Origin of the sequence: Moorena sp. SIO3I8 (genome assembly GCF_010692325.1) — a bacterium.
GTDB lineage: Bacteria > Cyanobacteriota > Cyanobacteriia > Cyanobacteriales > Coleofasciculaceae > Moorena.
On sequence record NZ_JAAHHW010000002.1, the window covers coordinates 1 to 57,671 of the forward strand.

The following is a 57,671-nucleotide window of genomic DNA, read 5'->3' on the forward strand; positions in this document are numbered from 1 at the left end:
CATTACGACTAATTCCTTCCAGTTTTTCTCTCTGGTCTGAAGTTAGAAAAACCATTACCCGACGACCTCTTCCCATATTATCCAGTTTGTTTTCTGTCTATTACACTATTTTAAGCTTGCCACGCCAGTAGGGTGTGTTAGGGACGGGCTCGCCCTAATTTTCTCGGTAGCCAGTGTTAGGATAGCCCGTCCCGTAACGCACCGCCAGGGTTTGGACTACATCTTTACCACTACCATTCTCCTGAAACCTTCTGTTCCCTGTTCCCTGTTCCCTGTTCCCTATAGCTGAAACCCTTGATTTTTGGTTTAACTTGGTAAGTCCCACTAATTTTCCCAATCTTCGCTAGTATCACACCAAAAACTATCCTCAATCACCTCATCAAAGGAATAAAGACAAGCTTCTGGGAACGTTCGTATTGGTAAATTAGTTTCCCGCAACGCTAAATCAATACCTGCTTCATAGCCATCCATCATTGCTTCCGACCGGCGAGACTTTAAGCTGGGATTTTGCCGTAAATGCCGTTTAATTGCCCGACGTTGTTCTCGAATACTCAAAAACCAACTACGGCTACGATTATCTGGCTGATACTGCCACTTGAGCAGATGACCAAGCAGAACGCAAAGGCGACTTACTAATTCCCGATATTCTTGTCTTCCCAAAGCTTGAATTTCTTCCTCCAGATGCTGCCAATCAAGCTTAGAAAATTGCTTATGCTTCAGTGCTTGGGCTTGCTGCTGAGTCCAAGCATAAAAGTCTTGCTCGTATAGGGAAGGTTTATCCATAAAATTTAAAAAGTTATTACCGTTTTTTACATTATCCAAAATACCTATATCTTTTATTCTCTCTTGCCTATTGCCTAACCCAGTATGTTCACAAATCTAATTAAAATACGACTAACTGGAACAATCTTATCTATTATAAACCTTGATAAACCGTACACTATACGTCACACTATAAATCTCTCCAACCCTCAATCGTTGCCATCAAAATATTCACAAGGGGGTGCTCTATAGCTTCTTTTAACGCATCAACTCCTCCAGCTTTCAAGGCATTTATAACTTTAGCTTTCAGGGTAGGATTACTATTGATTTTTTCAGCAGCCTCAGCGACAACTGTTAATTTTTGAATTTCGGTTGTGCTTGGCTTGATTTGTGAAAGTTGGTTTAGGAGTTGTTGAATCTCTGCTGCTGCCTCTGCCAAATTTTTTGTTTGGGTTGGGGCATAGTAGTGCTGAGTGCCAATTATTTGGCTGTCCTTGACTGTTCCCGCGTAACCAAAACCGATTGAAGAATTGCTCTGGTCTATGTTGTTGGCTGCGAAATCAATAGTATTATAAATAGGTCTGTTAGCCTGGAGCTTAATGATTTCCACTAGCTCCGCACTTTGATGACGATAAATCTCTATTTCGCTATGCTTAGCCTTTAATTGAGCTAGATATTTTTCCTCGACTGCTTTAAGTGCTAACTCATAATTATGCTTGAAATCCTTTTCAATTTCAGCTTTGTTGAACTCCCTAGGTATGTTTATGCGAATCACGATAGTACCATCCCCCTTATTCTCAATAGATTGAATCGCTAACTCCTGTGCCCCGCTTTCAACTTTTATCTTCTGGAATGAGGGAAGAAATGCCTGCCAGTTAAGTCCATGAACGAAAATCAAATCAAGAGTTTCTAAAACTTTTTGAAATAACTTACTAAATTCTTCTGGAGCAAAGTTACCGCTATGGGGACGACGCTCTTGTTGAGAATCTCGCAGATAAACATAAGCACAAATTATCCCATCAAGATTTGTAGCACTATTGATATTCCAGTCTTGTATACAAGTCCCAGTCAATAATGCTTTTTCAAAGTTAGTATTCAATGCTTGAACTGCCCTTAGATTAGCTCCAGTCAAATTGGCTTGACTGAGATTAGCTTCACTGAGATTAGCGTGACTGAGATTAGCTCCAGTCAGATTAACTTGACTGAGATTAGCTTCACTGAGATTAGCGTGACTGAGATTAGCTCCACCAAGATTAACGTTACTAAGATTAGCTCCCCTAAGATTGGCTCCAGTTAAATTTATTTTGATTCGGTCTGGAACTAACTCAGTGTTTCTTTCCCTCCACTGATTCCAAGCTTCTACTCTTTTTTTGTATAAAATTAGGTCTTCGTTGTTTGGTTGCTGCTGAGTGATAAAGCTCATCGGAGCAAGATCATTCCAAATGGGAGGCAATTCTGCGGGATTCTGGAACAAAACTGGCAACCAACTAGCACAGGGAAAATCATTCTCCAATCCTTGCAGTTGTTCCCGTGCTTCCCTTACTGAAATATATAACGATTTTCCCTGTGAAAAAGACTTGAGAAATCCCTTTAAAAACTCCTGAACCACTAGATCGGGTACTGGCTCTCGCATCACAATAACTTGCGGGATGTGCAAGTCAGCTAAACTTTGTGCTAAACCTAGCCCATCACAAGAGTTAAAAATAGCTATATTTAATCGCCGTTCAATTGATTCTTTTAAAGCATTTTTTAAATCACTAACTATTAAGCTATCTGTTGGGTTAATACAAATATAGCCGCTCTTGCCATCTCCTTGGCTGTAACTATGCCCAGCAAAAAATAGGATATCCCAGCCTTTTTCGTCCCATAGTGCCCTATCTAATTCCAGGCGTGACGGCTCAACCAGAAACGTAGGTTCTGTATCAGGTAAATCTTCTAGTAATTCTCGGTCTTTTTCAAGATTAATTCCGTCACTGTTTCCCAGAACAGCTAAAATTCTCACCCTATCCTTGCTCATAGACGAGATAGGGGGCTTAACTTTATCAATTTTATCATAGGTTAATTCCCCCAAAGCCACCTCAGCCTTCCGGTAATAATCAAAAATGTCCCACAGATGCCAGGGGATTCGTCGTAACTGAATATCTTCCACTTGGATAATTACGCGAATTTCGTCAGAAGGACTTAAATTTTTCATAAATGCCTCTTTGACGACACGAAAATCTTCAGAATCAAGCCAAGTATTTAGACTTTTTACCAAGTTTTTGGATAATTTACGAAACTGATCGATACTGATGATCGAAGTGTTTAGCTCTGGTTTCTTCTTCAAAGCGCGTACAGAAAAGCCTAAGTCTTGATATATTAAATACCAGCGCTTATGGAGTTTTGCCAATTCTGGTACTGGAGGCAATTTACCTAGTCTTTTTATTGATGGTATAGCGCGTTCATTTCCAATTTTTATAGTAGCTGAACAACCAGTTTCAAGGGTTCCCTCTCCTAGATTTATTACAACTAATTTATCCATTTTATTTTTTATAAAAAAAACTAAACCATAAACAACTCTGTAAATCTGAAATTACCATAGTCTATTTTAACACTGAATTGATCTCCATAATCAGCACTAAACCTTAGCTGGAGCCCAAGCTCACCAAATTGTGATTGTGCTTCTATAAAAGTTTGACCTAAGTCATCAAGTAAAATCATCTTGGTATTTTCTGGTAAATCTTTTGGGTTGCTGATAGCATATAGCTGTAGGCGAATATCTACTTCATTATTAGTTTCTCTAGCCATATGGACGACTAAAGCCATCTGGCATCCATTATCCCAGGTAATTTTTTTAACTCGATTAACTCCTTTGATGTGCCTAGGAGCATATCTATAAGAATATTGTATTCTTCCTAAAATCCCTTCCCATGGATGCCAGTTTGCTTGCTCGGCCTCACGAAAGTCATTGCCCAACCAATTGTTCAATTTTACTCGTTTCTGATCAAGTTCAGTCTGCCAGGGATTTAGCACGGAGGTTTCAGGTTTTACTTTTAGCTCATCAATTGGCTCAGAAAGAAGACAGCAGTATTCTAATCGCTGACGGTCTAACACTTGTTTTACTGACAAAACTCGCAAAACTGGACAAGTAAAGCCAATAGAATTTAATTGTTGAGCATTTAAGGTTACAAAGGCTCCCAGATTATTAGCGATTGCACAAATCACCCCTTCAGCAACTTCAAAACCTGTAAGCTCTATAATTTTGTAAAATTGCTCTTTCTCCAAGATGGTGTAATCGACAGCACATTCCTTTAGAATTCCCATTACCATAGAGAAAATTTCTCTAGCATCTTTTTCGCTCCTCAGGCTTTTTGCGTAATAAAAGAATTTAGCTACAGTCGCTTTGGCAACATAGCCCTCCATGCGCTGGGATTCAATAATTTCCAACAACTTTAGCGTCTGTTCTGAAAACGACTCTTGCTCGATCAGGAGACACATCAAGACACTTAAACCTACCAAAACCCTCATAATTGAACATCAATAGCAGTTCTCAAATGAATAGACTACAGTCAACACACCCAGTGAACACACCCAGTCAATGTTGATTGCAGCAACAGCTCATTCTCAGCTTACCCCCTAATCAGGAATGGGGGCTATTCACGTGAAAACCGCTGTATGCATCTTGTAACTAAATTGAGTAACTAATTAGTTACTCAATTTAGTAGTCCTTGAATTTAGAGTCTCTTGGAATCTCGGGGTTTACTGAAGACTGTTTACCTTTTACTAGGTTACGCAATCGCGCTGATTTAGACCCATTTAATACAGAAAACCCAGGTTTACGGTTGCTTGGCTCCTGATCCAGCACCTGGTTTAGATTTTCCTTCATCTCCATGAATAACTCTTGCAATTCATCCAGACGCCTCTCTAGATTAGAGTCAGTCTTAGGTACAGGGGATACTCCCAGGGATTGAGCAACTCCTTGAATGGCAAGTGCGAGATCAGTAACATTGGTTTGTTTTCTGAGCTTATCAACGGAGGCTTGTACTACTGTTAAACGTTCTTCTACTGAGTCATCGGTTTCCAAACCCTGTCTCAGCAGTCTGTTGATTAACTCTGTAACTGAAATGCCCTTCTCCTCAGCGCGGTCTTTGAGGGCTTGTGCTAGGTCTTCAGATAGTCTGAAGCTAACTAGTTTCCTAGACATAACAATTTATTGACATTAACTAGTGATATACGTATTATAGCTTTTTTGGTGGCTAGTGATATACGTATTATAGCTGCTTGCTGATCAGTAATTACTATGATATGGTTCCTATAACCCAGTTAATATAGGTATTTCAGCTATTTTCAAAAAATATCCCCCACGTCAACCAGTCTCCTAGTGGAAAAATGTGATATACATGTGATATACAAAAGATGTACATCATTCAACATACTGATATGAAGCGTCTAAGAGACTTTTTCAGAAAAGCGAGAACTCCGATAGCAGTTATAAGCACAATTGTGGTCGGAGCTAAGGCTGCGATTGGGATTTGGCAAGATTTAGATTTAAACAGTCAAATCCAGGATATTATCAACAAAACCTGCGATCATAGTGAGTCTTCTGCTCAGACAAGCAGGAAAGATACAGACCTTCCTGAAGATCGAGCTCCTAAACTCTGAAGAAGCTACAGAAATCGGTGACTTGCCCACCCAGTGGCAAAGGGAATGGGTGGATTTGGGTGCATCTCTAGCTATGGTGATCAATGCTCTCTGTTTTAGGGAAGCAACTGAGTTGGGACTGAGAAATTTTTCCAGTCCCGTTAGCTATAGTAATGTGAATAATTTAGACAAAGAGCTTGAGGTCGCATTTCCGATCAACGTCTTGCTGTTACCGTAAGAAGTTGGTTTAAGCTGGTTGACTCAAGGCTTCCGTTAGATAATCTGCCGCTGCTTCCACTAATGCGATCGCATTTTCATAAATCATGCGAGTTGGTCCAATAATTCCCACACTTCCCACCGGCACTTGGTCTTGCTGATAGTTAGCAGATACCAAGGTACAGCCACGCATCGGTTCCAAGGAATTCTCCGCACCAATCCTAATATTCACACGAGAGTTAACTTCACACTCTTCCGGTACTTTAAAGATTACTGACCACAGTTGCTCCTGTTCCTCTTCCAACAGATGTAGCAAACCTAGAGTCTGGTCGATTTCCGAAAATTCTGGTTGACGCAACACCTCTGAGATGCCACGAATCATAATCGGGCTGGACTTAGGTGCTACAGTGCGGCGGGTCAACTCAGCTAATAAATTGCTGAAAAAATCCGCATAGCGGACAAATTCTCGGTCTAATTCACCCCAATCTAATTTCTCCAATTCCCTGAGAGTTCTTCCGCGCAGCTTACTATTCAAAAAGTTAGATAATATTTTTAACTCCCGCTCCACAATCGACTCATCAACCGTCCTATCATCCTCTGACTGGGGCAGATTCATCAATACCGACTGAGTTTCATAACTATCGGTAACTATAATCAACATCACCTGCCCTAGCTCTAGGTGCATCAACTGTAGATGGCGCAGGCGAGTAGTGCGATTGTCAGGGAAAGTAATTAAAGCAATATATCCACTAACCGTTGCCAGAATTTGAGCAGCATTCCGTAGCAATACCTCAAACTTAGCTTCCTCCCAGTTCAACTTCTCTGCCAATAAATTCTCAACATACTGACTCAAGGTTTCTGACGGTTGAATCAGCTGGTCAACATAGGTTCGATAACCTGAATCAGAAGGAACCCTACCTGCAGAGGTATGGGGTTGATATAGTAGTCCAACTTTTTCCAACATACTCATGCAAGAACGAATCGTCGCTGGACTAACACTCAGGTCATATTCTTGAACCAAGGCTTTAGAACCAACCGGTTCCGCCGTGGCAATATAGTGACGAATAGTCGCCCAGAGAATATGTTGTTGCCGACTTGTTAAACTTAGTTGTTGGCGAGACATTTTGAACCAAAGCTGAACTGAATTTTAAAGGGAAAAAAGTCTAAATTAGAGGGAGGAGTTACCATTAAGGTGATAAAACATAATAACTAGGAAGCGATGCAGCGCGGTTTTGGGGGTTTCCCCCATGAGCGACTGAATTAAGACATAGAATTTTGCCTAAAAGCTGGCTTGAGTTAAGCAGTCTTTAGTCCAAAACAGTAGGGCTGATAATTAGATATCCCAATCAATCACCAAAAATCAGGGTTGGTTTTGGTGAAAGTTGGAAGTATCTGGCATTTATCCATAGCTATGGCAGCTTCTGCTCACCCAAGGATTAAGTTGGTTATTAATACATTTTATCTAAAAATATTTGCTATAAGAACATTTGTTCTAAGATAGCAGAATCAACTCATAGCAGTAGTTAGCAGTGACCTGCAATTAGTAACGAGGAATGCTATCATCAACTATGATTGAGTAAGCGTCAATACCCCCAGCTACATTCTTGACATTCGTGAACCCCTGACTGATTAACCACTGACACATCTGAGCCGAGCGCATACCATGATGGCACATGACCATGGTTTCAGCTGTGGGGTCAAAGCGAGTAGAGATTTCCCCAGACCACTGAGCAAATTCACTCAAAGGCAGAATTTCAAACCCTTCTATAGAAGCGATCGCAACTTCTTGCCGTTCTCGGACATCAATAAGCTGTAACTGCTCCGGGGAATCTGCCATCTGCCTTGCCAGTTGTTCAACACTGATTTCAACAAGAGGTTGATCAAACGATTGAGCCACCATAGGACGGAAATAGCTGTAACGCGCTTGTTTTCGTAGTTTTGACCTTTATTCTACCTCTAGTAATCCCAATTTTATTTATTCACCCTAAATATAATGAGCAGGTGATGGGGTTATCAGCTATGGTAGCTGATTAATATCTACCAATATTTAAAGGAGTGACGATCAGCATTAACATCAGCTTTAAGTCGTCAGCTATCATGCTTAAAATAAACATCGAACACAATAATTTAATAGTTCGAGATTTTACAGAATTGAAAGTTTGGTCATTTGCCCATCTAAGTATTCAGGCGTTGGCTGATAGCACCTCAAGTAGCACCTCAAGTAGCGCTTAAGCTGATAGCTGATAGCTAATTGGTAAAGAATAAATTAATACCAAAGCTATAAATAAATAATTAATGTGGCAGATAGCAGAGTGTCACAGGTATTCCTATCAAACAACAGAGGTTTATAGGAAAATCTAAGTAAGTACTGTAATTTTTTATAGTTTACTCGTACTCAAATAGGGAGGAAATAGTAACAACTAGTCTTAGGAGGGTTTTGACAATGGTACGACAAGGTGTTAGAGGAGTCATAGCTTTAATAGTAGCCCTCTGTTCTATGCCAGTTTTATCTCAGACAGCGAATTTTGCTTCTTTAAACTTATCACCTGGTTTTTCCCCAAGTCAAGGACAGGTCAGTGGTCACACCGGTGGTGCTTACTCGTTGTCATCGATTGCGAATAGCGATCGCAACAATGATCCCTGTATCGGTTTTGGAGACCCTACTCCAGATCACCTGATGGTTTTGGAGACAGATTTCCCGAATTTAACTATAGGGGTCAACACAGGGGGAAAGGATACCACTTTACTAATTCAGTTTCCCAACAATCAGATCCTTTGTGGGGATGATACAGGTTCAAAAAAAGATGCCAGCATAACCGCACAAAATTGGCCAGCTGGGACATACCAAATCTGGGTAGGTTCCTTTGAGGGAGGACAAAGGTGGGATTACACCCTGACAGCTGTTGAGTAACTAAAAACGGTAAACTAGTTAGTAATCTGTTCAAGTATTAATTCTGGTGACCCCTAGTGCTATCTGCCCTGATTGCTGACTTCCGTATTATCTTTGAGCGTGACCCAGCTGCTCAGAACTGGCTGGAAGTTTTGTTCTGCTACCCTGGTCTACAGGCTCTGCTGTTCCATCGCTGCTGTCACTGGTTACATGTGATTGGGATTCCATTCATTCCTCGACTGCTGAGTCAGTTATCCCGATTTGTTACAGGTATTGAAATTCATCCGGGTGCCAAAATTGGTCATGGTGTATTTATCGACCATGGTATGGGTGTGGTGATTGGAGAAACCGCCATTGTGGGAGACTACTGTCTAATCTATCAAGGTGTTACCCTCGGCGGTACAGGAAAGGAAAGTGGCAAGCGCCACCCTACTCTAGGAGAAAATGTAGTGCTGGGAGCTGGTGCTAAGGTGCTAGGGAATATCCAAATTGGTAATAATGTGCGCATTGGTGCTGGCTCAGTGGTCTTGCGAGATGTTCCTTCCGATTGTACTGTCGTCGGTATTCCAGGTCGGATTGTCTATCGTTCCGGTGTGCGAGTCAATCCCCTTGAACATGGTAGCTTGCCTGACTCAGAAGCCAAGGTAATTCGAGCGTTAGTAGACCGGATTGAGTCTCTCGAACAACAGCTGCAAGAGTTAGCTCAGCAAAAATCTTCAATGGCATCAATGATGTCTGATCACTCTTCAACACCAGATGCTCCAGAGAAGGGGGCTAATGCCCCATGTTGTGATCTCCAGGATAAAGAAATTCGGCAGTTTTTAGATAGTTTTGATACTCCCACCGCTAAATCGAAGATTATAGCGGGGGATTCTTAAGAGCATAAAACTCTTACTGGCACAGCCAAACAGCCGAAGCTAAGGATTAACAGCTTTTTGAAACCACTCCCCAGAACTGTCTTGGTAGTAAAGCCATCGGTTTTGGGGGAAACCCTGCAACGCTAGGTGATCCACCTTGACTGGTTCGATCAATAATAGGCAAAAATTTGGCAAAGGCTGATCTAGGGCAGGTGGCGGTGGGGAAAAGGCTTGTTTATCTGCTACTCTGGCAACACCAGGGTCAGGCCAAGCAAATTGTAAACGAGCTGCATCAGAAAGATTTTGCCAAGTCTCTTGGCGGACTTGTTGAAGTCCTTCGTCGGCATAATCAGCAGTGATCAGGGTCAACTGGCCTGCTAAACGAAATTGTTCGCGAGTGTTAGGAAAGTACCAACAAACTTCTCCCCAGGGATGATGATTAATGTCGTGAATTTTCTGGCTACGGGTATCGGTAATAACTTTGAGTTGGTTGGAATTGTCCAAAAAACCTCGAAAAACTACGGTGCGGTTAGCCGGATAGCCCTTGGGGTCAACGGTTGCAAGTTGAAAGTAACGGGCATAAGCTAGGCTCCGATTGTGATGGAGTGCGCGAGCTAGGGGCGATCGCCAAAGAGCAATAGGCATTTTTTTTGAGACATAGCCCAGAAAATAGCGCAAATGTAGGGTAGTTTCAAGCTCAGGATGGAACCAAGTCGCAAGTTGGCTGACAAAACGTTAGAATCCCAATTAGAATCCCAATCTAATCACTCATACAACTATTGGCAGCACAACCAGCACCAGGAGAGCAACTCATGTTCCTCAATGAACTGACACCAATTTTTGAAGAATTTACTCAGCAGCCTGTAGCTTTTTTGGGCGGATTTTTTTCAGGAGTGTTCCGCCTGAATCTCTCAGATGATCCTCTCAAAAGTTGGCTAGAGGCTCAAACTGGCTCTGAAGCAGACAAAGATGGTCATAACAGAAGCGAAAATGATAAAAATAATGGTCCGCAGTCGATTTCCATTGATTAAGAGCTAATTCAACTCTATTTAGCGTGGGTGTTTGGGGTATAATTGGTGCTTAAGCACCACCCTAAAACATTTTTTTGATGAATTATTAAATAGTGTCAACTAGACAACCACTGATAATCCCGTAAGTGAGCTATCATGAAACGGTATTCACAAGTTCAGGGATTACTAGGGTAAAATTTTGATATTGCTTCCCCCCCCTGAGGTGGTTGCCCACTGTCGAAATTTACCACTGGTTCCTCAGATATGACCGTGAGCAACCAAAATACGTTGTACTCCGTTCTTCTGTGCCTCTGAACTTTAGTTCTATGTTCTGCCTCATCGATCGACATGACCATTTACGTCGGAAACCTGTCCTATCAAGCCACCGAAGACGACTTAAAAACAGTTTTTGGAGACTACGGCACCGTTAAACGAGTTGTTATGCCCACAGACCGTGAAACCGGCAAAATGCGCGGGTTTGCCTTTGTGGAAATGACAGAATCAGATCAAGAAGACTCAGCTATATCTCAGTTGGATGGTGCTGAGTGGATGGGACGTAGAATCAGGGTCAATAAAGCCAGACCTCGGGAAAATCGTAGTAACGCTCCACGGCGCAATTCCTGGTAGTTGGTAATCAGCTGTTGAACAAGATTGAGCGACGTATTCCCCCACCTGGCTATCGCCACGCTGCGCGAACGTTCAGGTGGGGGTTAGGGGCGCACATGTCTTACGCCTTCTGTCCGGTCAATCCGGTCAAGAAACGACAAATTCTGTGCTATAACTAGGTTTATGTTGAGCGGTACGGCAAAGGGCAGAACAAGATTCTGAACAACCTGGAGGCACGACCTCTCAACGAAAGGGAAATCAAACCTGTAAATCCTGTGTAGTCGGTTTATATACGTCAGACTCTAGGTGAGAGATTCTAAACATGGCCCCATAGCGGAAACGACTTGGGGGAACAGTCCAGCAAAAGTCCTGGAAGCAGGCGCGAGAATGCCGCCTGTCGCGAGGGATAAGCCCTTGTAATCAAGACGGACACTCCCACCTGGTACGCGAGGTGGGGGTACTTCACGAGTTCTCAATTTGACCGTTGACCGTTGACCGTTGACCACTAACAGTCAACAGTCAACAAGATTCATGTACTTAAAACGTTCATGATCTAAAAACTGTCTAATCTCCTAGACAAATACCTAATCCTCTAGCGGTTCTTACCAGAGTTCCGTTCGGATTCACAGCTTGATAATGCTTAATCGTTTCCTCAATCGGTACACTTACAACCTGGCGATATTGCCATGTAACCATCTGGTCATATCGTTCATTGGCGATTAAGTCAACTGCTGCCACACCGAAGGCTGAGGCAATTAAGCGATCAAGGGGTGAAGGAGTGGCACCCCGCTGGGTGTGTCCAAGAACTGTAACTCGCGTTTCCGCTCCAATCGAATTACAAATCTCTTGGGCTAGATATTGGCCAATGCCACCTAATCGACATTCACCAAACCCCACATTACTCTGAAGCACCTCACCGCTTGCAGTGCGAACCGCCTCGGAAACTACGATTAAACAGAAGTTTCGCCCCTGCTCCTGAAGTTGCTTAATTTTATGGCAAACATTGTCAAGGGTATAAGGAATTTCTGGAATCAGAATAACGTCAGCCCCTCCTGCAATGCCAGCACTGATAGCAATGTGACCAGCATCACGCCCCATCACTTCCAAAATCATCACCCGGTCATGGCTAGCCGCTGTGAAATGTAAGCGATCTAGAGCTTCGGTGGCAATGTTAACGGCAGTGTCAAACCCAATGGAGCGTTCGGTAATGGCAACGTCATTATCGATAGTCTTGGGTATACCTACCAATTTCATCCCCCCTTGTTGGGCAAGTTTGCGCAAAATAGCCAAACTGCCATCACCTCCAATACCAATTAGAGCGTCTAGACCCAGTTGGTGATAGCCATCAGCAATATCACTGCTGCGATCGCATAGCGTACCATCTGGCATCGGAAAAGCAAAGGGGTCGCCTTTGTTAGTAGTGCCAAGCATTGTACCACCCATAGTCAAGATCCGATCAACCTTGTCCAAAGTTAGGTTAATCGCTTGAGGCGGATTTTGCATCAACCCCTGAGTAGCCCGACAGATGCCAAGCACCTCCCAGTTGTAAGTAGCCACAGCTCGGTGAGTCACAGCTCGAATCACCGCATTGAGACCAGCACAATCTCCACCACTGGTGAGAATGCCAATGCGTTTAGTTTCTCCCATAATCTCCGTTTAAGGTTGCAATGCTTATGTTCAGATCAATTTGACCTCAGGTATAGCCTCCAAGACAAGAAAAATGGTGTGAAGATTTGATTTCTGTATTTCTTCTAAAGTTATTAAGCATCATCAAAAATGCCTCCCTAAGATAGAAAGTGAAGAGGACTAGGCACTGGGCCAATCGGTACTCTTGCGAACACCAACATCTCTGACAAACCAAGTGCCCTAAGACCTAGGGAGGACAAAAATTATGGCAGAGGGAGCTGAACCTAGAACTCAAGAAAGAGCCCTGGATCGGGATTGTAAAACGTTATCCCGTCACGTTTTCGAGCAACTCCAAAGTTTTTCGATGGAGGCACAAGACCTAAGTGCCCTCATGAATCGCATCGCCCTAGCTGCCAAGCTAATTGCTCAACGCATGAGCCGAGCTGGTTTGATGGAAGGGGTGTTAGGATTCACCGGTGAAGTCAATGTGCAGGGTGAATCTGTCAAAAGGATGGATCTCTATGCCAATGATGTTTTCATCTCGGTATTTAAGCAAAGTGGTCTCGTCTGTCGCTTGGCCTCCGAGGAAATGGAAAAACCCTACTATATCCCGGAGAATTGCCCAATTGGACGTTACACTCTGCTGTATGACCCCATTGATGGTTCCTCCAATATCGACACGAACTTGAATGTTGGTTCGATTTTTTCGATTCGTAAGCAAGAAGGAGAGGATCTAGACGGGGAAGCCCGTGATCTTCTCCAAAACGGGCATAAGCAAATTGCTGCTGGCTACGTTCTCTATGGTCCTAGCACAATGCTGGTGTATTCCATCGGCACGGGTGTTCATGCCTTCACTCTCGATCCAACCTTGGGAGAGTTTATCCTGTCGAAGGAAAACATTCAGGTGCCAGAACATGGCCCAGTGTATAGCACCAATGAAGGCAACTTCTGGCAGTGGGAAGAATCCATACGGGACTATGTTCGCTATGTCCATCGCCATGAAGGCTATACCGCTCGCTATGGTGGGGCATTAGTGGGAGATTTTCACCGCATCTTGTATCAGGGCGGTGTATTCCTTTATCCCGGTACTGTGAAAAAACCAGAAGGGAAGTTGCGTCTACTATACGAATCTTCTCCCCTAGCCTTTTTGATAGAACAAGCCGGAGGCGCTGCCAGTACAGGTACCGAAGACATTTTGGACACTGTGCCAACAACCCTCCATGCTCGTACTCCATTAATTATTGGCAGCAAAGAGGATGTAGCTTTGGTCAAGTCCTTCATCGAGGAAAAGGCAAGGCAGGCGCAAGAAAAGTTGGAAGTGGCAGGGCACGTAGATCAGGGTGAACCGGTTGAAGGTTAACTGGTTGAAGGTTGAAGGTTGAAGGTTGAAGGTTAACTGGTTGTTCGCGTAGCGTGGCCTTTTGGCCAAGGTTAAGCGGTTGTTCGCGTAGCGTGGCCTTTTGGCCAAGGTTAACAGGTTGAACGCGATGGACGAAGTCCCGCAATCGAGCGATCGCGTGGCCTTTTGGCCAAGGTTAACAGGTTGAACGCGATGGACGAAGTCCCGCAATCGAGCGATCGCGTGGCCAAAGGCCAAGGTTAACCGGTTGAAGGTGGCAATGAATACCTCCCTACCCTTCGGTTTTTCCTTTGGGGTAAGGCCACGGCTAATCTTTGAGAAAAGCTTCGCCGAACTCCAACCAACCGTCAAGCCAATAGTCAAGCCAATAACTTTCAACCAACCAACTAACCCTACACCGAACCCCAAGGCGAACAACCAATCAACCAACCTTCAACCAATCAACCTTCAACCACCCAACCTTCAACCACCCAACCTTCAACCAACCAACCTTCAAGCAACCAACCTTCAACCAACCAACCTTCAAGCAACCAACCTTCAACCTTCAACCAACCAACCCTACACCGAACCCGAAAGGTGAACAACCTTAAACCCTTGACAAATAACACATAAGGAGCTAAGCAATGACAACGACAGCCGAGAATCCGATTTTTCAGATTGAAAAAAATTATGGTCAGAGTATCTGGATGGATAATCTCAGCCGCACGCTGATTGAGTCTGGAGAACTAAAAGAACTGATTAAAACCCGGGGAATTTGTGGGATAACCTCCAACCCAGCAATTTTTGAAAAAGCGATCGCAGGCAATGCCATCTACGATACCGATATCGAAGCCGGTATTCGTGCCGAGAAGTCGGTGATGGAAATTTACGAAACCCTGGTATTTGAAGACATTTCTAATGCTTGTGATATCTTCAAACCTGTCTACGACCAAACCAATGGGTTAGATGGTTACGTCAGCATTGAAGTCCCACCCACTATCGCCAAAGATACTCAAAGCACGATTTCCGAAGCCCAACGCTATTACGAAGCTATTGGTAGGGAAAACGTGATGATTAAGATTCCCGGTACCCCAGAAGGGTTACCCGCAGTAGAGCAAGCTATCAGTGAAGGTATCAACGTTAATGTCACCTTGCTCTTCTCTGTAGAAAGCTACGTTGAAACATTCTGGGCTTATATCCGGGGTTTGGAAAAACGAGCCGCAGAAGGGAAAGATATTAGCAAGATTGCTTCTGTAGCTAGTTTCTTCCTCAGCCGCATTGATACCAAAGTGGATGCCAAATTGGAGGAAAAAAGTGCGGCGAGCGATGACCCCAATGTGACAGAGAAGCTAAAGGGAATCGAAGGCAAAGTTGCGATCGCTAACGCTAAAGTTGCCTACCAGAAGTACAAAGAAATTATCCAAAGCGATCGCTGGAAAGCTCTATCAGCAAAAGGTGCACAGGTACAGCGGTTATTGTGGGCAAGCACCAGCACCAAAAACCCTGCCTACAGTGATGTGATGTATGTCGATGAACTCATTGGACCGAATACTGTCAACACCCTGCCTCCCAATACCATCGAAGCTTGTGCCGATCACTGTTCCCCAGAAAGTCGGATTGAGACAGGTGTTGAAGAAGCTTACCAAACCATAAACTCTCTTAACGATCCTGATGTCAATATCAATCTCAGCGAAGTTATGGATGAATTACTTGAGGAAGGGATCGTTAAATTTGTTAAGCCCTTTGATTCCTTAATATCATCTTTAGAAAGCAAAGTCAAACTATTGGCTACGGTGTAATAGAAGACGTTGAAGGTTGCCAGTTAATTTAGGTTGAAGGTTGTCGGTTGACAAAATGGCTTCGATAGAAAGCTAATTTAAAGTGTTAACCGTCACCCTTCAGCCTACCCTAAAACGAACACCTGGGTAACAACAACCTTTAACCTTTAACCTGATAACCTTGGCCAAAAGGCCACGCTACGCGAACACCCTGATCACCTTCAATAGGCAAAGATGGTTACTCTGCTAGAAAATCCCTTAAGAGTGGGCTTGCAACAGGAGCGCACGCCAGAACCATTGATTATGGTGATTTATGGCGCGTCCGGAGATTTGACTAAACGCAAGCTCGTACCAGCACTTTACCAGCTTAAACGAGAACGACGTCTACCACCAGAAATTACTATCGTTGGTGTTGCCCGTCGAGATTGGACTCATGACTACTTCCGGGAACAAATGCGGGAGGGAATTGAGGAATTTTCCGACGGGATTCAATCGGAGGAGTTGTGGCAAGACTTTGCCGATGGCCTGTTTTACTGTTCCGGTGACATGGATAAAGCCGAAAGTTACCAGAAGCTGAAAGCCTTCTTGGCAGAACTCGATGGTAAACGGGGAACACGGGGAAACCGGGTATTTTATTTAGCGGTAGCTCCCAGATTCTTCACAGAAGCCATCCAGCAATTGGGGGCAGCGGGAATGTTGAGTGACCCAGTCAAGCAGCGCTTGGTAATTGAAAAACCCTTCGGAAAGGATTTAAGTTCAGCTCAATCTCTGAACCGGGTGGTACAAAAAGTTTGCAAGGAAGAGCAAATTTACCGCATTGACCACTATCTCGGCAAAGAAACCGTTCAGAATCTGTTAGTGTTCCGTTTTGGTAATGCTATATTTGAGCCCCTTTGGAATCGCCAGTTTGTTGACCATATCCAAATTACCGTAGGCGAATCGGTAGGGGTAGAGGAACGGGCAGGTTACTACGACAAATCCGGCGCACTGCGGGATATGGTGCAGAACCATTTGATGCAGCTATTTTGCCTAACGGCCATGGAAGCTCCCAATGCTCTGGACGCTGACAGTATCCGTACTGAAAAGGTCAAGGTGATTCAAGCTACTCACCTGGCAGATATTCATAATCTAGAAAATTCAGCAGTGCGGGGTCAGTATGCAGCAGGTTGGATGAAAGGCAAACAAGTGCCTGGGTATCGGGAAGAGAAAGGGGTTGACCCCAATTCCACTACCCCCACCTATGTCGCCCTCAAGCTACTGATTGATAACTGGCGCTGGCAAGGAGTTCCCTTTTACCTGCGCACGGGAAAACGACTGCCGAAGAAGGTCAGTGAGATCTCCATTCAGTTTCGTAAAGTTCCCTTAATGATTTTTAAATCTGCTGCTCAGCAGACTAGCCCCAACGTCTTAACCCTGCGCTTGCAGCCCAATGAGGGAATTTCTCTGCGTTTTGAGGCGAAACGGCCAGGACCAGATTTGCGCACCCGCACCGTAGATATGGACTTTAGCTACGGTTCTTCCTTTGGTGTGGCAACCGCTGATGCCTATAATCGACTGTTACTTGACTGTATGTTAGGGGATCAAACCTTGTTTACCCGTGCTGATGAAGTGGAAGAAGCCTGGCGGGTAGTGACACCAGCCTTAGCAGCTTGGGATGGTCCGGCTGACCCAGCATCGATACCTCAGTATGAAGCAGGAACTTGGGAACCGAAGGAAGCTGAAAACCTCATTAATCGAGATGGGCGTCGTTGGCGCAGACTTTAAGTTAGTTAGTCAGTAGTCACTACTGACTAGTGACTACTGACTAATCAGGACTTACGCACAGACTCAATGGGTAGGGTGGGCAAAACCTTGCCCACCCTACAGGTAGCGTTAAATTGAGGGATTTGCCTAAGTCCTATAATGACTAGTGACTAATGACTATTGACAAAAAACAAGTGAATTGCTATGGCTACACAATCTCCTCCGGTGCTTTCGATACAACCACCCAAAGATGTTTCTTTGGGTGAAATTGAAGCGGAACTGCGTCAAATTTGGCAAAGCTATGGTGAAAACGGTGATTCGCCCAGTGCGATCAGGGCAACCACATTTAGTTTAGTGGTTTATGAACCCGAAGAAACCCAGCAGCTCTTAGCAGCACTGGGATATTATTCCGGTCCAATTGATGGTATCCTAGGCCCGCGCATGGTGGCTGCTCTCAAGGCAGCACAGAAAGCCTACGGATTGGAAAGAACGGGTAAAGCAGATGAGGCGACTAAGGCAAAACTACGGGAGGAATACAATGAATCTGTCCAGAAGGGACAGACCCAGAAGAAGCTAGAGTATTCCGGTGATTTAGAAGGATTTGGAATTGCCGATGCGATCGCAGCCTCTAACCCCTGTCGCATTATTGCCCTTTGTCCTATTGCCGGAGAAGATGAAGGGGTTAAGGCTCAGGTATCTGCCTCTTGCCCCATTCAAAAGCAAAGCCAGAGTACATTAATATGTTGTGAATACATCACCCTAACTGGCACGGCTGCTGCGTTGGAACGGATTAGCGGTGTCATTTCGGAATTGATGTTACCAGAACTGCCGAAATTCCTATGGTGGAAGGGAACTCCCGATCCTAATTATGGGTTGTTCCAACGCTTAGCAGGGCTAAGTAATACCGTCATTGTTGACTCAAGTAGCTTTAACAATCCAGAGGAACAGTTATCACAAATGTGTGAGCTGATCAATCAGGGCACACCAGTGGCTGACCTGAATTGGGCACGGTTGGCAGCATGGCAAGAGTTAACCGCAGAAGCATTTGATCCACCAGAACGTCGTGGGGCAATCTACGAAGTTGATCAAGTTACCATTGATTACGAAAAAGGGAATGAGGCTCAAGCACTGATGTTTCTGAGTTGGTTAGCATCTCGCTTAGAATGGCTTCCCACGTCTGATCTCAAAGAAGGTGGGGATTACGACCTGCGGCGTGTTAAATTTATCAGACCCAACCAGCAACCTGTAGAAGCAGAATTGGCAGCTATCCCCGTAGCTGATGTCGGAGATGTGGCAGGTGATTTGATTAGCCTGCGCTTGGGTTCGACCAACCTGCAAGCTGATTGCTGCACTGTATTGTGTTCACAAACCACTGGTTGTATGCGGATGGAAGCTGGTGGTGGTGCTCAGTCTTGCCGCATTCAGCAGGTATCGCCTTTATTTGACCAGAAGACAGAGTTTTTGCTCTCTCAGCAATTACAACGCTGGGGTCGGGAGATGCTATACGAAGAAAGTATGGCAGTAACCAAGGAAATTTTGAAGTTGACGGTAACAAGTTGAAGGTTTGACAGAAGCGTTGAAGGTTAACAAGTTGCACGTTCAATGTTGAGATCATAAACTTTAACCTTAAAACCTTAAACCTTCAACTCTTCAATGGCTTTAATCATCGCTGGTGAACGTAGTGGGGTGGGCAAAACAACAGTTACGCTCGCCCTATTGTCGTATTTATCCAAGTGTAACTATAAAATTCAATCCTTTAAAGTCGGTCCGGATTACATTGACCCGATGTTTCATCAGCGGGTTACGGGACGTCCTTGTCGGAATTTAGACCCAGTATTAACCTCTGAAGATTATGTTAAAGATTGCTTTTATCGCCATTGCCAGGGAGTAGATTCTGCCCTGATTGAAGGGGTGATGGGGTTATTTGATGGAGCATCAGGAAAGGATGATTTTGCCAGCACAGCTCATGTAGCGCGGCTGTTAGACATACCAGTGTTATTAGTGTTGGATTGCTCTCGGTTATCTCGTTCCGTGGCTGCGATCGCATATGGCTATCAATCCTTCGATCCCAGGATTACCATAGCTGGGGTAGTTTTGAATCGAGTCGGAAGCTCACGCCATTTGGAATTGCTCAAGGATGCTCTCGAACCGTTACACATTCCTGTATTAGGAGAGCTACAGCGTCAGGATAATATAACTATTCCCGATCGGCACTTGGGCTTGATACCTACTGCTGAAATTACTCAACTGGATGCTTTGATTAACCGACTTGCTGATCTAGGACAGAATTGCTTTAATTGGGAGCATCTTCACTTAGAGTTGAAGGTTAAGAGGTTACAGGTTGAAGGTTCTTCGGAGTTGAAGGTTAAGAGGTTACAGGTTGAAGGTTCTTCGGAGTTGAAGGTTAAGAGGTTACAGGTTGAAAGTTCTCTAGACAACCTGCAACCTACCAACCTTCAACTTGTAACCTCTAATAACCGACCACCTGCTCTAATCCGAATTGCTGTAGCATGCGATCGCGCTTTTAGTTTCTATTACCAAGACAATCTCGATAGTTTGGAACAGCTAGGAGCAGAGTTAGTGTATTGGAGTCCCCTCACCGATACCACTTTACCTCCTGATATACAAGGGATGTACTTTGGTGGTGGTTTTCCAGAAGTTTTTGCTGAGCAACTCGCCGAAAATACTAGTGCGCGAGAGTCAGTGCGAACAGCTATAGAGTCAGGGATGCCCACTTATGCTGAGTGTGGCGGATTGATGTATTTGGGGGAGCAGATTACAGATTTTGACGGGAAATCTTGGTCAATGGTAGGGGTATTACCCACGGTTACGGTGATGGGAAAATCCCTTACTTTAGGATATCGACAGGCAACTGCTTTGGTCGATGGACCCTTGTTACCTGTCGGAGCAACGGTTTGGGGACATGAATTTCATCGCTCCCACTTGACAGTCATGCCCTCCAATCCCTTGTTTGAGTTACGGGGATATAACCAGAGAAAGGTTGGAGTTGAAGGTTGGCAAGTCTATCAGCTCCATGCTTCCTATGTTCATCTCCATTGGGGTAGTTGTCTAGAAGTTCCGGTTCGATTTTTGCAATGCTGTCAAATGTGGTGTAAGAAAAAGAATCAAGCAACGTCCTGGCTGAGTGCTGAATCCGGTCGTTGATCAACACGAATCCCATCTTTGAAGTTCACTGCTTCAATCACCTATCTGTGTCAGGTTGTTGATTCCACCTGGAGTTTATGCATTATCCAGGATGTTATTACCTTTACAGCTTTTCTCGACTGTCTTAAACTGCTGGCGACCAGCACCCTTGACTAACTGAACAGCAAACTGGGATGCCGTAAACACAGGAGGTTTGTCTAAAGCACCTTGAGCCTGTAGATTCTCGATCAGGTCATTCTTAATTTGATTAATATCTAGTACACCAGAACTGAGGGTGTCACATCGAAAAGTAATAGGTGAAGTAACAGCATTACCACCATTCTCAAGAATCTGCTCCCCAGCTGTATGGCCACCGATTCCCAAGCCACGTAGGGCGACTTCATAGTCGGGCGCATTAATCACCCCAAAATTTAGCCCCTCCGGTGGTTCAGTAAAATCGATCCTCTGGGGTACACCATTGAACAGACAGATCAGTACATTATTGGAGACACGATCCATACGCAGGAGCGGTAAGACGTTGGTACCTTCCTCATCGCTGTAGGCAGTAACTTCTAACCCTGGCCAGCCACTGACCACAGCAGAGCGCAATAACACTCCAGTAAGGGTACCTCCCACTGCCGCCTTATCAACTGTAGGCTTAGCCCGCAGCTTAGCACGCACATTATGCTGTGCCAAAGCAGCAGCTTGTACAGTTTCTTCAAAAGTGGTAAGCACCTGTACATAATCCTGAGTGGAACCAAGAGCAATGTTAACGGCACCGTCAATCAGGCGATTGGTCCAGTTTTGGTCAATATAAAAAAAGCGAATTGACTCAATAGGCAGCATAGCTGCATCAGGTACTAGGTACTCAAAGGGCACACCATAGAGGAGGATCAAACGTGCTAGCCACTGAACAATGTTATCGGGAATGGTAATTGGCGGAGGAGTATCAGCTTCAGTAGCCTGTGTAGACAGCTTGACCGCAGCAGTAGGCAGAGGAGTATCAGTTTCAGTAGCCTGTGTAGCTAGCTTGACCGCAGCAGTAGATACACCTACCGCTTTTCGGTACACTTTGAGTAATTGTTGGTGTCCTTGGGTTGAGTTGTTCACAGATTCTTCTCTTAAAGCATCTTGGATTTGGTCTTCCAGAAGTAAGGACTTAGGGGAGTGTAGGTCTAGACCCCACAAACTCAAATCCTTACTTTTTTCTACATACCACTCACTACTAGCCTGACAGGCTTGTGTTTGTGGGTGGGATGGTGTTGCGCCAATCCCACCTGTTGACAGAGCCCTAGGTATCTTCAGTCAGAGGATGCTGCAGGTGTTGAAACAATAGATGCAGAGCATCGTTGCCAGCAGTAAGTTGACTCTGCCATAGGTTAGAGTCAATCACACCAGGCAGCTGACCAGTAGCTTGGTCACGACAATGATGAGGTTGAACTAGATTGATGCGTTTAGCAGGTGTCGAGGTCTGAGCTTGGATGCTGGCTCTGGGCTGTGTAGGAACAGTAACCATTTGGCTAAGCAGATTCATGGCCGAGAGCAGTATGGGAGTAACCTCAGTTTTGGGAATTTGCCCCATTTGTAAGGTTGGCTGGATTGTTAATTGCTGAAGGTGTTCTTCTGCTACCGCACCATGTTGTTGCTGGTAGTAATTAAGCCGCCACTCAAACAAAGCACGGGCAAAAGCTGCATCCGAAAGAGCCAAGAGCTGGCCAATTTGCCAAGCACTAGCAAATGCCATATTGAACAGACCAGTTTCTGGGTCGTAGCGAATTGCTCGATCGCTAAAGAAATACGGTCCTAGCGTATCAGGCTTAGTGGGGACTGGTGTCAACGGACCACGATACCAAGAAGTCGTTACCTCTCCAGTTCGGGTGGTGTTTTGCAAGGGAATATAACCAATTTCCAAGGCTTCCTGAACAGCAGTTTGTGCCTGTTGCGTTACCGAATCACCCTCAGGAGATGGAAAAGCTGTGTGGGTAGGCTGCAGCAAATCAATACCACCACGCTCACAGAGGTTTTGCATATAGTACAGAAAACTACCTCGCGATGCTGCAGCAGTAAAAGCCCATCGCGCTAAAACCACTAAGCGGATCTTGGTGAAGTTGCTAGGAATACCTGAGTTTCCATGGAGATGATCCTGGTGTCCTTCAAGAGATACCAAAAAACAAATATTTTCAGCGTTAGTTTTGGGCAGGCGATTGCCCACTACGACAGAAAACCAACCATCCTCTAACATGTTCAACACTTCTTTTTGATCCGTGTTGACCTCACGCACATGAGCTAGAAAAGGCAACTCCACTAAGGATGGTGAAATTGCTTGGAAAACCCCCAGATCCAAATCCACTGCCAACAACTGGCTGTTCCTTTCCTCCTCAGTTAAATCAGCCGCATCAATTAAAGTGGGGGGTAAAATGCTACCATCACCAGGATCGATCAAATCGTTTACTGTAATAGTGATAGGCTGAGTACCGTTGATTTCTTCAGGGTAAACGGTCAGAAGTGCCAACCAAGGAGGTACTGTACCATCAGCATCACCACGACTATTAGTGCTGCCATCAATCGTACGCACCCACGGTAAGGTACGGGTACGCAGCACTACATGACAGAGAGATTCCTCATAATTACCCACCTCATTTGCAGGTGGATAGACAGATTGCAAATCCTGGGGTGGCAGGCGAAAACGTGGCCCAGTCACAACAAAGGGGGACTGGGTACCGAAAAGGTTATTATCAGGCTGGGATTTTAGATTTTCTATAGTCTGCTGAGCCAAAAACTGATAACCACCAGCTTGCAAGGGTGGTTCAGCAGCAGCATAAAAGCGCACTTGACCTGGCTTGAGGTCTTCGTTGGCGGTGGCGAGGGCGATATTAGTCATAGAGATTATTACTTATGGGCGCTATTAGTCGTAGCTAAGGTTATAACGAAAAGCATCGTTGGTAGGTTGGTTAGCTAGGTGATCGACAGTTGACAGGTCTCTGGGGGGATGTGGCTCAGGGTATAGGTATCACCAACCAGCTCCCCAGCTAACCCAGACTGTTGCAACGCTTCAGCAGTTTGAGCAAAACCCAAAACCCCTTGAATATCTTCAGTACTCGCACTCGCTGATGGACGAATTAGGACTGCCAACTGGGCAGAGACAGTCTGAGGTCGAGGGGGTACATCATACAAGTAAACTCTTAAATCGCCTATTTCTATAGAAGGAACAGATACGACAGCCTCCTCTGCATAGACCGGATTAGCCAGTTCCTCAGTCCACAATAACTGAATCCGAGGCATAGTACTGCCCCGCACGATTATAGCAATACTAACAGGACTGTTATGGAACAGTGTTTCAACCCAACCCGGTAACAATTGCCCAGCACCCCCCTGTACCTGGTTAGCCTTGAGCACTGTGTTCGCTAACACCTGACCACGACGCTGTCGCTTATGAGGTCGCGGTGGTGCCTGGGTGCGTATCACGCAGCAATCACCCATAAAGTAATACTGGTTAAGGCGAGTCCACTCACTATCGATATGCCAACCACTGACAGTATCAGCACTACTAACAGTGCCAGTTGCAACCAGTTCTTCGGCGATCTCTGGTAAAACGTGGGAGTTAGCCTGACACGGATCAACGACGACATGCTGGATCAGTTCCTGACTCTCGTTAAAACTTAATAAGCGTAGCGGTAACTGACCAGTGAATGTGACCTCCTTGGCAGCATTTGTATTCAACTTAAGCAGAGCAGTGGCACCTGTTGTTATTGCTACCTTAAGACCTTCTTCGCTATGAGTAGTCCCAACAGGTTCACCTGACTGCCACTTGGCGCGAGCTACGGGACGGGTAACATTATTTAATCGTCGTGTCCCTTTACCCAAACAACAACACCTTGTACCAACCCGATAACGACGAACAGTACCAATCACTTTGCTCTTAGGATTTCCATTACTCTCTCCAACCGTAGCTAAACTACGAACCTGTGGTGTCGGCCGTAGACTAACTAGAGTAGCCTCTGTTGGTACCTCAGCAAGGTCTACTCCAAGGGGTGCGAGACTCGGTGGAGACTGATATACATTAGCCACATTAGCCTGCAAAACCACCAGACTAGGATTATTCAGAGCAGGTTGGCCCACGGCACGTAGAGCAGCCAGCATCCCATTGCGTAGAGGAATAACATGCACTAGATCCATAATAGTGTCAGAAATTACTTGAGCGCGCATATTCTGGCTGGGTAACGTCTTGGCTATGTATTGGGGGGTCCAGGTAAAAGGCAAGGGTAACGGACCGAGATCCACATATGCCAGGGTAGAGAGTGCTATAGGACCAACAGGAACATAAGTTAATACCTGGGAACCTGTAAGGGTGATGCCCATAATACTATTAGGAATAGTTTTCGCCTCAGGCACACCATTCGGATCGAAAGCTGTCTTTGACCAGAGGGCTCCTGGGGCACCATTCCGTTGTGTGGCTAGCTGGATACCTCGTGCATCCAGATTCACCGTTTCCCAAGTTTGGGTGCTGCTGTTCAATCCTTGTAAAGTGATTTGGAGCGGACTAGTGATGGAGGGCTGAGCCATGGGTTGAATACCCACACCTGGGCCACTAAACGTGGTCGTACTGCCGCCAAAGCTCACAATAGTGGCAGGTATGACAGTAGTAGCTTGCAGGACAAACGGTGATTGGATGAACCAACCCAGATTCGGATAATCGTCCACCAATCCCTGTTTAACCTGAAGCTTAAGTACTGTGTAAGCCTGAGTCAGGGGCGTGGTATTCGCTTGTAGCTGCAACAATTGTGGATGGGGGGCACGCTCGACAAGGCCCTGTGTACTTTGCCCTTGATCGGTCTGCAGAGGCGGCAAAAAGTTTTCCTGGAAGCTGTCCCAACCTAAAGGCTGGGAACTGGGTAGAGATTGATTGGTGTCCCCAAAGGGAATAGTAAAGGAAATAACATACCAGTCCACGCCTACTTCACCTGCAATAGGAGGCCCCCACATGTGGAGCTTGGCACCAATTTGAGCACTGAGGGTAACCCTAACTCCAGCAATTGTGACACTTATGGAGGCTCCTATTGATACATGACCTTCTAGATCAAAGTAGAAGGGCTGCCACTGAATCAGAAAATTCACGCCAGCGTCAAACCAAGCGCGTAACGGGCCGAGCTGGAACAGAGCCCGTAAGTAACCACCGGCCATGATCGCTGAAGGAGTCAGAGCAAAGTAGGCACCACCATCAATGATTAGGGAACCAACACCCAGGTTTTGGGGCCAGTTAAAGCCCAGTCGGGGCACTAAGGGATACTGCTCTGGAACCTTGAATGCTGGGTTATAGCCCCCTAAGGTGATGACGAAATCTCCAGCATACTCACCGCTGAACCACAAGAAAGCGGCAAAGCCACCTGTGAGACGACAGTCTGGAGCAAGCAAAAAGGAATTGGGGGTTAGCTGGGCCCGCGCTGAGAGGACACCGTCATCTGGGTGAAAAGATACCAACAGACCCAGTTCCACATAGGCCAAAGCAGCTGATGGCGATACTGCTGGAGGAAATGATGCGGAGCTGACACCAATGAGATCAAGAGCAAACTCTTTGCCAAAACGCACCACTAACATGGCAAAGGTGCTGAGTAGTTCATAGGTGGTAAATTGCAGACCAGCAGCAACCCAGTATTGGCCAATTTCTGGATATACCACCTCTGATAGTTGTGTCAGAGCTGATTCTGGGGTAGCACTATCACCGCCAAATACTGAGCTACTCACCGCTCCCTGTACCAGAGGATAAGTATTGATAGCTCCTGGTTCTGGTAACTGCAGGTTGCGGTTATAGGCAAAGCCAGCAGCAATGCCCGTGATGAAAAAGGCTGGATCAGGCCCAAGGGGAATATTGAGGTTAACGAAGATAAAGAGGGAAGGAGCCTTCTCACCATCAGGTTTATCTTGATCCACTGGCACCAGTGCGTAGGAACCTAAGGCCATTAGCGAGAAGCTGGCTGCCTTAACCATGACTGATCCATCATAACGTAGGGGATTGTCGTTTTTCAGAAAGCCACCAGAAAGAGCCACAGAGCCACTTTCAAAGGAGACTTCCAAGCCAGCTAAAGCCAAACTGTAACTGTCAAAATCTAGCGGGGTGGTAACAGGCACTCCGACTTTAAGCCCCTCTAAGCCAACATACAGCCCTGCCAGGGATACGCTGCCATCAAATAACATGTCGAGCAGCTTATCGCTCTGCTCCCAGCCCACCCCGATCTTATTGGCATGTAAGGGGCCGAAGCTGCGCTGTACAGGAAACCAGAGCTCAGTAGTGCTATCACCTTCATCATTGAACAATTCTACATAGAGATGCTTGACATAGGACGTGCGTACAGAAAACGAGGGATTGGTAGCAGGATTCTGCTTATCTGAGGAGCCTTGTGGAGTTGATTGAGGAGTACCAGAACCCAAAAGATTTTGGGCAACAGGGTTGGCTGATTTTCCAGATGCAATGTTAGGCGCTAGGGAAATACCGATCTGAGTGAGGGTAACTCCACCCCCATAAGATTGGACAGGGTCAGGTTTGCTGAAGTCGAAGGTGATCAGGCCCCGAGGCTGTATAGCCCGTAAGCTAAATCGGCTGAGTTGAACTAGGTTTTGGTTCTGCTTACCGTGAAAATCTAGACCAATATTGACTAGTTCTAACAAGAGATTGCCGAAATCTGGTCCTTCAGTGCTGATGGGAAGATACAGGGCAACGCCCCCTTCTAGATTGGCATCACCACCGGCATTTTGGATCCACTCTGTGTCCTCGTCTCCAAGCTGGAAGGTGATATAGGGGACAGCTTTCAGCGTTAAGTCAGGAACCATGACCCGCACACCAAAGTAGTTGTCCATACCTTGCCGAGGACCAAGCCAGATGCCACCTTTGCTACCGATCTCGATCAGTTGGAAGGACTCAGCCAAAAGTGCACGCAGGAAGCCTGCCAGAAATTTGGGTAGGGTGAGAGCCTCCAGATTACTGAGACTGTTGAGCATGTAGAGGTTATTGGGACCTTCCTGCGTCAACAACTGGGAGGCGATGAGGACATTGCCCGCTTTCGGACCTTTACCTCCAGGAAATAGGGGTTGATCTAACCACTGACTGACTCTAGTTTGATTGAGCACTATGATCGACAGATAGCGAGGCACAATATTAATCAGGATAGATTCCAGCCAACTGATGACTGCACTACCATATTGCGAGGGATCGCTTTCACTAAAAAAGGTTGGCAATAGCTCACGATAATAACGGCTATTTTTATCTGTCTGACCAGCAGGATCAATGCCTAGAACAAGCGTCTTCGTTTCAGTATTGAATCGCAGACCTAACTTCGGACCTGTATCACCTTCCAAAGCTACTAGAACCGACAATTGGAAATTGAGCTGAGGTTCAAAGTTTGTCACTAAAGTACCATCGTCCTGAACTGGAATACCCACTCCAGTAGGTTCAAAGTTAATCAGCAACTTACTGCTAGCAGGTAGATTGAGTTCTAACCACAAACCAACCTGCCGCGTGTTATCTAAAGATTGAACACCTGTAACTAAGGTGATCGGTACTTTGTCAGATGGCCGATACTTGATCAGACCTGCATCAGTGCTGACACCATCAAAATAAGGGCTGATAAGTCCAGCCACTGCTTCCACCGTGGCTGAGGCATTGTCACTAGACAAGCGAGCGCTAAGCCAGCGAAGAGCATCTGTAGCAATCACATCAGCTCCCTTGTCACTGTTGCTAATCAGAGTATTAACAAGTCCAGCGACATCCAAGGCAGTACCCGCATTTCGTAGGTTGGTAATAAATGATGCTGTATCGGAACCAAGTCTTGATAATTGATCAAGAAGTTTGTCGGTGAGTTCCCGCAACAGAGCCTGAGCGACTTGCTGAGCTGCCTGTACTACTAATGTCTGCCAACCCGGGAAGGGCAAAATTTGAAATAGCTTTTTGGTTTCTCCTTCCATTTGACCCGCAGAGAGCAAAAAGCCTTTGTCATAACCGCCTTGAACCAACAGCGTCGTACTATTGGTCACCTTACCACTTACCGCAATGTTGCCAGCAAATCCAGGCTGAAAGTTGGCTCCGAGGGATAAGGAGAAAGAAAGTGCTTGTAGGGAAACATTGTTGACCAGGGACAAAGGAGTGTTGTCTGAGAGACCAGGAGTAATGGTAAATAATTCTGCTTGAGTGTCAGCTACTAAATCGATCTGCTGGCCATAGGGTAAACCGAAAATGCGGGCACCGTTAGCAATGGGTTTAATACCAATACCATTGCTGGCTTGGGTTTCACTGACTGTTGCCAAGATGCGACTGAGCGTGGCAATGTTGAGGTGGCCATCTTGACCCAATACTGCATCTCCCAGCAACCAGCCAAGGGGATCCTTAAATAATCCTAAGGGTGATTTGGTGTACCAATGGCCATTGGTATCTTCAAACACGAGGCCAAAAGCGGAAAGGACAGTTCGTGCCAGCGGATAATTGGTTAACAAACGGGCATCCACTACTTGGGTAAAGAAAGTGGATAGGGCAAAGGTGGGTGCCAATACCGTAACCTGATCGATGAACTGGTTACTGCTGAAGGGGTAGAGAGTCAGGGTCTCTGGCATTGGCTGGCTACCGTCACCCCAGGCTAGGTTGATGTTTAGCTCAGCTTCGATCTGGTCAGCAACTGTTATGCTAAGGGCTGACATTACTGCTAGTTTGACTGGTGGGCTGTATAGGCCGAGGGTGGCAGTGAGCTGGTGGGTGCGCAAATCGAATTTGAGATTGCCGTTAACTGTAAGGATGTCACCTAGAGTTGGTAGTTGATCCTTGAGGATAGAAAGCTCAATGACGGCCCCTTCTGATACGGTTAGTTGCACGGGACCGACAGTAATTGGATCTGTCTGGGTCGCTAAGGCACCCATCAGCGCTGAAGATTTTGCTTGATCCTGAATGAGAGCCGTAAAGCGATTCTGTAGTTGTTGCGATGGATTGGCAATAATAGCTACCCAATCGTAGAGCCGAGGTGCATAGGCTTGGGCTGATGGTTCTACTAATTCTAGTGCTGCTAAAACTTGCAACAGGGGTTCAGGAATAGTGGGTAGCGTAATGCCAATAACAGCTTCTAGCCAGCTAATGGCTTGGGCACGGGTCTCAGGAACCATGAACAAAGCTGTTCCTCGTTGTCGGAAGAAGCCCAGCGGATCGGCCAGCATCGCAGTCCAGCCAGCGGTGTCAATAGCACATTGAGTCTGTTGATCATTGAGGGGTAGAGTGAGGTTGATCAAGCTCAACAAGTCATAAGTCAGTTTGACGGTGGTGTGGCTCAACATTGGAGTCAGCAATTGAGCCATTGCCAGGTTGACGACGGCATAGAAAGAGACCTGGAATTGGCTACTGCTTCCTTGCAACTGCTGCAAGTCAATGGTGCGATCGCCATTTTGATCACGAATATTGACGACCACTTGCGGCTGTAATGCCAGGTTACCTGAATCGAGAGCTACTTCCAAACCAAAAACGACTGAAATCAGCTGGCTATCATTATCACTACCATCATTGATCGGCAGTGGCGACGAGGGAGTGAGCTGGCTTTGTAAGCGAAAGCTGGGTAGAAAATCCTGTGTCGGCACAGAACCCGTTAGGCCAACTTCCACTATCCGCAATAAGAGTTGGGTATCGGTGGCAACATCACCGAGCGTAGCTTGTACCCGCCGTTGTAGACCAAGACCTAATGTCTGACCAGCATTGAAGGTCCAAATCGCCAGATCCAGATCCCCCGGTAATTGTACTGGCACAGCGAAGGGTTGAGTGTAGCTACCACTGCCAATCACTGTCGGTACCTGGGCAGCACTGTCAACTGACCAGCCTAGTAGAGCCATAACGGCTTCAGTTCGCTGTGTATTGGCTAGCAGTGCATTCAGTTGTTTTTTAATATCCCCAATTGGATCAGAAAAACTGTTTGGGGTCATCACTGGCATATCTTGAGGCCACTGCAGACCGCTAGGCACAAAGGGGGTTAAGTTGGGCAACAACCCGAAGATAGCGTTCAAAGCCAGACCAGGGCGGCTACCCGTACGGTATACCGCTATACCCATCAGTGCTACAACAATGGGAGCAAAGGTAGCTGCTTGCTTTGTGACGAGTTCAGCAAGGGAATCACTATCGCTTAACTCCATGGGCTGGCCCACTGGCAAATTGTTGCCATCAACAATGACTGCTGGCTGACCCGCTTTCAGGTTCCATTCCCAGGCTCCATAAGGCGACCAGAACCCATAGAAAGCTAACTCAGAAATACTAACTGCAGCACCAGCGACAGTGGGAGTGGTGAAGGTTTGAGGCAAGCTTAATTGTGCACCAAGACCAGGAAAGATTTGCGCGACTAAGGCTGAGTTTGTTGTGGGCAAATCGAGGGCTAGAGCTTGAACAGTGATGGCTAAGTCAAGTTCAATACTACTACCAAAGTTAATTTGGGGAGCAAGCTGTAAACCCAGCGTCAGGCGGGGTATATCCGGGTTGCTACGATCGATACTAACCGCCAAGGAAGCAGGCAAGCTCTCATCCGTCAGTTGAATTAACCAGGGATCACTGAGGCTTCCCTGTCCACCAATACTAATGGCGGGTCTGTTCGCGGTGTTCAGAAGGTTACCTAGCGCCTCTAATAAGTAATAAAAAGGCACTTTCCCCCCAACATCACTGCCAGACACCAAGTGCCTATAGTAACTAGCCAGAGCCGCCACTGGGTCTTGGAAAGAATCGATTAACTGACTAGCGTTGAAAGGTGGTGTCAAATTACTGGGCCAGGTCACCCCTGCCGGAAGATCTGGTGGAAGAACCCCCAATAGGATAGCGGCCTGATGACCATAACTAGATTGATCCGTCAGGCCAAAAAGCTCCTGCAGGGCATTGTCAATCAGTTGGTAGAGTTCATTAATCGCCTGCTCCACCAATTGACCAGGCTGGGTCAGATCAATCCTGTCATACTCTCCAGTGGGAGTAGCAACATCTACCAGTTGGAAGGCCGGAACGACTCGCAACCCCCCGCTACTACTGTGTAATACAGAGACTCCGCCACTCAAGCTGCCAAAGCGGTAACTATCCTGATCAATCGTACCCTCAAACAGGGGATCCCCACTCGTCGTATTGGTTAGGGCAAACCCCATTGCCAACTGCAAAAACTGGGTGCTGACACCAAACTGACCACTGGTGGAGAGAGAAAACTGAGCCAAGTCTACCTGTCCCTGAACCACGATCTGAACGGGAGTAGATCCCAATTGCTTCCCCTTGCCAGCAAAGTGAAACCCAGGTAATAGATAGCGTGTCCCCACAGTGTCTACATTGCTGACTGCGGTCAATGACAGGGTTCCAATTGCATCATCACTGAGCAACACTACGCTGTAGGGATCGGCTTGAGTGCCACTCCCTTGAACTTCAGGTGACTGGTTGCCTAGCAAACTGGAGATCGCATTCATCCAGGTGGCAAAGGCAGACTCAGTATTCAGTAGGTCGTTGAACCAATTGATAAAGGGAGTACCCAGAGAGCCACCCGATTGAGCTTGGGATAAGAGCAAATCCCAGCGCAATAGAGGCAAACGCACCTCGCTGTTGGGCACCATGGGTGACAGCCCGAAAATCGGCAACAAGTAGGCAGCCTTGCTGTCTTGGCCTAAAAAACGCTCCAGAGCAGCAACAAACAGGGTAGAAATCGTTGCCAGTAACTCTGGAGGGGTAATTTGGGCAATTTCACTCAGGTTACGATCGGCTGGAGCCGTCTCAGTAGGTAGTTGCAACTGCTCTAACACCACCGATAATTGGATGACAGGATCACCCAGCACATCAAGCAATGCCGAAAATTTAACGCCGTTAAAAGACAGTCCCTGTTCATCAAGGATTGGCTGGTTATCAGCACCACCCACAAACGCACCCATGTTAAGGGGATAACCCTGCTGTCCTAAAACCAAGTCCAGACCGTTATCACCAATTTCCAGGAGGGGTAACAGTCCCCAAACCCTCACATCTATCTGACTCGGTCCCTTGCTCGGCCCAGAAGCACTGGTTCCAAAATCCCAACTGTGCAATACACCAATGCCAAATATCTGATCCTCAGCAGGATTGTCTTGATCTTTGGGGTAGTTAACCAAATAGAAACCTGTCGGCTGATCAGTTTTAGGGTTAGGAATGGGGTTCCAGACACCAAGAGCCCCCAAATCCTGAGATGGAATTCCCAGTTCATTGGCAGCAACTTCTCCTAACAACTCAGCCAGCAAAGACGCAATCGTGGCACCATTGGTTTTGAGATTCTCGCCAGTAACCCCCAATGGGTTCTCAAACCAGGTTTGGTTCAGCTGATAACTATCCTGCTCATTGGGTACGGCCTCAAGAAGACCGATCGCGACGCCCAGTTTGATCAGAGCGGGTGAAATTTTCGAGCTATCAAAACCATCACTCCCATTGTCAGAGTCTTGCAGCACAGCCAGCGCATTGGTGGCAAATTCTGCAGCTGCTTCACGAGCTTGGATATTGTCCAGACTTGTGCTGAGAGGGACAACATCAGCCTCCAAGGTTCGTATTTTCTGAGCTGTCGCTACCATAGGAGTTACCTTTTCTGAAATTGTTAATAGGAGTTATAAGCGCAATGCGAGCATTGCTCTGGGAAAATAGCTGATACCCAATTGCTTGAAAATTGCTTGAAGTTAAATTTTTTGAGGTATGCCCCGTGTACACCGGGTAAGGGGCAAAATTCAACTTCAAGCCAAAACGGTATTAATATGCCTTTAAACCTTTGTGATAATCACTGAACCAGCGCTTCCCTGGGGGCCAACACTACCATTACTGCCGGGGTAACCCAAAGACCCGTCCGGATGTCCAAGGCCAGGAATGCCAGGGCGTCCCCCTTCTCCTCCGACACCTCCTTGACCGATTGGTGTCTCGGTGGTTAATTGGGTATTCGAAGCTATACTGTGGTAATACACCTGCATCGTACCGCCCCGTCCCCCAGCACCACCTGCACCCCCAGGTCCGCCGTTGCCGCCAGTCCCTCCAATTCCCATGCTGTTATCCGGACCATAGCCCCCACGCCCCCCTTGACCTCCCTTCCCGCCATTGCCGCCAGCACCGCCGCGACCTGGCAATACGGCGAACTGAATGGAACCACTGAGCTCAGCTACAGCAAAGGTTACATTGGGAGCATCAAGACCGTCCTGTCCATTGGTACCTGAGCCACCAGCGCCACCATGACCTCCAGGGCCATTCGGTTCAGCACCCGTTGCTCCTGGTGCACCAGCTACACCCTCAACACCTGGTGCGCCATCAATCCCTTGACTGACAAATTGACTCGATGAAGAACCAGCCGACACTAAGCGCTCAACCACTACCTCAGTGGGTGCTTCGAACACCAGTTTTGTGCTATCAGCAACAGAAATCTCATCGACTATCAAGACCACTCGCTCTGCCATCGGTCCCCTGACGATCATCTGTTGCCCTTCACCCAACACCAGACGTGAGGCTGCGAACAGAGCAATATGATTCCGTTTAACCCGCAGCGGTTGCACCTGAGAACGTTCACTCTGCCAGTCCAACACCAGTTGCGACTCACCCGGAAGGGGTTGTAACACCCGATCGCCCAGCTCTGCCAGCTCAACCCCATGGTAAGACAGTAAGTTTAGAAAATAGGAGGAGTGAGGAGTTGTTTGAGTTATCTCCCTGCTGGACATATCGCTAGTTCCCCGTGTTGAGTAACGCCAGGTAGGTTAATAAACCATGAAAAGTGGCTCCGTTGTATGGGTTAAAACTACCACCGGAGAGCGTTACAAGCTGTCCTTGGGGCACAAAGAAACCGAGTAAAGGTAAATTAGGCATAATATCCTGGGGACGAGCCACTTGGTAATTCCTGCCAGCTAAAATAGTGTCATATTGCGTAGCGAAGATTGGCGTTGCTGCTGGTGTTGCCCCAAAGGTATACACAGCAGCCAAACTGCGCTGACCTGTCAGTGGGTTTTGATCTAGATCTACTGCAATCAAGTTAGCCAGCGCACCGCCGCTACCATGCCCGGTGACTAGCACAGGTTTGTTATCCAAACCATTTAAAGCCTGACGAACAGTATCGCGGCCACTTGCATATAGATCGACCAAAGACTTGGCGTAAGAGCCAAAGCTAGTGGTTAGCCAACTGGGATAGCCAGGAAATGAATCGCTGACAATTGTCATCAATTCCAACCAACTGACTGTTCCTCGGAGGGCCAACACCAAATTATCTGGCCCTTCGAACACACTCGCCCACACCGCACCATTCAGGGTTAGATTCTGCTTGAGGACATAGGGTGTGTAAGAGAAACTCGGTGTACTGCCAGGGTGCTGGAACATTTGATAAGCCACAGCACAAAGCTGACCCAGGGCAAAAGCTAACGCTTGACTGAAACCAGTCACACTGCTAACGGTGCCTGGTCCCCCACTACCAGGATTGCTCTGGGTGAGTAATTGGTTGTAATAGGGGCCATCCCGCTCAACCCAAGGTGAATCGTAGGTAGGAATATTTAAGGGCAGTGATTCCTCAGTTCCCACCTGCACGTAACCAGTCGTCTGATCTGGAAGACTAGGGAACAGATCTGCCTCGGCCTGCACCCTAAAACTGGCCGTTACTGCACTGTTGTATAAACTCTGATAATCCCCATTGCCGTAGGCCGGACAAGAATAGGCATAAGCCTGGATAGAAGTTGCCGGTGAGTTGCCATTACCGGGTCGCAGGTCTAGGGAAGCTAATTGGGCAATAGGGCCGCCAGGACCGAGACCAGCACAGATCACTGGCATGGTGGTTTGGAAGGCAGGAATCTGCTGCTTAACCTTTTGCAAATCATCCAGTAGACTACCGCGAATAGCACGGTACATCAGCGAAAAACCTGTATCGATTTCCGCATCCTGACTTGTGCTCCTGATCCCTTGACGCAATTGGCTTAAATCGCTTTGATGACAACGAATGGCATCACCAATTTTAGCCATGTCGCCGCCTTGTGGACTTTTTGCCAAATCTTGGAGGGTGCTAACTAAGCCTGCAGTTCTTTGGTGAAAAGACTGCCATTGAGGATCGTTAGGGGCTAATTGAGACAGTTGGTCACAACGAGATTGCAGTGCCAATGCTGCCTGGTTCAACTTCTCGCCCCCATCAGGATTATCGATCTTGGCCAAGGTTTGTGATATATCTTTGAGATCATCTTGTACTTGCTGCAACCTCAGTTGATGGGTGAAAGCATTGACAGCCTTGCTGCCAACTATATTGCTACCCAACGAGGTGAAGATATGATTGTCTTGGGGCGTATAGAAGGAGATAAAACTACGCCACAAAGCTCCTGTGACCACTGCACAGACTGCTTGACTATCGTAGGTTTTCATTGCCAGATAGTACTGGCAACTCCCGTACATGCTTGAGCTGGTGTACTTGAACAGTAAGTCCCACCCAGGTACAAACAAACTACTCAAGGACTTATTGGCCAAGGTCGCCAGGGTCACCAGCTCAGCCCCAAGGGCAGGGTCATAGTTCTGGTTCAGAATAGAATTACTCATCAGACGCACACTTATCCATTGTTGGGGATTATAGCTACCTTACCTGCTTCGCCAGCGCTACCTAACACACCCGGCTTGCCAGAATTACCCGCCTGACCATTGTCTGCATAAGTTGGCTGACCTTTAGGTGGAGGTGGATAGACTTCATTAGCACCGCCACCACCACCTGCACCACCATTACCACCTGCACCACCATTACCACCTGCACCAGGCAAGGAATGGGGTTGGACTTCGGCATTGGGAGCTAGGGTTTTGTAGGCCACGGTAATATTGCCTCCATTGCCTCCATTGCCTCCATTACCTCCATTGCCTCCATTACCTCCGGTTCCACCGGTTCCACCCTCAGCCCATTTATCCTCTTTGTCCTTCAGGCAGGACTCTGCTGCACTACCCGTCATCTGTCCGGCATTGCCACCCGTTCCTCCAGCTCCTCCAGTTCCGCCATTGCCACCGTTACCGCCATTGCCACCCTGAGACACAATCACAAGCAACCCTGTTATTTGATCAGACTGGAAGGCTAAAGATGGCGCAGGCAAACCAGGTCCTCCGCCTTGACCACTTGCACCATTACCGCCAGGATTACCCATAGAACCATTGCTTGAATAGTCGCACTTTGGACAATCACCGGTTTCACAGCCGTTTTTGCCATTACTGCCGCTTTTACCAGTATCACCTGAATTTGCTGTTGGTTTGGAACTACCGTTAACTCCAATTGATCGAATTACACCATCACTGATCTGAACCATGTCGTTGCTCCTTACTGGGACAAAAATTGTGAAGTCGCCTATCGCGGCACACTGAAACTTAAGTCAAAATTGAGCACTAACAGCCCTGAAGACTTGTCAGATGAGAGTTACTTACAAGCCTTAAGTCAATGAATTGACCGACAATGGCTTCCCTGTTGAACTCATCCGAATCTAGAATCTATTTGCTGACTTCAAGCCCTTGTCAGACCAACAGAGAGTCTGGTTTGACAAGAGGGATCAGGACTGCCATCAAATCTTTATGTTAATCGTGGCTGGGAATACCATGAGCTCCCGCAGTTGATAACTTTGCTAGCTTGGTGGCTCTTGGCGTACTACTATACTTCCTGGTGCGCCACTTTTGCCCGGAGCAGCAGCATTGCCCGTAGAACCGTTTTGGCCATTGCTTCCACCAAAACTACCACCCTTGCCACCAGCACCACCACTGCCACCAGTACCGCCAGTACCACCTTTCAATCTACTGGTATCAATGGAAAAAGTAGTCGAGGGAGTTTTAGAGGTATAGTATATTACTACATTGGGTCCATTGGCACCGTTACCCCCAGGTTTACCATCAGTAGCATCGCCACCTTTGCCACCATTGGCGCCGTTGATCTGCTTACAAGGACCGCTGGCAGCAGCACCATTACCACCATCGCCACCCTTGCCACCGTTAGCACCGTTACCACCGTTACCACCAGCACCGCCGGAGTAAGTGATCATAACCTTACCATCGACATCACCCAAGTGGAAAATGCCACTACCCGTGATATTCCCATCACTTCCCGCCGACGCCTGACCAGCTCGATTTCCAGGGCTACCTGGTGTGGGATCTTGGGGGTTTTGACAGGTGGGATTCTTGCCGCCACTTGATGTCCCCTGCACTGCGTTTCTGCCGTCGCCACCATCAGTACCTTTGGTGGCATTGGTGCCATTGGCACCATCGGCACCTATAACTTGAAAGGGGGAATTGCTCATAATTATTTGTTTCTGGCTTACTAACTATTAACAGTAAATTGCTGGCATTCGATGTTAAGTGGGGTTCTCATCTCAATGTACCCACCCTCTTCGATCGTAATCGTGGCAGCAACGAGGTTTGTGGGCTGACCGTTTGGATTATCAATAATCAGTGGGTTGTCCTTAGTGATCACCAAATCCTGTGCAGCATGGGTTGCTATTTCCATGGGAAAGTGAATGGCATTGATGTGCTCTTCGTAATCGCGAACTTTGCTCGAATCCCCCATCACTGCAGCATGTAGCGCTTTTCCAACTGCTTCATGGTGTTGCACCGTCATGCGGTCCTTGAGCTGACACACGTCGCCACCACAAGAGGCCAAGGACGGCATTCCAAGACTGGGCGCTGGGGGGGGGTAATCGACAAAAGCATCACTGGCCCTTTTTGCTTGGTAATCCTCGTCAGGACATCCGCCCATCGCACACAGATCTGCAACACTACCAATCTCGTGGACTTGAGCGGGTGGGAAGTCGGCGCTTGCGGCAGGGTGTCCACACCGCAAACCACCACTTTCCGTCGTAACTGTGGCTGGAACAGTGTTAGGGTCAATCCCTAAAGCTTCCAGCTTGGCATGAAACTTTGCTCGCTGTGCGTCAGATAAGTCTTGGTATTTCTTAGCCATTGAGACTCTCCATACATAGTTTTAGGTGTTTATTGTTGATCTGCTGTCGAACTTGATCAATTAACAGCAAATCATTTCAGATTTTTTGAAGATGGGTAACCACAACCCTAACTAGGGACACTAAGACCCAACTGGATATCAGGTGCTGCCTCTTGTCTGTATTGCTTCCTGTCTTCATCGCACTACAAGCGATGAAGACAGGAAGCAATACCAAAATCACAACACAAGGATGATGACGATAAAGTAATCTTACATCAAAATTTTGAACAATGCACCAGAATGATCATTTTGTTTGACATTTTGTCTGAAGGTTTGACATCATAAGCACTTATTTATACTATATAATGTTGTTTGATGCCAACAACGATATTAGGCTTGATACAGTCCCGAATTGACCCTACGAATGATTTTATGGAAGCTCAAACCATTATAACTACGTCCAAGGTCACGCCCAAAACAGCATGTATCTTTTAGGTGCGAGCCGTGGCGAATTTAATTCGCCAACGGAAAGAGCACCGATTAAGTAACTTACCGGCTGAAATTATTACCCAGCAAGGATTTAATCTGGGTTGTCGCCCCCCAGAGCATTTTGGATAACTATTAATTTATGTTACCAGGTAGTTATGTGTGTGATTATGCCAAATATTATTAAACCACAAGAAGTTTATCGTTGAATGATACAATCCGAAAATTGCTTTTGAGCAAAGGCTTCACTCTATCTTAAATCTTAAATATTACTGAGCCTTTTTGATAGGTTTATCCTAAAGTATCAAGCTGTACTGCCTACACTCGTATCCCTACCCTAAGCTATGAGTAATACCACACCAATCAATAACCCACTTTGGGCGGGCCCGCGACTCTTCGTGCCGATTTATTTAGAAGCCCTAATGGTGGGTCAAAACAATCAAGTCGGCAACTGGGCTGTTGTGGGTGTGCAGTTTAATCAACTCGGGTTGCCCTTAGGACAACCCCAACCGCCACCCTTTTCCTATCGGTCATCGAGCAATCCGCCTAAGCTAGGTATTCACTTACTTTGGACTGTGCCCAGTGCTTTGCGTCATGGTCAAACTCAAGCGAATGGCGCTGTTGATTTCCCCTTGCTTCCCAATCGATGGTTAGTGACCCGTACCTTTATTGCTGAGCCGGGTGCTGTACCTTCCCTCACAGTTTGGGTTTTGGAAAGTGACTATCTTGGTTCCACCCCCAATGGAACCCATGTCTACCCAGATCCGACAGGCGGCAGTCAGACTTACTATATTGGTCGTCGTTTTGACTTGGCTAGCTGGAACGGCACAACGACGACCTACTCTGGCGAACCGTTTTTACGTGCCATGGGGCCAGGCGACGCTACCTATGTTGCCATTTACGACAATATGACCAATGTGCTGGCCTTTCATGACGATATGCAGAATGCTTCTGTCGGTTGGTACAGCTACAGTGTCTGCGGTTGGTACAGCACACCAGCGGACGATCAGTTGTTCGGTAAAACTGAATCGTCTCCTGATGGCTTTACAACGGAGCAAGAGTGGCAAGAGATTATGACTCACCTGCAATGGACGGTGGGGAGTGAGGCTGACCAAAATGCTGCGGAGCAGGATTGGCAAGCTTGGTTGCAGCAGCATCCGATTACTGGGGGCCCGCCCCTGACTGATGCACAAAAGAATTTGCCCGCTCAAAGTCTCTGTCACGGGTTTATCTACAAGCTAGATTGGCAGGGATTTAACCAGTTTTATCCGATTAATGCCATTTTGCAGGGTGAGCATCCCCCAGCTGTTGCGATCGGAGCCAATGGTCCTGAGGCAATGGCGGCTTGGCTAGCAGATGCGATTGATGCTCCGGATGCTGAGGATCTGTTGTTGGCCTTCCAAGAGGATATGGTGTTTGACTATGCCAGCAATCAGAGGACGTTTGAGACTAAGTCCCATGCCGCTCGTTTTGGTTCGACGAGTGCGGGCGATCGCTGGGTGGTTTATCAGGAGCAAACCACTGAGCCTAGCAATGGCGAGATTCCGTCGGGCGCAACAAGTGTTCCCCTAGACCAAACGACAACTGACGCTCTGACACGACTCAACACCACCCAAGCAACCCTCAATCAAGACCGAGAGATGCTCGCCTCTCTGAAATGGTCCCTGTATGCTGCCTACTGGAAGCTAGCCAATTACCCTCTCCCGCAAGGGCCGATTTTATTACCCCTGATTCAAAAGGAAATCAATCGCCTTACTCCCTTAGTAAATAGCTACAACTCCAAGGTGACCCAGGGATCTCAACAAGTGGACCAGCAGGCCCAGGCCTTGAGGGAATTGTTGGCTCCTCTGAAGCTGAAACTCAATACTCAAAACCAGCCACGCTTTGAGCAACGGCAAGATCCAGTCATATTGCTGGCAGGAACCAATCAAGATACTAAGTTTGCTCCCCCTGGCGTATACGATGATGAAGACACCTTGTTTACTCGTTTCACAGGTCAAACTTTAAGTGCTCTAACCATCAACTACAGTGGTGACGGCATAACGGTAAACGAGACTCTTAGTGCGGATGACTTCACCGATATCACTTGGCCCACTGGGGTACAGATTCCCAAGGAGATCCACGACTTCTGGTTTGAGACTTTTTTACTTGACACCAACAGTGCTCTTTTGCTAGCTCAGCGCAATTTTCAAAAAGCTGGTGTGACACCGACCCCAACCCAGCTTAACGACCTAACAGCTCAAATCCAACGCCAACAAACCCTACTTTGGAACCAGGATGCGACTAGGTTAGTGGATGTGCGTACAATTTCTGAAACCGCTGGTTTTAAAGGTGTACCGCCCTTTAATGCTGCCGTTGCAGCTTGGACACCACCCTGGGCACCTATATACATGGACTGGGAAATCGAGTGGCATCCCAGTGCTACTACACCCCAGGACATGCTCAACCAATGGAGCCTAGGAGAAGTAGATTTTGAGTGGAACGGCACCCAAGTTACTGCCAAGGATGAAACCTACTCTGGGCGAGCCATACTCAACGGCCAGATAGCACTGGGCCTCCAGGAAAAACTCTATGACTTTTTGGATTCGAATCCAAATTTATCAGACTTGCCAATTTCGGTGCAAGAGAAGTTACGAGAAATGGCGGAGACTCTGGGTCAGTTTGATGTGGTTACACAGGCTATGTCTGGTCTGATTGAAGAACTGATCATGCGTCTGCAACAGATGAACAAGCTCAGCCCGGATGACTTGGGCAATATGGCGCAGCTACTCGCAGATGCTGAAAACTTCCTACCAGCGGCAGGTAGCAGTTTGTTCTTTCCCCTCCACGCCGGACACTTGCGGGTTACTCGTATTGAGGTTGTCGATGCTTTTGGGCAAATCCTGCGTGGTTCACAATTGTCCAATAATTTACAACCTATTCGGAGCAAGAGCTTCATTACACCAGGTGAAACCAATACTCGCTACATCCAGCTCACTCCTCGTGTTACTCAAGACTTGCGCTTCGATTTTCGGTTAGTCCAATTTGATGATGATACGATCCCCACTAACTCGAGCGATCTCACCAGTCCCATCAGCGGCTGGGTCATCCCCAACCATATTAACCATAGCTTGACCGTATTCGATCCCTGGGGCAACAACCTTGGCGAAGTCATCACGATCGATGCTGGCAACAGCGACAGGGACCAGGAAACCGGCCTGCGTTGGGATGCAGTGCCTGGTAGCAATACCCCCCTTGGAGCAGCTCCCAACTTTGGTAGTCAATTGCAACATCTTAATAGCTTTGTTAATGGCTTATTGCTACGCGGTGCCCAGGGTAGTGATGCTTTGAGCTGTCTATTGGATGTAATCGATGCCAGTCTCTGGAAAGTCGATCCACTTGGACAGCCCATGCAAGGAAATCTAGCGATTCTGCTGGGTCGTCCTCTGGCGGTGGTGCGTGCTCGGATTACGCTGGAGGTGGATGGTACGCCTGCTACTAATCAGGCTTGGGAAAATACCAGCAAGCAGATTACGGATGGTTTTACTGAGGTTAGTCTGCCACTCCGGATCGGTGACATAGGTCTGAGTGGTAATGGAGTCATGGGATATTTTCTGGACAACGACTACAGCCAGTTTTATCCTTATCATGGGTATACGCCTAAGTTGGCTGTTCCTCGCCGCACGCTGGCCGATCGACGATTACCAGAGTCCCAAATGCTAGCCCAGATCGCCCAGCAACTGGATAGCAATAATGATAATGCTGAAGCTGCCAGTGACCCTTACATTGTCAGTAATCCCCAACTCCATTTGCCACCAGATGGCACCACCACACATGACCTGACCTTGCTGGTCGATCCACGCGGGTCAATTCCAGTCATCAGCGGATACCTGCCCGTACAATACCTAACGTTGTCACCAGGACCGGTTACCCTGGCCCTTAATAATATGTTTGTTACCTTCCGCGCTGGACCTGTTCTGCTCAACAGTACCGAGATCCAGTTACCGCTGCCTGCCGCAATTAAAGGGGACTGGACTTGGGTAGAACGGTCTGGGGTCACGACCTGGCGTGAGTCAGATCCATTAACTAGCTCTACTTCTAGCGCCCAGCTACCGTCCACACGACCTAATGTGAACGAGGGTTGGCTAAAGCTAAGCGGTGCCCTGGGATTGCAGAAACCGTAAATCTTATCAACCCGGCGTTGTAAACCCGACGTTTACCATAAACGTAATCAATCATTTTTTGGGAGCCATAACTCATGTCCACAGTATTGACCTATACTTTTAATCCCACCACGGTGCAAGCCAATACCCGCAAGAGCTTTACCCTAGTGGCTACAAATGGCTCTACCCCTCTCTCCTTAAATACTAGGAATGCAATTTATTTGGCGGTGCCGGTAGGAGATGAGGCTAGCGATCTGACCCCTAACTTGAATGAGATTAGCACTCAAGCACCGGATAAGTGGCGCTTTAACGCGACTAATCAGGGTGGAGAGTACAACTTTATTATTTCACCCACCCAAAATTTCACCATCAATGCCAATGCTTCGCTAGTTTTCGAACTGAACAATGTGATCATCAATCCAGTTCAAGGTAACGCCAAAGTGGTTTTGGAAGAGTTTGTTCAGATGACCCCAGGACAAACTGAGTTTACGATACAAAAAAATGAAGCCCAGCTTAGTATTGTTGCTCAAGCAATCCCCTCTACTGTGGGTCGTAACCAAACCACCGATTTGAAATGGAATGCAGCTAAGGCTGCTTATGTGATCATTCAACCGATCAATAAACAGGTTGACACCAGTGGTGAGTATCCGACTACACCATCCCAGGATGTCACTCCTGAAGCACCCCAAGTCACGTATTCCCTCACGGCCTGGACGCCAGATCAAAAATTTGCCCGCGACAATGTAACAGTCACCATTAGTCCACCTGTATTTAGGAAGGTGGAACCACAAAATCAACCTCCGATCGACCTTGATGCAGAAGTTAAGTTGGAGTGGAATGTAGAATACGCCGAAACTGTACAACTGACTTTACCTCAGGGGGTAGTCCCACAACCCACCAGCGGTTCTCTGGAGGTAAAACCCCAGCAAATGTTAGTGGGTAATGCTGAATCAGTTACCTATACTTGGCGTGCTACAGGTGCTGATCAACCAGTATTTGCCTCGGTGGAAATTCCCTTTAATCCAGTGACGATCGACTATTTTCGCTACCCAAACTTCGAGACAACCAACACTTTTCAAGTCCAAGTCACCAATGGCTTTACAAATGTTGAACAACACTATGTTGAAGGGGGCAGCTACTTTAAACTGACTGCCACAGGTCCTCGTGGTCCACTCGTTCAATATCTGGGGGATTACGAAGCCTTACAGATCCAAGTATTTCTAAGCAGCAGTAATAATGTAAGCCCTGGTACAGAGGTCGAGCTACAATGGCAAACAGTACTAGCCACCTCTCTCTCCCTAGAGTCGGATGATGGCTGCTCCACCCCCATTAGCCACGATCAAATCGCCCGAGGCAAGTTAAACGTTACACCCACTCAAAGTACTCTCTACACTCTCAAAGCCACTGATGCCAATGACAATATTATTACGAGCCAGTTGCAAGTTACGGTGAGCTAAGATTGCCCATGTAAGTAATAAGATTGCCCATGATTCAGGAGAAAAGCCGTGTCAACTATTGAAGAAGTAGTTTATGCTGCCATCCGTAAGGTCAAGCCTTCCCTGTTGGAGACTGAATTAAGCCTCGCCACTCGATTTGACGACTACCGTATCACTTCTATGGAAATGGCGATGATTGTCTTTGAAATCGAGGATCATTATGATATTGAAATTGAGGCCCACACTCTAATTGACTTTGATACGATCGGTGCAGCCTGTGAATTTATAGCGAAACTGCTTGCCAAGAAGAACCTTCAGGGAGTAGCTACCTAATGAGCATCCTCAGCGATGACGAACGGGTCGTTATTACTGGTTTAGGTTGTGTCTCTGCTCATGGTGTCGGTGTGCGCCCCTTTTGGAACCAGGTCGTAGAAGGTCACAGCGCAATTGCGCCTACAACTCGTGCCCAAGCTGGCCACAGCATAACTGTCCCAGCAGCACCAGTGACTGAATTTCAATTACAACACCATATCAAAACACCCCAACAGCCCTTGCTTGATCCCTTCAGCCAATATGCCCTGGTAGCTGCTCATGAAGCTATCAACGATGCTGCATGGGATCTAACTCAACTACCTAGGAGTGAAGTCGCAGTAATTCTTGGTTCTACCAGTGGTGGCGAGGCCAGTCGAGAAAACGAAGCAGTCCGTTTTTTTTATCAGGGAAAGAAACGTTGTAATCCAGCTTTGGTGACTCGTACTAACCATCAGGCAGTGGTGTGCGGGATTTCCATGCATTTTGGTTTTACCGGTCCTGCTTTTGTCGTTCATACTGGCTGTGCATCGGGTACCCATGCTATTGCTCAAGCCTACTTAATGTTACGCCATGGTCAAGCCCGTTATGCTGTCACTGGTGGTGCAGAAGCTTGTGTAATGTTCTCCACCCTGGTAGCCTTTCAAGCCATGGGAGTGTTAGCGACTGACACCTGCCGCCCTTTTTCCTCTGGTCGGACTGGTATGGCTTTGGGAGAAGGAGCAGGAGTAATCACTCTGGAAACTTTAGCAGCAGCCAGGGAGCGCCATGCCCCAATCTATGCAGAACTAGCAGGTATTGGTATGAGTGCTGACGCTAGTGACCCAGTCAATCCAGTGGTTCATGGGCCGATAAAAGCCATGCAACTAGCCTTGGATCGTGCTGGTTTAAAACCGAAACAGGTCGATTACATCAATGCTCACGGTACTGGTACCCAGTCCAACGATCAAGTAGAGAATGAAGCAATCAAACAACTGTTTGATGCCCATGCAACCCACTTAGCGGTATCATCCACCAAAGCGAGTCATGGACATGCTCTCGGTGCCTCTGGAGGTTTTGAATTGATTGCTACTGTTTTGAGCCTACAGGAAGGGCTGCTGCCACCCACTGCAAATTTCACCACACCTGACCCAAAGTGTGACTTGGATTATATACCCAATCATAGCCGCGAACAGCGTATATCAGTGGCTCTGTCCAACTCCTTTGCTCTGGGTGGTCTCAACGCAGTATTAGCTGTTACATCGGTAAGATAAAAGCGAGGTGATCGATGTCTGCTCCGTTCAGAAGCAATAATAGCAGCCGCCGAGTTGTGATTACTGGTATGGGTCTTGTTTCTCCTCTTGGCAATACCCTGGACAGCTACTGGCAACGCCTATGTGCTGGAGAGAGCAGCATCCAAATACAAGTGCGAAACAGCAAACAATGGCCAAGCCATCAGTCATGGTTGGCGGCGGCTGTATCATCAAACTTGCCAGATGACTTACCTGGCAAGATTTCCCCACACTTACTGGATGATTTTGCCCGTTATGCCGTACTCGCTGCAGAGCAGGCATTGCAACAGGCTGGTAAGGATGTTATTCTTGAGCGTCGTCAACAAGTGGGAGTAATTCTTGGCACTGCTGTTGGCGGTGATGAATCCCGCAACGAAGCTACCTATCGAGCCTATATCAAACAACGCCCACCTTCACCACAAACTATCATCCGCGCCATGGCTAACGGTGCTGTGAGTGCTGTTTCCCTAGCCTATGGCTTGCAAGGTATTCACTATGCTGTGTCCAGTGCTTGTGCCTCTGGTACCCACGCCATTGGCCAAGCCTACCAATCAATTCGTAACGGCTGTGCAGAATTGATTCTAGCCGGTGGCAGCGAACAACTGCCATCCTACAGCCTGTACCGAAGTTGGCAGCAGATGGGGGTACTTAGCCCAGACGGTTGTCGGCCGTTTTGTGCCAGCCGCAACGGTATCATTCTTGGCGAAGGTGCAGGTGTGCTAGTGCTGGAATCTCTAGCCTCTGCCCGCGCCCGCAATGCTACTATTCATGGGGAAATCGTTGGTTTTGCTCACAATGCTTCAGCTAAAGACTGGATCCAACCTGACGCCGACACAATGGCTCACTGCATCCGCACTGCAATTCAAGCAGCCAAGTGGAAGCAGGAAGAAGTAATTTATATTAATGCTCATGGCACTGGTACTAAACTAAATGATATCGCCGAAACTGCTGCCATTCATCAAGTTTTTGGTAGCCATGCTAGCACCGTCAAAGTCTCCTCCAGCAAAGCTCATCATGGTCATACCCTTGGTGCTGCTGGTGCGCTGGAATGTATTGCTACAGTTCTCGCGCTTCAACACCGCACTGCACCCCCCAATACTATCACCCATGTCCCCGACCCTGACTGCAAGCTGAACCTGATTACTGGTGCTGCCACTCCCCTAGATGGCGACTATGCCCTTAGCCATTCTTTTGCTTTTGGTGGCTTAAATGGAGTCTTGGCCCTACAACGATTTCAGGAGTGACAGAGATACTATTGGACAGGATTACTTGACACTTTACTTCCCTTAGTCTAAAGGAAACTCTACAACCATAGAGAATTTAGTCCCTAGCGTCGATAAATCACAATTACTGGTGGAACAATAGCAATACTTGAAGAGACAGAAATTATGACTTCAGAGGGCGTATTAATTGTAACAGGTGGTAGCCGTGGCCTAGGTGAAGCAATCGTGCGGGATGCCCTCAAGCGTGGACAATTTGTCGCTACTTGTAGCCGGGTTGAATCTAAATTTATTTATGATATGCGCAACTCTGATCCCCAGGAAGAACAATTTTACTGGCAACAACTTGATCTCACCGATCCCGAACAAACCACCACCTTCATCAAAACGGTAGCAAGACGTTATAAAAATATCACTGGTCTGGTGAACAATGCTGGCCAAAGCCAAGGCCAATTTTTATCACTCACCCGCGACCAGCTTGTACAACAACTGCTTGCCATTAATCTTGAAGCAGTTATCCGTGTTACCCGTCTAGTCTTACCTTACATGCTCCGCAACAGCAGCGGCTCCATTGTTAATCTCAGTTCAATCTCTGGCCACCGGGGTGCTGCTGGTCTCTCTGTATACGGTGCCACTAAAAGTGCCCTTGAAGGTTTTAGTCGTTGTCTAGCCCGTGAGGTTGGAAGTCGCCAAGTACGTGTTAATGCTGTAGCTCCTGGATTGCTTACCACTAGCATGGCTGACAACACACCTGAAGAAGAAAAACAACGTATTATCCAACACACCCCTATGGGTCGCCTCGGCAATGTCGATGACGTTGTTGGTTTAATCAGATTCCTTCTCTCTGAGGAAGCCCGGTTTATTACTGGCCAGAACATAGTTGTCGATGGTGGCTTTACCTGTTAAACAGAAAACTACTAGCATAAGCTCAGTAACCTAACTGTCTTTTAGGCGTTTTCCTTCAGTTCCTCAAAGTTCGCTGAAAAATTTTCATAAGTTTAGGGAGTCCATGTGACACTCAAGTAGTAGTTGTAGATTAAAGGATACAGACCATGAATCTAAAACGCTTGTACTGCATTATTAAAAATCGTCTGGTGACTTATAAAATTGTTGCTATTTTCAATCCGATTTTTAATATATTTATCGGTGGCAATCATCGACCAGTGTTTTTTAATATTGAAGAAGATTACCCAACTTTAAAAATATTTGAGCAACATTATGCAGTCATTAAGGCTGAATTAGAAGCAGTCCTTGTCCATCAAGATCGAATGCCTCGCTATCACGAAATTGATGACGATTTGCTCTATGCGTCTGGACGGTACAATCGTGACAAACGTTGGAATATATATATGCTGTTTTGCTATGGCGAAAAACCTCAGTTTAATCGAGAGCTTTGTCCGGAAACTTGTGCGTTGTTGGATAGTATTCCTAATCTTTGTCAAGGCTTTTTTTCGATACTCGATCCAGGTAAATCTATTCCCCTACATACTAGTCCATCCCGCTATTATCTACGCTATCACTTAGGTTTGAAAGTACCCAAGCACAATCCTCCCATTCTCAAAATCAAGGACTGTGAATATTCTTGGAAAGAAGGTGAGGGTGTTTTATTTGATGATAGTTGGGAACACGAAATTATCAATAATGCTGATGAATTGCGTGCAGTTCTCATTGTTGATGTTCTCCGACCTATGGCCTTGCCAGTTCATGTTCTCGGTAAGTTCATTATGTTTCTTGCTCGCTGGATCTATGCGTTGGAAACTCATCGCCGAATAAGAAGATTTTTTTGGACTGAATCTGTTGGCGAGAGTGCAGCAGCTCCTTGATGACTGGGTGGTGATCTGAAAGTAGTGATGAAGCTCAACTGCTGCTCATTAACCTTGTTCTTGGAATTAATCGCTGTAAACCCCCGGCTATGCAGGCAGGGTAAACGGATCTTATAAACCTTTGTATGTTGCCTGTTGACTGTTGCTTGATTTAACTACTTTTTTTTAACATATTCCACCAGTACCAAAAAATTAATAACGGAAGTGATAACAATGAATTGAAGTACCGAAACAATCAAATATTAGCACTGTTCCCTGTTCCCCGTTCCCTGTTCCCTTGAAACCCAAATACTATATCCTCAACTATTCTTCCCTTGCTATATTTTCAGGCAACGCAATAATATTCAGTCTTCCTTGTAAATCCTCCCTAGAATTTATCGGAATTAGCTGCCCTAGGTAAGGCTGATATTGATATAGTTGATAGTTCTTGGATATGAGAAAATCAGCAACAGCTAGGTTACTCCCCCGACTCCCTGCAATATTTTCGTACAGTATCGTTGGGGTAAATTCCGTTAAAATCCTGTTGCTCCCTGCTAAAACTTGCAGTTCGTGACCTTCTGCATCAATTTTCAACAAATCAACCTTGCTAATAGCTTCTTGCTCAATCAAACTATCCAGAGTAAAGCAGGAAACTTCCTCAAAACTACCAGATTTTACAGTTCCTTCTCCATCACTAGAAACAATTTCATTAAGTTCGCTAGCACCATGAAGAGCCAGTTGAGCTGTACCATTGCGATCGCTAGCTGCTCCTGCACACACTTTCACCCAGTCTAACTGATTAATAGTACAGGTTTCTTCTAAACAACGAACACAACCAGAAAACGGTTCAACCGCTAGCACACACCCTTCTGGTCCTACTCGTAAAGCAGCACTAAAAGTGTAGACTCCCACATTAGCACCAACATCAATAACAGTCATTCCAGGTTGGAGCCAGTTGCGCCAAAACTCCATTTCTTTTTCAAACCAGTCTCCTTGAGCAATTAACACACTTGTCACCAAACTCCGGAGACTTGGCTCAACCGCTAATAGTAACTGTTCTTCAAAGGTCACATAAGTAAATGGACTTTCAACCTCCAATTCAGTCCATTCAAACCCGATTAAATCCGAATTTTCGTCCTTAATCTCGCCAGCCCTAGCTAGCCCCATATTTCGCCAATACTTAGCTAAGTCTATCTGTCCTAAATCTCGATAAGCGAGGTATAGGGATTGTATAATCCTAGCAGAATATGGAGCCAAATTTTTAGCCTGGTGTAAATTAAATAATCCTTCCCATTGACTATTGATCAGGCTAGCAATTCCCAACTTTAAATGAATAGAGGGGGAATCGGAGAATAGTTGAACAGCAAGATGGAGAAATCGCAATCCCGTAGCATTATAAAATACCAATTGTGAGCGACATAAAACCTCACTTAACAAAAAAATTGATTGAGCGTAGCCATCCTCAGCATCTAGAATGTGAGCCAATTGCTCATACCGATTATCTGTAAAGTCATTTCCAGGAGGTAGATAAACTAGTCCTAGAGGAATGGATTGCTCATTAATATCAGCAGGATGTAGGGTATTAATTAACGTTGGAAATGCTGTTTGTATCCCCTGCTCCATTTCTCCAGTCATGGCGAAAACTAGAGCTAAATGAGCAGCACACAGGGGATGACCAGACAACTCAATTCCCTGATTCAAAGCATCAAAAGCCATCTCCAGATACATGGCACGTAGGGATGAGTTTTCACATTGTTCAGCTTCAATTAATGCTACTACAGCACAGTTGTTCAATTCTATAGCAGAAGTCGGATTATCCCAAGACGTACTTTCAATACTGGTCTCTACAGTAGATAAAGCCTCTGAATCCAGATTCAGACCAGCACTTTCGAGATATTGCCAATAGGAATCAGCATAATTGACAGACATTTCCGCTTTCTCTCAATAAAGGTTCGCTGTACTGTTTGTAGCTCTAACACACAGTTATAAGCTGATAGGAAAGACGATCAGGATCTGTTTTTGTTCACCAATCCCTTACGATTACTATATGGATTATCCCACAATCTGATCAACAAACCCCCTCAACTTCTATGAATGCGATCGCTTCAACCCTCGAACCAATTGTCGAAAATTCCAATATCTACACCTGGGAAAACCTAGACCCAAGCTGGCAAGAGCGAATCAAACCAGCCATTGCTCCCGACACCCTTCCCAAGAGTATCATTTACCCTAGCACACCCGAGCAACTAGCCCAAGTCATAGGTCTAGCTCATTCCCAACATTATCATCTCCTCCCCTGTGGTAACGGCAGTAAATTAGGCTGGGGAGGTATCGGTAAAGACATTGATGTGGTAGTTAGTACCAAGCACCTAAACCAAATCATTGACCACGCCGTAGGAGACTTGACAGTTACCGTAGAAGCCGGAGTGAAATTAGCTGACTTACAAGCAATTTTATCAAAAACCGGTCAATTTCTAGCATTAGATCCAGCTAATCCCCAAGAAGCAACCATTGGAGGTATTATTGCTACCGCAGACAGTGGCTCCCTAAGTCAACGCTATGGAGGGGTTCGGGATATGTTGCTCGGCATTTCCTTTGTCCGCAGTGATGGACAAATCGCTAAAGCCGGGGGTCGAGTGGTAAAGAATGTCGCTGGATATGATTTGATGAAGCTGTTTACTGGCTCCTATGGCACCCTCGGAATTATCACTCAGGCAACCTTTCGGCTATATCCAATACCACAAGCAGCAGAAACTATTGTGTTGACAGGTGAAATGGATGGAATTGCCTCAGCTGTAAAAACAGTATTAGCCTCAGCCTTGACTCCCACAGCACTAGACTTATTATCCCCTAAGTTAGTCACAGAATTAGGGATTGGTCAGGAGATGGGATTGATGGTAAGGTTCCAAAGTGTAGCAGACAGTGTCAAGGAGCAATGTGCTCGAATACAGTCAGTTGCAGAACAGTTAGGGTTACGGAATAGTTTTTATAGTAACGGGGATGACACCAGTCTATGGGAATCATTGGCAAACTCAATTGGTAAATTGGGACAATCCTCAACAATTGTCTGCAAAATAGGAGTATTACCAACTGCTGCGGCTAAGACATTGAACACCTTGGAAAGCTTAGGAGGATTGGGATTGATTCATGTTAGAAGTGGCTTAGGGAAAGTGTGGTTTGAATCCCAAGCAGTTAGTTCAGAAATGATTAAAACTATGCGCAATTTTTGTAAAACTGAACAAGGATTTATGACAGTATTAGAAGCTCCCATAACCTTGAAGCAGGAGTTAGATGTTTGGGGATATCAAGGTAATGGATTAGAGGTAATGCGTGGAATTAAACAAAAGTTTGACCCAGAAAATGTTTTAAGTCCTGGTCGATTTATTGGAGGAATTTGATTTATGGGTTTTAGGGAGTCGGAACCCACCCCGTTCCCCTCCCAGGAGGGGAACGGGAGTCGGGAGTCGGGAGTCAGGAGTCGGGAGTCGGGAGTCGGGGTAAAAAACTTGAAAGTATCTTATAACTATCATAAACGCTATATCAATCATAAATGATAAATTCCCAATCACCATTCACCAGTAAACCTTAAACCTTAAACCTTCAACCTTCAACATTACAACCTTAAACCTTCCAACCTTAAACCTTCAACATTACAACCTTAAACCTTAAACCTTCAACATTACAACCTTAAACCTTTAAAAATGACCAATATCCAACAACTAACCACGAATAAGCAAAATGGTTTTGATGCTGAAAAACCGCCCAAGCAGGAATTGATTGATTCCTGCGTTCATTGTGGCTTTTGTCTTTCCACCTGTCCAAGTTACCGGGTGCTTGGCAAAGAGATGGATTCCCCTCGGGGTCGGATCTATTTAATGAATGCAATTAGTCAAGGGGAAGCTCCCCTGGCCGAGGGGAGCACACAACATTTTGATTCTTGTTTGGGATGTTTGGCTTGTGTGACAACTTGTCCGTCTGGGGTTGAGTACGATAAGCTAATCTCCGCCACTCGTCATCAAGTTCAGCGAAATCAGCCTCGTAGTTTTCCAGATTCCCTGTTTAGACAGCTAATTTTTAGCTTGTTTCCCTATCCGGGGCGATTGCGTTCATTATTGTTTCCTTTATATCTCTACCAGACCTTGGGCGTGCAGAAATTAGTGCGTTCTACGAATTGGCTCAAACTGCTATCTCCTCGGTTAGCAGCCATGGAGTCAATGCTGCCAAAAGTTACTCTAGAGTCGTTTCGGGATAATTTGCCCGATGTTATTCCCGCTGTGGGTAAGAAGCGTTACCGGGTAGGGGTAATACTTGGCTGTGTGCAACGGTTGTTTTTCTCCCCAGTGAATGAAGCAACAGTCAGGGTGTTGACCGCCAATGGCTGTGAAGTGGTGATTCCCAAAACTCAGGGCTGTTGTGCCGCTTTGCCAGAACACCAAGGAGAAACCAAGCAAGCTCAAGCCTTAGCACGACAGATGATTGATAGTTTTGAGGGGACAGAAGTTGATGCCATCATTATTAATGCTGCTGGCTGCGGTCATACCTTGAAGGAGTATGGTCACATCCTGGAAGATGACCCCGAGTATGCCCAAAAAGCTCAGGAATTTGCGGGTAAGGTGAGGGATGCCCAGGAATTTCTAGCTAGTGTGGGACTAACTGCAACCCTTTCACCGCTTAGGGATGAGCCATTGACTATTGTCTATCAGGATGCTTGTCACCTATTACATGGACAGAAGATTAGTGTACAACCGCGACAGTTATTGCGGCAAATTCCAGGAGTGACTTTACGGGAACCGATGGATGCCGCCTTGTGTTGCGGTAGTGCTGGAGTTTACAACATGCTGCAACCGGAAGTAGCGGATGAGCTGGGACAACAAAAGGTGAATAATTTATTGAATACTGGGGCAGAGTTGATTGCTTCCCCGAATCCAGGCTGTTCATTGCAGATCAAGAAGCATTTGAAGCTGCAACGAAAAGACATTACCTTAATGCATCCGATGGAGTTACTGGATTATTCGATACGAGGATTAGGAATTTAGCTTTAGGCACACAAGAACAACTGTCAACAAGTAACTAACTCACACAAGACCTAAGTATCCAACCAATCACCAAACCCAATCCCCCAAAGCGCACCCCATGCCAAAACGGTTCCCGTAGACTATGCCAAGAAAACAACTGACTCTCTAAATTCAGCTCCAGGACTTCCAGTTGTTCCTGGATTTGCCTTAACTCAGCCTTTAGGGCTTGTCGATTAGTTTTAGTATTAGTAGTTTTAGTCTTATTACTATTAGTCTGATTACTTTTAGTCTTGCGCAAGTCTTTCCTAACTTGCTCTCGACGCTCCTGGAGTTGAGCTTGCTGTCGCTGATCCCGCTGCACCTGAGTATAACGTTTCTTGAGAGTATTAAGCGATCGCTCTATCTGACCCAATTCCTCTTCAAACTCAGCAACATCTTGTTGATCCTCTCTATTTTTTGCTGAATTACGGTAAGATGAATCAAACGATTCTGGAGGCATATAGCAATCCTAAATCCTAGGTTAAAATAGTTGGGAGTTAGTCAGCACTGACACACTCCCCCACTCAGCACTCAAAAAACAATGCCTGAATCCATCCAATTCCCCAAAACTGATGCTAAGATCGAACCTAGCACTCTGGAATTGGCTCAAGCCTTAGCAGAGCGTTTGGCGATCAGACCCAATGATTGGCATCGCCTCAAGTCTAATCGCTCAGCCCGAGCCAGTGAGCAGGCTGCTGCTGCTTTGGTATTTCTGCTCAATGAACATCCAGAAGAAGCCCTTGAACGATTGCGCCAAGCCTCTGGATGGCTAGACCGCTCTATTTCAGCTCCCCCGTGTCCAACTCATGGGAAACGCCACCCTTAGGGAAATAGGGGATTAGGAAAATAGAGGGCGCTTAGAGGGATGCTTCACTTGTTTACAAAGCCTAATTTCCGTTCCCTGGTTATTCCAGAGGACTTGATCGAAGATTTGGTGAAGGAGGCTCATGCCCCTACCGCTTTCTGATTCATCGCAGGGTAGGCTAACGTCGGTAGTCTCTTGGTCGTCACCATGGGTAAAACCAGACCCTTCATCTGAAATTACCCACCAATATTCACCATTGACTACTGAAAATTGAACCTCTACGGTCTTACTTGGGTCTAAATTATTACCGTGCTTTGCTGCATTCACTAATGCTTCTTGTAATCCCAGCCGGAGTTCCGGTTGCCATTTATTGGGAATTTGTTCAAGAAGCAAATCGAGGATCGGGCAAAGGTAAAGGGTAGAAGCAAAGCTAACCGTTTCCCAACCGCACTCAGCCGGACTCAAAGATGTGGCAATCACTCAAGAAACCCCTAGCTTTTTTTTGGTGGACTTGATATAATAGGAGGCTAGATACCTGATTTTGATCGGTTTACCCCTAAGCACGGCTGAATCGTGCTCAGGGAGAACTGGACTAGGAACTCTCGATTTCTTGAGGTTGGCTTCTATATTCAAACATGAAGATTCCTGCTAGCATAGCTAAACTACAACCTCTATATGGTTAATTATTCTGTTAATTAGTTCAATAGGTTTTTCACTAATGTCGCTGCTTTACCTATCAGCTCAATGGCAAAAATGCCTAAACAGCGCTATAATAGCCATTTAGCGTTACTCATATTCTGTAACCTTGTTTATTTCTGATTCCCTACGTCTATAGTATCAGAAAATTTTCGCCCAGACCAGACCCTTCTGGGTAATTTCCTCATGAAATACCAGTCAAATAGGTAAATAATTGATGTAGATAATTGAGACTATACATAAAGACTATACATAAAGAAACTATTTATATGGCCGTGCAACCGTTGGGTAAGCTGCCAATTCCCCATCACCAATAATTCCCCATCACCAATCAGGGATGATGCTTGGGTGTTCCACAATTGGGCAACGCCAATATCAGTGCTCGAGAAAAGCAGCACATTCTACATGGGAGGTTTGAGGAAAGAAGTCAGCAGGTTGGATGTGGGTTAACTGGTAGTAACCGTTGAGGCAAAGGAGTTTGAGGTCTCGTGCTAGGGTAGCTGGCTTACAGCTAATATAAACGATCCGTTTTGGTGCCACTTGCCTGAGGATGTCAATCACTGCTGGAGAACATCCCTTACGGGGTGGGTCAAGTATTACAATATCTGGGGCTATAGTCAAATGGGGGAGTAACTGGTCAACTGATCCCGCCTGAAATTTCACATTAGTGATCCGATTGTTCAAGGCATTTTGCTCAGCTTGCTCTACTGATGCGGCTTGCACTTCAATACCGATAGCTTGGCTTACCTGTTGAGCAAGGGGTAGAGTAAACGTCCCAATGCCACAGTAAGCATCAACTACACATTCATCCCCCTTCAGGGCTAGCTGTTTAATGATTAGGTTTAACAAAACCTCAGCCGCTTCAGTATTAACTTGGAAAAACGTATCTGGTCGCAGCCGCAACTCAAGACCAGCAAAGTTCTCCCTCAAGTATGGCTGACCGGCAACACAATAGGTTTGGGAACCAAAAATGACATTACTGCGGTGGGGGTTATGATTCACACAAACACCAACCAGTTGGGGATAACGATTTAGCCAAGTTTGCCCTTGGACATCCAAGTCTTTTAAATTCAGATCCGTTGTGACCAAGGTCAGCAACATCTCGCCAGTCCGTTGTCCAATCTGTAACGAAAGGTGACGCAATCGTCCTTGGTGGCGGCTTTCGTTGTATATCGACCAACCCAATTGCTGAATATCCTGCTTAATTTCCCCTAGCAGAGGATTCAATCGCTGGTCTTGCACGGGGCATTGATTAAGATTAATCAGCTGGTGGCTACCTTTTTGGTAGTAACCCGCTTGAACTGAACCCGTTGCTGAGCGTTTGAGGGGATAGGTAGCTTTGTTTCGATAGCCCAAGGGAGAATCTGTGGTTAAGATTGGTGCTACGGCGGGTTCGCTAAATCCACCAATGCGTTTGAGGGCTTGAATCACCTGATTTTGCTTAGCCAACTGCTGATAATCCCAGCTAACATGCTGCCATTGACAACCACCACACTTATCCGCGACGATACATCTGGGACGAACACGATTAGGGGATTCCACTAACAGTTGCTTTAACTTACCAGTGGCATAGTTAGGTTTGACCCGCATCAGGCGCACCAAAGCTCTATCCCCTGTGACAGTATCCGGAACAAAAACGACCCGATTTCCTAGGCGTCCAACGCCATCACCACTATCACTGAGGTCTGTAATCATTACCTCAATCAGTTGACCTTGTTGCCAACACTCAGGGCTGGGCTGATTAGTTATCATCATTGGCATTATATAGCAAAGGGAACAGGGAGTAGGGAGTAGGGAGTAGTGATATCGGATTCAGTCGCTCATGGTGGAAACCCCCTCAGGTCGGCGCACCCGTCGCTACCTGTAGGGTGTATTATTAAGGTATCCTAGTAGTTATAGCGTTTTTGCGTAAATCCTGATAGTTTTGTTGTAATGCCAGCTTGAGATGGCAAGAGGGGGCAACGGATAGTTCAA

General features: G+C 46.5%; 45 protein-coding genes (1 of these 45 running past the window's edge). 21 read left to right on the forward strand and 24 right to left on the reverse strand.

Annotation, left to right across the window (positions count from 1 at the left end):
* Positions 1-154: 154 nt before the first annotated feature.
* The 5 genes from F6K51_RS00720 to F6K51_RS00740 form a co-directional block, all read right to left on the reverse strand.
* Positions 155-337, reverse strand: a complete 183-nt coding sequence (locus F6K51_RS00720) for a hypothetical protein (RefSeq protein ID WP_293017362.1) — start codon at positions 335-337, stop codon at positions 155-157.
* Positions 325-783 carry a DUF29 domain-containing protein gene (locus F6K51_RS00725; protein ID WP_293017363.1) on the reverse strand — a complete coding sequence of 153 codons (459 nt, stop codon included), beginning with the start codon at positions 781-783 and terminating at the stop codon, positions 325-327. The genes F6K51_RS00720 and F6K51_RS00725 overlap by 13 nt, the downstream gene beginning before the upstream one ends.
* A 169-nt stretch (positions 784-952) precedes the next feature.
* Positions 953-3,283: a pentapeptide repeat-containing protein gene (locus tag F6K51_RS00730; RefSeq protein WP_293017364.1), complete on the reverse strand. Its 2,331-nt coding sequence runs from the start codon at positions 3,281-3,283 to the stop codon at positions 953-955.
* Positions 3,284-3,303: 20 nt separating this feature from the next.
* Positions 3,304-4,188 (reverse strand): DUF1822 family protein, encoded by an 885-nt coding sequence (locus tag F6K51_RS00735; RefSeq protein ID WP_293017365.1) that lies wholly within the window; start codon positions 4,186-4,188, stop codon positions 3,304-3,306.
* A 271-nt stretch (positions 4,189-4,459) separates the two neighbouring features.
* A complete protein-coding gene (locus tag F6K51_RS00740) occupies positions 4,460-4,945 on the reverse strand; it encodes a ribbon-helix-helix protein, CopG family (RefSeq protein WP_293017366.1) in 486 nt (161 codons plus the stop codon).
* A 390-nt stretch (positions 4,946-5,335) separates the two neighbouring features.
* Here F6K51_RS00740 and F6K51_RS00745 point away from each other — a divergent pair, with 390 nt between their 5' ends.
* A complete protein-coding gene (locus tag F6K51_RS00745) occupies positions 5,336-5,620 on the forward strand; it encodes a hypothetical protein (RefSeq protein WP_293017367.1) in 285 nt (94 codons plus the stop codon).
* A 9-nt stretch (positions 5,621-5,629) separates the two neighbouring features.
* On the opposite strand, the gene hrcA is transcribed toward F6K51_RS00745, so the two are convergent.
* Positions 5,630-6,721: a heat-inducible transcriptional repressor HrcA gene (gene hrcA / locus F6K51_RS00750; RefSeq protein ID WP_293017368.1), complete on the reverse strand. Its 1,092-nt coding sequence runs from the start codon at positions 6,719-6,721 to the stop codon at positions 5,630-5,632.
* A gap of 417 nt (positions 6,722-7,138) precedes the next feature.
* Positions 7,139-7,498 carry a rhodanese-like domain-containing protein gene (locus F6K51_RS00755; RefSeq protein ID WP_293017369.1) on the reverse strand — a complete coding sequence of 120 codons (360 nt, stop codon included), beginning with the start codon at positions 7,496-7,498 and terminating at the stop codon, positions 7,139-7,141.
* Positions 7,499-8,095: 597 nt separating this feature from the next.
* Between F6K51_RS00755 and F6K51_RS00760 the strand changes: the two genes are divergently transcribed.
* Together F6K51_RS00760 and cysE are read left to right on the forward strand one after the other, a co-directional pair.
* Complete coding sequence (locus tag F6K51_RS00760; RefSeq protein ID WP_293017370.1) at positions 8,096-8,509, forward strand: hypothetical protein; 414 nt, start codon at positions 8,096-8,098, stop codon at positions 8,507-8,509.
* Positions 8,510-8,565: 56 nt separating this feature from the next.
* Positions 8,566-9,366, forward strand: a complete 801-nt coding sequence (cysE, locus tag F6K51_RS00765) for a serine O-acetyltransferase (protein WP_293017371.1) — start codon at positions 8,566-8,568, stop codon at positions 9,364-9,366.
* Positions 9,367-9,405: 39 nt separating this feature from the next.
* Here the strand turns inward: cysE and F6K51_RS00770 are convergent, their stop codons facing one another.
* On the reverse strand, positions 9,406-9,990 hold the full coding sequence (locus F6K51_RS00770; RefSeq protein ID WP_293017372.1) for an Npun_F5749 family FMN-dependent PPOX-type flavoprotein: 585 nt from the start codon (positions 9,988-9,990) through the stop codon (positions 9,406-9,408).
* Positions 9,991-10,157: 167 nt separating this feature from the next.
* Between F6K51_RS00770 and F6K51_RS00775 the strand changes: the two genes are divergently transcribed.
* Both F6K51_RS00775 and F6K51_RS00780 read left to right on the forward strand, forming a co-directional pair.
* Positions 10,158-10,376, forward strand: a complete 219-nt coding sequence (locus F6K51_RS00775; RefSeq protein WP_293017579.1) for a hypothetical protein — start codon at positions 10,158-10,160, stop codon at positions 10,374-10,376.
* Between the two features lie 327 nt (positions 10,377-10,703).
* Positions 10,704-10,982, forward strand: a complete 279-nt coding sequence (locus F6K51_RS00780) for an RNA-binding protein (protein WP_075902801.1) — start codon at positions 10,704-10,706, stop codon at positions 10,980-10,982.
* Positions 10,983-11,525: 543 nt separating this feature from the next.
* On the opposite strand, the gene F6K51_RS00785 is transcribed toward F6K51_RS00780, so the two are convergent.
* Positions 11,526-12,608 (reverse strand): ATP-dependent 6-phosphofructokinase, encoded by a 1,083-nt coding sequence (locus F6K51_RS00785; RefSeq protein WP_293017373.1) that lies wholly within the window; start codon positions 12,606-12,608, stop codon positions 11,526-11,528.
* 244 nt (positions 12,609-12,852) lie between these two features.
* On the opposite strand from F6K51_RS00785, the gene fbp reads away from it, so the two are divergent.
* The 6 genes from fbp (at position 12,853) to F6K51_RS00815 (ending at position 20,612) form a co-directional block, all read left to right on the forward strand.
* Complete coding sequence (gene fbp, locus F6K51_RS00790; RefSeq protein ID WP_293017374.1) at positions 12,853-13,947, forward strand: class 1 fructose-bisphosphatase; 1,095 nt, start codon at positions 12,853-12,855, stop codon at positions 13,945-13,947.
* Between the two features lie 259 nt (positions 13,948-14,206).
* The gene (locus F6K51_RS00795; RefSeq protein ID WP_293017375.1) at positions 14,207-14,527 is read left to right on the forward strand and encodes a hypothetical protein; all 321 of its coding nucleotides are present in this window, start codon (positions 14,207-14,209) and stop codon (positions 14,525-14,527) included.
* A 43-nt stretch (positions 14,528-14,570) separates the two neighbouring features.
* Positions 14,571-15,725 carry a transaldolase gene (gene tal, locus F6K51_RS00800; protein ID WP_293017376.1) on the forward strand — a complete coding sequence of 385 codons (1,155 nt, stop codon included), beginning with the start codon at positions 14,571-14,573 and terminating at the stop codon, positions 15,723-15,725.
* 213 nt (positions 15,726-15,938) lie between these two features.
* Positions 15,939-17,468, forward strand: coding sequence for a glucose-6-phosphate dehydrogenase (gene zwf / locus F6K51_RS00805; protein WP_293017377.1), 1,530 nt, complete (start codon positions 15,939-15,941; stop codon positions 17,466-17,468).
* A gap of 183 nt (positions 17,469-17,651) precedes the next feature.
* Positions 17,652-19,007, forward strand: a complete 1,356-nt coding sequence (gene opcA, locus F6K51_RS00810; RefSeq protein WP_293017378.1) for a glucose-6-phosphate dehydrogenase assembly protein OpcA — start codon at positions 17,652-17,654, stop codon at positions 19,005-19,007.
* Positions 19,008-19,100: 93 nt separating this feature from the next.
* A complete protein-coding gene (locus F6K51_RS00815) occupies positions 19,101-20,612 on the forward strand; it encodes a cobyrinate a,c-diamide synthase (protein ID WP_293017379.1) in 1,512 nt (503 codons plus the stop codon).
* A gap of 75 nt (positions 20,613-20,687) precedes the next feature.
* Here the strand turns inward: F6K51_RS00815 and F6K51_RS00820 are convergent, their stop codons facing one another.
* The 8 genes from F6K51_RS00820 to F6K51_RS00855 form a co-directional block, all read right to left on the reverse strand.
* Positions 20,688-21,785: a hypothetical protein gene (locus F6K51_RS00820; RefSeq protein ID WP_293017380.1), complete on the reverse strand. Its 1,098-nt coding sequence runs from the start codon at positions 21,783-21,785 to the stop codon at positions 20,688-20,690.
* A gap of 97 nt (positions 21,786-21,882) precedes the next feature.
* Entirely contained in the window at positions 21,883-23,472 is a 1,590-nt protein-coding gene (locus F6K51_RS00825; protein ID WP_293017381.1) for a hypothetical protein, read from the reverse strand.
* A gap of 74 nt (positions 23,473-23,546) precedes the next feature.
* The gene (locus F6K51_RS00830; RefSeq protein WP_293017382.1) at positions 23,547-33,152 is read right to left on the reverse strand and encodes a DUF6603 domain-containing protein; all 9,606 of its coding nucleotides are present in this window, start codon (positions 33,150-33,152) and stop codon (positions 23,547-23,549) included.
* A gap of 183 nt (positions 33,153-33,335) precedes the next feature.
* The gene (locus F6K51_RS00835) at positions 33,336-34,274 is read right to left on the reverse strand and encodes a hypothetical protein (protein ID WP_293017383.1); all 939 of its coding nucleotides are present in this window, start codon (positions 34,272-34,274) and stop codon (positions 33,336-33,338) included.
* 4 nt (positions 34,275-34,278) lie between these two features.
* Entirely contained in the window at positions 34,279-36,117 is a 1,839-nt protein-coding gene (locus tag F6K51_RS00840) for a hypothetical protein (RefSeq protein WP_293017384.1), read from the reverse strand.
* Between the two features lie 11 nt (positions 36,118-36,128).
* The gene (locus F6K51_RS00845; protein ID WP_293017385.1) at positions 36,129-36,863 is read right to left on the reverse strand and encodes a hypothetical protein; all 735 of its coding nucleotides are present in this window, start codon (positions 36,861-36,863) and stop codon (positions 36,129-36,131) included.
* Between the two features lie 309 nt (positions 36,864-37,172).
* Positions 37,173-37,838: a hypothetical protein gene (locus F6K51_RS00850; protein ID WP_293017386.1), complete on the reverse strand. Its 666-nt coding sequence runs from the start codon at positions 37,836-37,838 to the stop codon at positions 37,173-37,175.
* A 20-nt stretch (positions 37,839-37,858) separates the two neighbouring features.
* Entirely contained in the window at positions 37,859-38,497 is a 639-nt protein-coding gene (locus F6K51_RS00855; RefSeq protein WP_293017387.1) for a hypothetical protein, read from the reverse strand.
* An 809-nt stretch (positions 38,498-39,306) separates the two neighbouring features.
* On the opposite strand from F6K51_RS00855, the gene F6K51_RS00860 reads away from it, so the two are divergent.
* The 7 genes from F6K51_RS00860 to F6K51_RS00890 all read left to right on the forward strand — a co-directional run bounded on the left by F6K51_RS00860 (position 39,307) and on the right by F6K51_RS00890 (position 49,163).
* The gene (locus F6K51_RS00860; RefSeq protein WP_293017388.1) at positions 39,307-43,125 is read left to right on the forward strand and encodes a hypothetical protein; all 3,819 of its coding nucleotides are present in this window, start codon (positions 39,307-39,309) and stop codon (positions 43,123-43,125) included.
* A 74-nt stretch (positions 43,126-43,199) separates the two neighbouring features.
* Positions 43,200-44,561, forward strand: a complete 1,362-nt coding sequence (locus F6K51_RS00865) for a hypothetical protein (RefSeq protein WP_293017389.1) — start codon at positions 43,200-43,202, stop codon at positions 44,559-44,561.
* A gap of 48 nt (positions 44,562-44,609) precedes the next feature.
* Complete coding sequence (locus F6K51_RS00870) at positions 44,610-44,873, forward strand: acyl carrier protein (protein WP_293017390.1); 264 nt, start codon at positions 44,610-44,612, stop codon at positions 44,871-44,873.
* Positions 44,873-46,102, forward strand: a complete 1,230-nt coding sequence (locus F6K51_RS00875) for a beta-ketoacyl-[acyl-carrier-protein] synthase family protein (protein ID WP_293017391.1) — start codon at positions 44,873-44,875, stop codon at positions 46,100-46,102. Before F6K51_RS00870 ends, F6K51_RS00875 begins: the two co-directional genes overlap by 1 nt.
* A gap of 14 nt (positions 46,103-46,116) precedes the next feature.
* A complete protein-coding gene (locus tag F6K51_RS00880; RefSeq protein WP_293017392.1) occupies positions 46,117-47,364 on the forward strand; it encodes a beta-ketoacyl-[acyl-carrier-protein] synthase family protein in 1,248 nt (415 codons plus the stop codon).
* A gap of 144 nt (positions 47,365-47,508) precedes the next feature.
* Entirely contained in the window at positions 47,509-48,246 is a 738-nt protein-coding gene (locus F6K51_RS00885; RefSeq protein ID WP_293017393.1) for an SDR family oxidoreductase, read from the forward strand.
* A 146-nt stretch (positions 48,247-48,392) separates the two neighbouring features.
* Positions 48,393-49,163, forward strand: a complete 771-nt coding sequence (locus F6K51_RS00890) for an aspartyl/asparaginyl beta-hydroxylase domain-containing protein (RefSeq protein ID WP_293017394.1) — start codon at positions 48,393-48,395, stop codon at positions 49,161-49,163.
* A 303-nt stretch (positions 49,164-49,466) separates the two neighbouring features.
* Here F6K51_RS00890 and F6K51_RS00895 read toward each other — a convergent pair whose 3' ends face one another.
* Positions 49,467-51,071 carry an FkbM family methyltransferase gene (locus tag F6K51_RS00895; RefSeq protein ID WP_293017395.1) on the reverse strand — a complete coding sequence of 535 codons (1,605 nt, stop codon included), beginning with the start codon at positions 51,069-51,071 and terminating at the stop codon, positions 49,467-49,469.
* Between the two features lie 161 nt (positions 51,072-51,232).
* Here F6K51_RS00895 and F6K51_RS00900 point away from each other — a divergent pair, with 161 nt between their 5' ends.
* Positions 51,233-52,540: an FAD-binding oxidoreductase gene (locus F6K51_RS00900; protein ID WP_293017396.1), complete on the forward strand. Its 1,308-nt coding sequence runs from the start codon at positions 51,233-51,235 to the stop codon at positions 52,538-52,540.
* Here the strand turns inward: F6K51_RS00900 and F6K51_RS00905 are convergent.
* Positions 52,508-52,672, reverse strand: a complete 165-nt coding sequence (locus F6K51_RS00905; RefSeq protein ID WP_293017397.1) for a hypothetical protein — start codon at positions 52,670-52,672, stop codon at positions 52,508-52,510. The genes F6K51_RS00900 and F6K51_RS00905 overlap by 33 nt on opposite strands.
* A gap of 171 nt (positions 52,673-52,843) precedes the next feature.
* Here F6K51_RS00905 and F6K51_RS00910 point away from each other — a divergent pair, with 171 nt between their 5' ends.
* Complete coding sequence (locus F6K51_RS00910; RefSeq protein WP_293017398.1) at positions 52,844-54,178, forward strand: heterodisulfide reductase-related iron-sulfur binding cluster; 1,335 nt, start codon at positions 52,844-52,846, stop codon at positions 54,176-54,178.
* A 34-nt stretch (positions 54,179-54,212) separates the two neighbouring features.
* Here F6K51_RS00910 and F6K51_RS00915 read toward each other — a convergent pair whose 3' ends face one another.
* Positions 54,213-54,656, reverse strand: coding sequence for a DUF2203 domain-containing protein (locus tag F6K51_RS00915; protein WP_293017399.1), 444 nt, complete (start codon positions 54,654-54,656; stop codon positions 54,213-54,215).
* 81 nt (positions 54,657-54,737) lie between these two features.
* Between F6K51_RS00915 and F6K51_RS00920 the strand changes: the two genes are divergently transcribed.
* On the forward strand, positions 54,738-55,022 hold the full coding sequence (locus F6K51_RS00920; RefSeq protein ID WP_293017400.1) for a DUF6439 family protein: 285 nt from the start codon (positions 54,738-54,740) through the stop codon (positions 55,020-55,022).
* 12 nt (positions 55,023-55,034) lie between these two features.
* Here F6K51_RS00920 and F6K51_RS00925 read toward each other — a convergent pair whose 3' ends face one another.
* The 4 genes from F6K51_RS00925 to F6K51_RS00940 form a co-directional block, all read right to left on the reverse strand.
* Entirely contained in the window at positions 55,035-55,481 is a 447-nt protein-coding gene (locus tag F6K51_RS00925) for an anti-sigma regulatory factor (RefSeq protein ID WP_293017401.1), read from the reverse strand.
* Between the two features lie 449 nt (positions 55,482-55,930).
* A complete protein-coding gene (locus F6K51_RS00930) occupies positions 55,931-56,056 on the reverse strand; it encodes a hypothetical protein (protein ID WP_293017402.1) in 126 nt (41 codons plus the stop codon).
* 16 nt (positions 56,057-56,072) lie between these two features.
* Positions 56,073-57,458 (reverse strand): 23S rRNA (uracil(1939)-C(5))-methyltransferase RlmD, encoded by a 1,386-nt coding sequence (gene rlmD / locus F6K51_RS00935; protein WP_293017403.1) that lies wholly within the window; start codon positions 57,456-57,458, stop codon positions 56,073-56,075.
* Positions 57,459-57,573: 115 nt separating this feature from the next.
* Positions 57,574-57,671: the 3' portion of a hypothetical protein gene (locus F6K51_RS00940; protein WP_293017404.1), read on the reverse strand. It continues 55 nt past the right edge of the window; the window shows 98 of its 153 coding nt (coding positions 56-153); the start codon falls outside the window, past its right edge — the gene reads right to left on this strand; its stop codon occupies positions 57,574-57,576.

Bases quoted from the DNA above. Each gene is read 5' to 3' on its own strand.
- F6K51_RS00725 (WP_293017363.1), bottom strand. From the start codon at position 783: ATGGATAAACCTTCCCTATACGAGCAAGACTTTTATGCTTGGACTCAG.
- F6K51_RS00730 (WP_293017364.1), bottom strand. From the start codon at position 3,283: ATGGATAAATTAGTTGTAATAAATCTAGGAGAGGGAACCCTTGAAACT.
- F6K51_RS00740 (WP_293017366.1), bottom strand. From the start codon at position 4,945: ATGTCTAGGAAACTAGTTAGCTTCAGACTATCTGAAGACCTAGCACAA.
- hrcA (WP_293017368.1), bottom strand. From the start codon at position 6,721: ATGTCTCGCCAACAACTAAGTTTAACAAGTCGGCAACAACATATTCTC.
- F6K51_RS00755 (WP_293017369.1), bottom strand. From the start codon at position 7,498: ATGGTGGCTCAATCGTTTGATCAACCTCTTGTTGAAATCAGTGTTGAA.
- F6K51_RS00760 (WP_293017370.1), top strand. From the start codon at position 8,096: ATGCCAGTTTTATCTCAGACAGCGAATTTTGCTTCTTTAAACTTATCA.
- F6K51_RS00770 (WP_293017372.1), bottom strand. From the start codon at position 9,990: ATGCCTATTGCTCTTTGGCGATCGCCCCTAGCTCGCGCACTCCATCAC.
- F6K51_RS00775 (WP_293017579.1), top strand. From the start codon at position 10,158: ATGTTCCTCAATGAACTGACACCAATTTTTGAAGAATTTACTCAGCAG.
- F6K51_RS00780 (WP_075902801.1), top strand. From the start codon at position 10,704: ATGACCATTTACGTCGGAAACCTGTCCTATCAAGCCACCGAAGACGAC.
- F6K51_RS00785 (WP_293017373.1), bottom strand. From the start codon at position 12,608: ATGGGAGAAACTAAACGCATTGGCATTCTCACCAGTGGTGGAGATTGT.
- fbp (WP_293017374.1), top strand. From the start codon at position 12,853: ATGGCAGAGGGAGCTGAACCTAGAACTCAAGAAAGAGCCCTGGATCGG.
- F6K51_RS00795 (WP_293017375.1), top strand. From the start codon at position 14,207: ATGAATACCTCCCTACCCTTCGGTTTTTCCTTTGGGGTAAGGCCACGG.
- tal (WP_293017376.1), top strand. From the start codon at position 14,571: ATGACAACGACAGCCGAGAATCCGATTTTTCAGATTGAAAAAAATTAT.
- zwf (WP_293017377.1), top strand. From the start codon at position 15,939: ATGGTTACTCTGCTAGAAAATCCCTTAAGAGTGGGCTTGCAACAGGAG.
- opcA (WP_293017378.1), top strand. From the start codon at position 17,652: ATGGCTACACAATCTCCTCCGGTGCTTTCGATACAACCACCCAAAGAT.
- F6K51_RS00815 (WP_293017379.1), top strand. From the start codon at position 19,101: ATGGCTTTAATCATCGCTGGTGAACGTAGTGGGGTGGGCAAAACAACA.
- F6K51_RS00825 (WP_293017381.1), bottom strand. From the start codon at position 23,472: ATGACTAATATCGCCCTCGCCACCGCCAACGAAGACCTCAAGCCAGGT.
- F6K51_RS00830 (WP_293017382.1), bottom strand. From the start codon at position 33,152: ATGGTAGCGACAGCTCAGAAAATACGAACCTTGGAGGCTGATGTTGTC.
- F6K51_RS00835 (WP_293017383.1), bottom strand. From the start codon at position 34,274: ATGTCCAGCAGGGAGATAACTCAAACAACTCCTCACTCCTCCTATTTT.
- F6K51_RS00840 (WP_293017384.1), bottom strand. From the start codon at position 36,117: ATGAGTAATTCTATTCTGAACCAGAACTATGACCCTGCCCTTGGGGCT.
- F6K51_RS00845 (WP_293017385.1), bottom strand. From the start codon at position 36,863: ATGGTTCAGATCAGTGATGGTGTAATTCGATCAATTGGAGTTAACGGT.
- F6K51_RS00850 (WP_293017386.1), bottom strand. From the start codon at position 37,838: ATGAGCAATTCCCCCTTTCAAGTTATAGGTGCCGATGGTGCCAATGGC.
- F6K51_RS00855 (WP_293017387.1), bottom strand. From the start codon at position 38,497: ATGGCTAAGAAATACCAAGACTTATCTGACGCACAGCGAGCAAAGTTT.
- F6K51_RS00860 (WP_293017388.1), top strand. From the start codon at position 39,307: ATGAGTAATACCACACCAATCAATAACCCACTTTGGGCGGGCCCGCGA.
- F6K51_RS00865 (WP_293017389.1), top strand. From the start codon at position 43,200: ATGTCCACAGTATTGACCTATACTTTTAATCCCACCACGGTGCAAGCC.
- F6K51_RS00875 (WP_293017391.1), top strand. From the start codon at position 44,873: ATGAGCATCCTCAGCGATGACGAACGGGTCGTTATTACTGGTTTAGGT.
- F6K51_RS00880 (WP_293017392.1), top strand. From the start codon at position 46,117: ATGTCTGCTCCGTTCAGAAGCAATAATAGCAGCCGCCGAGTTGTGATT.
- F6K51_RS00885 (WP_293017393.1), top strand. From the start codon at position 47,509: ATGACTTCAGAGGGCGTATTAATTGTAACAGGTGGTAGCCGTGGCCTA.
- F6K51_RS00890 (WP_293017394.1), top strand. From the start codon at position 48,393: ATGAATCTAAAACGCTTGTACTGCATTATTAAAAATCGTCTGGTGACT.
- F6K51_RS00895 (WP_293017395.1), bottom strand. From the start codon at position 51,071: ATGTCTGTCAATTATGCTGATTCCTATTGGCAATATCTCGAAAGTGCT.
- F6K51_RS00900 (WP_293017396.1), top strand. From the start codon at position 51,233: ATGAATGCGATCGCTTCAACCCTCGAACCAATTGTCGAAAATTCCAAT.
- F6K51_RS00905 (WP_293017397.1), bottom strand. From the start codon at position 52,672: ATGATAGTTATAAGATACTTTCAAGTTTTTTACCCCGACTCCCGACTC.
- F6K51_RS00910 (WP_293017398.1), top strand. From the start codon at position 52,844: ATGACCAATATCCAACAACTAACCACGAATAAGCAAAATGGTTTTGAT.
- F6K51_RS00915 (WP_293017399.1), bottom strand. From the start codon at position 54,656: ATGCCTCCAGAATCGTTTGATTCATCTTACCGTAATTCAGCAAAAAAT.
- F6K51_RS00920 (WP_293017400.1), top strand. From the start codon at position 54,738: ATGCCTGAATCCATCCAATTCCCCAAAACTGATGCTAAGATCGAACCT.
- rlmD (WP_293017403.1), bottom strand. From the start codon at position 57,458: ATGCCAATGATGATAACTAATCAGCCCAGCCCTGAGTGTTGGCAACAA.